This is a genomic window from Caulobacter sp. S45 (assembly GCF_009765965.1).
Taxonomy (GTDB): domain Bacteria; phylum Pseudomonadota; class Alphaproteobacteria; order Caulobacterales; family Caulobacteraceae; genus CAHJWH01.
On the sequence record NZ_LMUL01000017.1, the window covers coordinates 293,060 to 348,279 of the forward strand.

General features: G+C 68.5%; 51 protein-coding genes, 1 tRNA gene and 1 pseudogene. 27 read left to right on the forward strand and 26 right to left on the reverse strand.

All coding sequences use genetic code 11. The annotated features are described in order from the left end of the window. Positions 1–293, reverse strand: a pseudogene (locus tag GSQ87_RS21165) (hypothetical protein); the annotation flags it as partial. 103 nt (positions 294–396) lie between these two features. Here GSQ87_RS21165 and GSQ87_RS21170 point away from each other — a divergent pair. Further along, entirely contained in the window at positions 397–1,512 is a 1,116-nt protein-coding gene (locus GSQ87_RS21170) for a serine hydrolase domain-containing protein (protein ID WP_371416715.1), read from the forward strand. Between the two features lie 60 nt (positions 1,513–1,572). On the opposite strand, the gene GSQ87_RS21175 is transcribed toward GSQ87_RS21170, so the two are convergent. Continuing rightward, on the reverse strand, positions 1,573–2,559 hold the full coding sequence (locus tag GSQ87_RS21175) for an aldo/keto reductase (RefSeq protein WP_158918473.1): 987 nt from the start codon (positions 2,557–2,559) through the stop codon (positions 1,573–1,575). A gap of 162 nt (positions 2,560–2,721) precedes the next feature. On the opposite strand from GSQ87_RS21175, the gene GSQ87_RS21180 reads away from it, so the two are divergent. Further along, the gene (locus tag GSQ87_RS21180) at positions 2,722–3,303 is read left to right on the forward strand and encodes a TetR/AcrR family transcriptional regulator (protein WP_158918475.1); all 582 of its coding nucleotides are present in this window, start codon (positions 2,722–2,724) and stop codon (positions 3,301–3,303) included. A gap of 128 nt (positions 3,304–3,431) precedes the next feature. Here GSQ87_RS21180 and GSQ87_RS21185 read toward each other — a convergent pair whose 3' ends face one another. Both GSQ87_RS21185 and GSQ87_RS21190 read right to left on the reverse strand, forming a co-directional pair. Continuing rightward, on the reverse strand, positions 3,432–3,917 hold the full coding sequence (locus tag GSQ87_RS21185; RefSeq protein ID WP_158918477.1) for a glutathione peroxidase: 486 nt from the start codon (positions 3,915–3,917) through the stop codon (positions 3,432–3,434). A 79-nt stretch (positions 3,918–3,996) separates the two neighbouring features. Further along, positions 3,997–5,025: an aspartate-semialdehyde dehydrogenase gene (locus tag GSQ87_RS21190; protein ID WP_158918479.1), complete on the reverse strand. Its 1,029-nt coding sequence runs from the start codon at positions 5,023–5,025 to the stop codon at positions 3,997–3,999. A 154-nt stretch (positions 5,026–5,179) separates the two neighbouring features. On the opposite strand from GSQ87_RS21190, the gene GSQ87_RS21195 reads away from it, so the two are divergent. Together GSQ87_RS21195 and GSQ87_RS21200 are read left to right on the forward strand one after the other, a co-directional pair. After that, on the forward strand, positions 5,180–5,770 hold the full coding sequence (locus GSQ87_RS21195) for a hypothetical protein (RefSeq protein ID WP_158918481.1): 591 nt from the start codon (positions 5,180–5,182) through the stop codon (positions 5,768–5,770). A gap of 293 nt (positions 5,771–6,063) precedes the next feature. Further along, positions 6,064–6,855, forward strand: a complete 792-nt coding sequence (locus GSQ87_RS21200) for a PhoH family protein (protein WP_158918483.1) — start codon at positions 6,064–6,066, stop codon at positions 6,853–6,855. 150 nt (positions 6,856–7,005) lie between these two features. Here the strand turns inward: GSQ87_RS21200 and purQ are convergent, their stop codons facing one another. The 5 genes from purQ to GSQ87_RS21225 all read right to left on the reverse strand — a co-directional run bounded on the left by purQ (position 7,006) and on the right by GSQ87_RS21225 (position 12,095). After that, complete coding sequence (gene purQ / locus GSQ87_RS21205) at positions 7,006–7,668, reverse strand: phosphoribosylformylglycinamidine synthase subunit PurQ (protein WP_158918485.1); 663 nt, start codon at positions 7,666–7,668, stop codon at positions 7,006–7,008. Continuing rightward, complete coding sequence (gene purS / locus GSQ87_RS21210) at positions 7,665–7,910, reverse strand: phosphoribosylformylglycinamidine synthase subunit PurS (RefSeq protein ID WP_158918487.1); 246 nt, start codon at positions 7,908–7,910, stop codon at positions 7,665–7,667. The genes purQ and purS overlap by 4 nt, the downstream gene beginning before the upstream one ends. Further along, positions 7,910–8,668, reverse strand: a complete 759-nt coding sequence (gene purC / locus GSQ87_RS21215; protein ID WP_158918489.1) for a phosphoribosylaminoimidazolesuccinocarboxamide synthase — start codon at positions 8,666–8,668, stop codon at positions 7,910–7,912. The genes purS and purC overlap by 1 nt, the downstream gene beginning before the upstream one ends. Before the next feature lie 445 nt (positions 8,669–9,113). After that, a complete protein-coding gene (gene recA / locus GSQ87_RS21220) occupies positions 9,114–10,184 on the reverse strand; it encodes a recombinase RecA (RefSeq protein ID WP_158918491.1) in 1,071 nt (356 codons plus the stop codon). Positions 10,185–10,316: 132 nt separating this feature from the next. Beyond that, positions 10,317–12,095: an ABC transporter ATP-binding protein gene (locus tag GSQ87_RS21225; RefSeq protein ID WP_158918493.1), complete on the reverse strand. Its 1,779-nt coding sequence runs from the start codon at positions 12,093–12,095 to the stop codon at positions 10,317–10,319. Between the two features lie 294 nt (positions 12,096–12,389). On the opposite strand from GSQ87_RS21225, the gene GSQ87_RS21230 reads away from it, so the two are divergent. After that, positions 12,390–13,196: an EAL domain-containing protein gene (locus GSQ87_RS21230; RefSeq protein WP_254063187.1), complete on the forward strand. Its 807-nt coding sequence runs from the start codon at positions 12,390–12,392 to the stop codon at positions 13,194–13,196. On the opposite strand, the gene GSQ87_RS21235 is transcribed toward GSQ87_RS21230, so the two are convergent. Then, positions 13,193–13,801 (reverse strand): nitroreductase, encoded by a 609-nt coding sequence (locus GSQ87_RS21235; protein ID WP_158918495.1) that lies wholly within the window; start codon positions 13,799–13,801, stop codon positions 13,193–13,195. The two genes, GSQ87_RS21230 and GSQ87_RS21235, sit on opposite strands and share 4 nt — an antisense overlap. Positions 13,802–13,893: 92 nt before the next feature. On the opposite strand from GSQ87_RS21235, the gene GSQ87_RS21240 reads away from it, so the two are divergent. The 4 genes from GSQ87_RS21240 to ygiD all read left to right on the forward strand — a co-directional run bounded on the left by GSQ87_RS21240 (position 13,894) and on the right by ygiD (position 16,466). Beyond that, positions 13,894–14,502: an NUDIX hydrolase gene (locus tag GSQ87_RS21240; RefSeq protein ID WP_158918497.1), complete on the forward strand. Its 609-nt coding sequence runs from the start codon at positions 13,894–13,896 to the stop codon at positions 14,500–14,502. A gap of 21 nt (positions 14,503–14,523) precedes the next feature. Then, positions 14,524–15,354 carry a serine O-acetyltransferase gene (gene cysE, locus GSQ87_RS21245; protein ID WP_158918499.1) on the forward strand — a complete coding sequence of 277 codons (831 nt, stop codon included), beginning with the start codon at positions 14,524–14,526 and terminating at the stop codon, positions 15,352–15,354. Positions 15,355–15,455: 101 nt separating this feature from the next. Then, positions 15,456–15,662, forward strand: a complete 207-nt coding sequence (locus tag GSQ87_RS21250; RefSeq protein ID WP_158918501.1) for a DUF3126 family protein — start codon at positions 15,456–15,458, stop codon at positions 15,660–15,662. A 27-nt stretch (positions 15,663–15,689) separates the two neighbouring features. Next, complete coding sequence (gene ygiD, locus GSQ87_RS21255; RefSeq protein ID WP_158918503.1) at positions 15,690–16,466, forward strand: 4,5-DOPA dioxygenase extradiol; 777 nt, start codon at positions 15,690–15,692, stop codon at positions 16,464–16,466. 35 nt (positions 16,467–16,501) lie between these two features. On the opposite strand, the gene GSQ87_RS21260 is transcribed toward ygiD, so the two are convergent. After that, positions 16,502–17,788, reverse strand: a complete 1,287-nt coding sequence (locus GSQ87_RS21260; RefSeq protein ID WP_158918505.1) for an N-acetylmuramoyl-L-alanine amidase — start codon at positions 17,786–17,788, stop codon at positions 16,502–16,504. Positions 17,789–18,144: 356 nt separating this feature from the next. On the opposite strand from GSQ87_RS21260, the gene GSQ87_RS21265 reads away from it, so the two are divergent. The 8 genes from GSQ87_RS21265 to smc all read left to right on the forward strand — a co-directional run bounded on the left by GSQ87_RS21265 (position 18,145) and on the right by smc (position 30,382). Continuing rightward, positions 18,145–20,841, forward strand: coding sequence for a ribonuclease E/G (locus GSQ87_RS21265; protein ID WP_158918507.1), 2,697 nt, complete (start codon positions 18,145–18,147; stop codon positions 20,839–20,841). Between the two features lie 74 nt (positions 20,842–20,915). Further along, positions 20,916–22,361: a M48 family metalloprotease gene (locus tag GSQ87_RS21270; protein WP_158918509.1), complete on the forward strand. Its 1,446-nt coding sequence runs from the start codon at positions 20,916–20,918 to the stop codon at positions 22,359–22,361. Between the two features lie 158 nt (positions 22,362–22,519). Then, positions 22,520–23,314, forward strand: a complete 795-nt coding sequence (locus GSQ87_RS21275; RefSeq protein ID WP_158918511.1) for a DsbA family protein — start codon at positions 22,520–22,522, stop codon at positions 23,312–23,314. Between the two features lie 7 nt (positions 23,315–23,321). Beyond that, a complete protein-coding gene (gene alr, locus GSQ87_RS21280) occupies positions 23,322–24,422 on the forward strand; it encodes an alanine racemase (RefSeq protein ID WP_158918513.1) in 1,101 nt (366 codons plus the stop codon). Continuing rightward, positions 24,419–25,186, forward strand: a complete 768-nt coding sequence (locus tag GSQ87_RS21285) for an ABC transporter permease (protein ID WP_158918515.1) — start codon at positions 24,419–24,421, stop codon at positions 25,184–25,186. Before alr ends, GSQ87_RS21285 begins: the two co-directional genes overlap by 4 nt. Next, the gene (locus GSQ87_RS21290) at positions 25,183–25,959 is read left to right on the forward strand and encodes an ABC transporter ATP-binding protein (RefSeq protein WP_174241481.1); all 777 of its coding nucleotides are present in this window, start codon (positions 25,183–25,185) and stop codon (positions 25,957–25,959) included. The genes GSQ87_RS21285 and GSQ87_RS21290 overlap by 4 nt, the downstream gene beginning before the upstream one ends. Before the next feature lie 235 nt (positions 25,960–26,194). Next, positions 26,195–26,827, forward strand: coding sequence for a DsbA family protein (locus GSQ87_RS21295; protein ID WP_158918517.1), 633 nt, complete (start codon positions 26,195–26,197; stop codon positions 26,825–26,827). A 27-nt stretch (positions 26,828–26,854) separates the two neighbouring features. After that, positions 26,855–30,382 carry a chromosome segregation protein SMC gene (gene smc, locus GSQ87_RS21300; RefSeq protein ID WP_158918519.1) on the forward strand — a complete coding sequence of 1,176 codons (3,528 nt, stop codon included), beginning with the start codon at positions 26,855–26,857 and terminating at the stop codon, positions 30,380–30,382. Positions 30,383–30,584: 202 nt separating this feature from the next. Here smc and GSQ87_RS21305 read toward each other — a convergent pair whose 3' ends face one another. Together GSQ87_RS21305 and GSQ87_RS21310 are read right to left on the reverse strand one after the other, a co-directional pair. Next, positions 30,585–30,947 carry a cupin domain-containing protein gene (locus GSQ87_RS21305; protein ID WP_158918521.1) on the reverse strand — a complete coding sequence of 121 codons (363 nt, stop codon included), beginning with the start codon at positions 30,945–30,947 and terminating at the stop codon, positions 30,585–30,587. Between the two features lie 15 nt (positions 30,948–30,962). Beyond that, positions 30,963–31,484, reverse strand: a complete 522-nt coding sequence (locus GSQ87_RS21310; protein WP_158918523.1) for an FKBP-type peptidyl-prolyl cis-trans isomerase — start codon at positions 31,482–31,484, stop codon at positions 30,963–30,965. Positions 31,485–31,628: 144 nt separating this feature from the next. On the opposite strand from GSQ87_RS21310, the gene GSQ87_RS21315 reads away from it, so the two are divergent. The 8 genes from GSQ87_RS21315 to GSQ87_RS21350 all read left to right on the forward strand — a co-directional run bounded on the left by GSQ87_RS21315 (position 31,629) and on the right by GSQ87_RS21350 (position 38,027). Then, a complete protein-coding gene (locus tag GSQ87_RS21315; protein ID WP_158918525.1) occupies positions 31,629–32,834 on the forward strand; it encodes a glycosyltransferase family 2 protein in 1,206 nt (401 codons plus the stop codon). A gap of 80 nt (positions 32,835–32,914) precedes the next feature. Next, on the forward strand, positions 32,915–34,435 hold the full coding sequence (locus GSQ87_RS21320; protein WP_158918527.1) for a hypothetical protein: 1,521 nt from the start codon (positions 32,915–32,917) through the stop codon (positions 34,433–34,435). Positions 34,436–34,559: 124 nt separating this feature from the next. Beyond that, positions 34,560–34,925 (forward strand): AtpZ/AtpI family protein, encoded by a 366-nt coding sequence (locus GSQ87_RS21325; protein ID WP_158918529.1) that lies wholly within the window; start codon positions 34,560–34,562, stop codon positions 34,923–34,925. Positions 34,926–34,960: 35 nt separating this feature from the next. Continuing rightward, positions 34,961–35,728: a F0F1 ATP synthase subunit A gene (locus tag GSQ87_RS21330; RefSeq protein WP_158918531.1), complete on the forward strand. Its 768-nt coding sequence runs from the start codon at positions 34,961–34,963 to the stop codon at positions 35,726–35,728. A gap of 70 nt (positions 35,729–35,798) precedes the next feature. Continuing rightward, entirely contained in the window at positions 35,799–36,023 is a 225-nt protein-coding gene (locus tag GSQ87_RS21335; RefSeq protein ID WP_158918533.1) for a F0F1 ATP synthase subunit C, read from the forward strand. 27 nt (positions 36,024–36,050) lie between these two features. Beyond that, positions 36,051–36,533, forward strand: a complete 483-nt coding sequence (locus GSQ87_RS21340; protein ID WP_158918535.1) for a hypothetical protein — start codon at positions 36,051–36,053, stop codon at positions 36,531–36,533. Between the two features lie 12 nt (positions 36,534–36,545). Continuing rightward, a complete protein-coding gene (locus GSQ87_RS21345) occupies positions 36,546–37,037 on the forward strand; it encodes an ATP F0F1 synthase subunit B (RefSeq protein ID WP_158918536.1) in 492 nt (163 codons plus the stop codon). Between the two features lie 96 nt (positions 37,038–37,133). Next, a complete protein-coding gene (locus tag GSQ87_RS21350; RefSeq protein WP_158918539.1) occupies positions 37,134–38,027 on the forward strand; it encodes a D-alanyl-D-alanine carboxypeptidase family protein in 894 nt (297 codons plus the stop codon). Here the strand turns inward: GSQ87_RS21350 and GSQ87_RS21355 are convergent. From GSQ87_RS21355 to GSQ87_RS21390, 8 genes are all read right to left on the reverse strand, one after another. After that, positions 37,975–38,499, reverse strand: a complete 525-nt coding sequence (locus GSQ87_RS21355) for a hypothetical protein (RefSeq protein ID WP_158918541.1) — start codon at positions 38,497–38,499, stop codon at positions 37,975–37,977. The two genes, GSQ87_RS21350 and GSQ87_RS21355, sit on opposite strands and share 53 nt — an antisense overlap. 6 nt (positions 38,500–38,505) lie before the next feature. Then, positions 38,506–38,862 carry a hypothetical protein gene (locus GSQ87_RS21360; RefSeq protein WP_158918543.1) on the reverse strand — a complete coding sequence of 119 codons (357 nt, stop codon included), beginning with the start codon at positions 38,860–38,862 and terminating at the stop codon, positions 38,506–38,508. A 2-nt stretch (positions 38,863–38,864) separates the two neighbouring features. Next, positions 38,865–39,593 (reverse strand): helix-turn-helix transcriptional regulator, encoded by a 729-nt coding sequence (locus GSQ87_RS21365; protein WP_158918545.1) that lies wholly within the window; start codon positions 39,591–39,593, stop codon positions 38,865–38,867. A 273-nt stretch (positions 39,594–39,866) separates the two neighbouring features. Then, positions 39,867–41,567, reverse strand: a complete 1,701-nt coding sequence (locus GSQ87_RS21370; protein ID WP_158918547.1) for an NAD-dependent malic enzyme — start codon at positions 41,565–41,567, stop codon at positions 39,867–39,869. A 137-nt stretch (positions 41,568–41,704) separates the two neighbouring features. Further along, a complete protein-coding gene (locus GSQ87_RS21375; RefSeq protein WP_216839511.1) occupies positions 41,705–42,451 on the reverse strand; it encodes a sulfite exporter TauE/SafE family protein in 747 nt (248 codons plus the stop codon). A gap of 67 nt (positions 42,452–42,518) precedes the next feature. After that, positions 42,519–43,799, reverse strand: coding sequence for an NAD(P)/FAD-dependent oxidoreductase (locus GSQ87_RS21380; protein WP_158918549.1), 1,281 nt, complete (start codon positions 43,797–43,799; stop codon positions 42,519–42,521). 142 nt (positions 43,800–43,941) lie between these two features. Continuing rightward, positions 43,942–46,179, reverse strand: coding sequence for a TonB-dependent siderophore receptor (locus tag GSQ87_RS21385; RefSeq protein ID WP_158918551.1), 2,238 nt, complete (start codon positions 46,177–46,179; stop codon positions 43,942–43,944). A gap of 259 nt (positions 46,180–46,438) precedes the next feature. Then, a tRNA-Met gene (locus GSQ87_RS21390) sits at positions 46,439–46,515 on the reverse strand. Between the two features lie 183 nt (positions 46,516–46,698). Here GSQ87_RS21390 and GSQ87_RS21395 point away from each other — a divergent pair. Together GSQ87_RS21395 and asnB are read left to right on the forward strand one after the other, a co-directional pair. Beyond that, positions 46,699–47,727 (forward strand): glycosyltransferase, encoded by a 1,029-nt coding sequence (locus GSQ87_RS21395; RefSeq protein WP_158918553.1) that lies wholly within the window; start codon positions 46,699–46,701, stop codon positions 47,725–47,727. A gap of 4 nt (positions 47,728–47,731) precedes the next feature. Further along, the gene (gene asnB, locus GSQ87_RS21400; protein WP_158918555.1) at positions 47,732–49,438 is read left to right on the forward strand and encodes an asparagine synthase (glutamine-hydrolyzing); all 1,707 of its coding nucleotides are present in this window, start codon (positions 47,732–47,734) and stop codon (positions 49,436–49,438) included. A gap of 76 nt (positions 49,439–49,514) precedes the next feature. Here asnB and GSQ87_RS21405 read toward each other — a convergent pair whose 3' ends face one another. From GSQ87_RS21405 to GSQ87_RS21425, 5 genes are all read right to left on the reverse strand, one after another. After that, on the reverse strand, positions 49,515–50,513 hold the full coding sequence (locus tag GSQ87_RS21405) for a glycosyltransferase family 2 protein (protein ID WP_158918557.1): 999 nt from the start codon (positions 50,511–50,513) through the stop codon (positions 49,515–49,517). After that, entirely contained in the window at positions 50,510–51,271 is a 762-nt protein-coding gene (locus tag GSQ87_RS21410; RefSeq protein WP_158918559.1) for a polysaccharide deacetylase family protein, read from the reverse strand. Before GSQ87_RS21410 ends, GSQ87_RS21405 begins: the two co-directional genes overlap by 4 nt. Then, positions 51,271–52,266: a glycosyltransferase family 2 protein gene (locus tag GSQ87_RS21415; protein ID WP_158918561.1), complete on the reverse strand. Its 996-nt coding sequence runs from the start codon at positions 52,264–52,266 to the stop codon at positions 51,271–51,273. The genes GSQ87_RS21410 and GSQ87_RS21415 overlap by 1 nt, the downstream gene beginning before the upstream one ends. Further along, a complete protein-coding gene (locus tag GSQ87_RS21420; RefSeq protein ID WP_158918563.1) occupies positions 52,263–53,708 on the reverse strand; it encodes a lipopolysaccharide biosynthesis protein in 1,446 nt (481 codons plus the stop codon). Before GSQ87_RS21420 ends, GSQ87_RS21415 begins: the two co-directional genes overlap by 4 nt. A 10-nt stretch (positions 53,709–53,718) precedes the next feature. Further along, on the reverse strand, positions 53,719–55,220 hold a 1,502-nt coding region (locus GSQ87_RS21425), incomplete at its 5' end, for an exopolysaccharide biosynthesis polyprenyl glycosylphosphotransferase (protein WP_371416719.1).

The following is a 55,220-nucleotide window of genomic DNA, read 5'->3' on the forward strand; positions in this document are numbered from 1 at the left end:
GGGCGCGCCGGCGCCTTACGCACGGGCTTGCCGTCGGCCGAGGAGACTGGGACCAGACGCCGCCAGGCGTCTTCCGGCGCGACCTGCGGCTTGCCGGGGCGCTCGTCCTCCACCCGGCCGGCATAGGCGTCCAGCGCCGCCTCACGCGTGGCGAAGGCCGGTCCAGTCGCTTCGGTGACGAAGCGCACGGTCCCGCCCAGCCGTTCGGCGTCGCTTTCGCGGGCCGCAAATCCGCGTGGGAGATGCAGGGCGGCTTCGGCCGTTTCGGCCACGGGATAGAGGATCGCCGTCATCGGTTTCGATTTTGCGGCCTGAGCCGCTCCCAGCCAAGAGCGCGTCCCCTCCGAAGGGTGGGATGCACAACGGCCCTGCGCCCGCTACAAGGCGGACATGCCGATGTCCATGACCGAATCCGCCCGCTTCGCGCCCGTGCGCCAAACCTTCGACGCCACCTTCGCCGCTGGCGAGGAGCTGGGCGCGCGCTTCACCCTGGTGCGGGACGGCGAGGTGGTGCTGGACATCTGGGCCGGCCACGCCGACCGCGAGCGCACCCGCCCGTTCGACGCCGACACCCTGACCCCGGTCTTCTCCACCACCAAGGCCATCGCCTCGGTGCTGATCGCGCGGCTGGTGGACCAGGGGAAGCTGGACTACGGCCAGACCGTCGCCAGTGTCTGGCCGGAGTTCGCCCAGGCCGGCAAGGGCGAGATCACCGTGGCCCAGGTCATGTCCCACCAGGATGGGCTTGCCGGTTTGCCCGAGCCGATGGACCCCGGCCTGTGGATGGACTGGGACGTGATCGTCGACAAGCTGGCCGCCATGGCCCCGCTGTGGCCGCCGGGAACGGCCTCGGGCTACCACCCCATCACCTTCGGCTTCACCGCGGGCGAGATCTTCCGCCGCGTGGACGGGCGCACCATGGGCCGGGCGCTGCGCGAGGACCTGGCCGAACCCTTCGGCCTGGACCTGTGGATCGGCCTGCCCGACAGCGAGTTCGGCCGTGTCGCCGAGCTGGAGCGTCCCCACCGTTTCGCTGATTTCGGCAAGATCACCGAGCCCAAGAAGCTGGCCTTCCTGACCAAGTGGGCCTCGCCCGGCGGTCGGGGCGCGCAGGCGTGGCGGCGCGCGGAGATTCCCTCGGCCAACGGTCATGTCACCGCCCTCGGCATGGCGCGGCTGATGAGCGCGCTGGCGTGTGGGGGCGAGCTGGACGGGCGCGCGGTGCTGAAACCGGAAACGGTCGAGGCCGCGTCGCGCGAACGGATTCGGGGCCACGACCTGGTGCTGCCGTTCGAGATCAGCTGGGGCGCCGGCTTCATGCGCAACGTCCCCAACATGATCTACGGGCCGGGCCAGGGCAGTTTCGGCCACTCCGGCTGGGGCGGCAGCTGCGCTTTCGCCGACCCCGAACGCCGCCTGTCGGGCGCCTACGTCATGAACAAGCAATCCCCCGACCTGATCGGCGACCCCCGCGCGGTGAGGCTGATCGAAGCGGCGTACGGGTGTTTGTAGGCCGAGCGAGGGGGCAGGCCCAGACCCGACGCCGCCCACTCCCAGGAACCCCCGCGCCGATCACCTCCCGGCGTCGCCCCTACGATATTCAATACTCACTTCGTCCAATTGCGCCTTCAAGGCGCTATCCAGGTCGTAATCCGCGGCGGCCAGCGTATCGCCGAGTTGTTCAACCCGGCTGGCGCCCAGGATAACCGATGTGATGGTCGGATTTGCAAGAACCCAGGCTACGGACAAAGTCGCCATCGCCGTTCCGTGTTGTTCCGCGATCTTCTGCACCTGAGCAACCGTCTCAAATTCCCGCTCGTGCCAGTATCTCGCCTGATACATTGCGCCGAACTGACCTAGCTCTGGCGAAAAGCGGCCCGTTTCAGGCGTATCGTTATGCTTGTATCGGCCGCTTAGGAGGCCCCCGGCGAGGGGATTGAACGGTATCACCGCAAGCCCGTCTTCCTGGGCCAACGGAAAGAGCTCACGTTCCACCTCACGAAACAGCAGGTTGTAACGTGGTTGAGCGGACACGAAGCGCGTCAGCCTGAGTGCGTCCTGCCGCCCCAGAACCCTTGCCAGGCGGTAGGCGAGCCAGTTCGACACTCCGATGTAACGCGCTCTGCCCGAGCGCACGATCATGTCCATCGCCTCCGCCACTTCGTCGATCGGCGTGGCGGGGTCGTCCATGTGCAGCTGATAGAGGTCGACGTAATCAGTGTTTAGGCGGTGCAGGGAGGCGTCGATGGCGTCCAGGAGGCGCTTTCGCGAGTTGCCGACGTCCCAGGCCGCGGGACCCATTTTGCCGCCGCCCTTGGTTGCGAGGATGAACTGCCCGCGCTTATCTTTGAGCCACCGGCCCGTAATGATTTCTGCGCCGCCGACCCTGGCGCCCGGTGGATAGATGTCCGCGGTGTCGACGAAGTTCACTCCGGCTTCAGCCGCCCTATCGAGGATTCGATGGGCTTCAGCCTCGTCCGTCTGCTTACCGAAGGTTCCGGTGCCCAGGCACAGGCGGGAGACTGTTAAGCCCGTTCGACCGAATGGCTTGAACTGCATGGGAACTCCTGCGTCGGAGGAACGGGCGGCTGCGCTCGCCAATCGGGCGCCGGAAGGGCGCTGTGGATTGTATAGCGGTCGATATATTACGGGAGCGGCGGGCGTCAATGACAATTTATAGGGATCGCTATATATAGGCGAGGAGGCTAGAGCGGAAAGCAGATGGCGCGTCCACGGGTGTTCGATGTCGACAAGGCCGTAGAGACGGCCACCGATCTTTTCTGGCGGAACGGCTATGAGGCGACGTCGCTGGCCGATCTGACCGCTGCGATGGGGATTACGCCGCCAAGTTTTTATTATGCATTCAGCAGCAAATACGGTCTCTTCAAGCGAGTGCTCGAACATTACACGACCACGCGGTTGAGCTACGCGGAAGATGCATTGAACCAGCCGACTGCGCGGGACGTGGCGGAACAGACGTTATTGCGGCTCGTCGATCTCTATACGGACCCCACCCGGCCGCCGGGCTGCTTGATCATGAATAACGCCTTGCCCTGCAACGAGAATTCTACGCCGTTACATCGGGAGCTTGCCGGCTCTCGAGCTGCGCGGCGCGCGAGACTGTGTGACCGCCTCATACGAGCCCAAACCGACGGCGATCTGCCCGCCGACTGTGACCCGGACGGACTTGCGGGACTCATCCTCGTCGTCGGATGGGGATTGGCCTTCGCCGCGCAGTCGGGCGCGACGCGCGACGACCTCCAGCGCACCGTGGCGACCGCCCTTAAGGCATGGCCGAGTTGATACCCTAGCTTGCGAAGGCGTAGATTCGCTGCCTGACGATGGCGCTTGACCTACGAAAGGCCGAGGTCAGCTCGGGTTGAAAGCAACTATGGGCGCCTAAGCAGAAAGTCGCCGGCGTTGCCGCCTTCTCAACCTCCCAGCAGCTTCTCGATCTCCGCTTCCATATCCTCGGGCTTCACGTTGGGGGCGAAGCGGCCCGCCACGTGGCCGTCGCGGCCGACCAGGAACTTGGTGAAGTTCCACTTGATGCCCTCGGTGCCGAGCAGGCCCGGCTTCTCCGCCTTCAGGAAGCCGTAGAGCGGATCGGCGTTCGCGCCGTTCACCTCGATCTTGGCGAACATCGGGAAGTCGACGGCGTAGGTGGTGGCGCAGAAGTTGGCGATCTCGGCCGCGTCGCCGGGCTCCTGGCCGCCGAACTGGTTGCAGGGGAAGCCCAGCACCCGCAGGCCCTTGTCCGCATACTTGCGGTGCAGCGCCTCCAGCCCCTCGTACTGCGGGGTGAATCCGCACTTGCTGGCCACGTTGACGATCAGCAGCACGTCGCCGCTGTAGTCCGAAAGCGGCTTGGGCTGGCCGTCCAGCGTCTTGGCGGAGAAGTCGTAGGCGGTGGTCATGGCGGGCTCTGTCCTACGCCGGCGGGTCCGGTCCGCCGCGAGGGTACGCGACGGACCGATTTCCTCAAGCCCGGTGTGTTCAGGCCGGCTCGCGCACCAGCAGGCCGCGCTGGTCGAGCAGCTGGGCGATCTGCACGGCGTTGAGCGCCGCGCCCTTGCGCAGGTTGTCCGATACGCACCAGAAGGCCAGGCCGTTCTCCACCGTGGGGTCGGTGCGCAGGCGGCTGATATAGACGGCGAACTCGCCCTGGCTTTCCTTGGGGGTCATGTAGCCCCCGTCCTCGCGCTTATCGACCACCATGACACCGGGCGACTCGCGCAGGATCTCGCGGGCGTCGTCCTCGTCCAGCGGGGTCTCGAACTCGACATTGACCGATTCCGAGTGGCCGACGAACACCGGCACGCGCACGCAGGTGGCGGTCAGCTTGATCGACGGGTCCATGATCTTCTTGGTCTCGGCCACCATCTTCCACTCTTCCTTGGTGGAGCCGTCCTCCATGAAGACGTCGATGTGGGGGATGACGTTGAAGGCGATCTGCTTGGTGAACTTGTGCGGTTCGGTCGGGCCGAGCACGAACACGTTCTTGGTCTGGTTCCACAGCTCGTCCATGCCGGCCTTGCCCGCGCCGGAGACCGACTGGTAGGTCGAGACCACCACCCGCTTGATCTTCGCCGCGTCGTGCAGCGGCTTCAACGCCACCACCAGCTGGGCGGTGGAGCAGTTGGGGTTGGCGATGATGTTCTTCTTGCGGAAGCCCTCGATGGCGTCGGGGTTCACCTCCGGCACGATCAGCGGCACGTCGGGGTGCATGCGCCAGGCCGAGGAGTTGTCGATCACCACCGCACCTGCCTGGCCGATCTTCTCCGACCAGGCCTTGGACACGTCCCCGCCCGCCGACATCAGCACGATGTCCACGGAGGAGAAGTCGAAGCCCTCGATGTCCTCGCACTTGATGCTGTGGTCGCCGAAGTCGACCGACAGGCCGAGCGAGCGGCGCGAAGCGACGGCGTGGAGCTTGTCCACGGGGAATTTCAGCTCGTCCAGAATGACCAGCATTTCGCGGCCCACATTGCCCGTGGCGCCAACGATTGCGACGCGATAACCCATCGCGCTCTCCTAACCTTATCGATCCCGGTGCGGGGAGGGGTCGAGGTACGCCCGGACGGCCAGCGACACAAGGTGGGCGCGCGATACGCTGGTGTCCTCGCCGCCGGTTTTTGGGCAAGCTCTCGGGCGAATCGAAACGAAGGGACAGGCCGCCATGGCCTCATCGTCTTCAAGCCCCGTGTCGCACCTCTGGTATGTCCAGGCCGGGGACGGCGTGTGGGGGCCCTATACCGAGGCGCGCATGGCCGCCTTCCTGGCCGAGGGGCGGATCGCGGCCGCGACTCCGGTATCGCCCTGGAGCGCGGGGCCGTTCATCTCGCTGGCCAACACGCCGGAGTTCGCCGTCCTGTCGAAGCCCCCCGGGGCGGCGGCGGTCCAGCCGTCTTTCCCGACGCCACGGCCGCCCGCGCCCACCGCCGCAGCGCCGCAACCCGCCTACGCCGCGCCGGATGTCGTCCCGATCGCCGGTGCGGCGCGGCCGCTGCTGGTGTGGGCCTTCCTGGCCGCCATCCCCCCGTCCACCTTCCAGGCGGCGTTGGCGTCTTTCGGGCCCTGCGTGGCGATCCGCACCGGCCTGTGGCTCGTGCGCGCGTCGATGGGGCCGGCGGCGCTGCGCAACGCCCTGTCGCGGCACATGCGGGGCGGCGACACGCTGCTGGTGGTCGAGGCGTCGCTGGAGCAGGCGGCGTGGTTCAACCTCGACCAGGTTTCGGAGCACGACCTGCGCCGCCTGTGGCTCGCCTGACCCCCTGCGACGACCGTGCATGACGGTTTGGTTTCCCGCCGCTTAACCGTTCGGAAATCGGCTGATAGGATTCTAGTCAGGCGATTCGGAATCGTTTCCTTGTCCAGCGAGTCGCCATCGTGAGGTCAGCGTGACGGCATCCATGCGTTGGGGGTCCGAAGGACCGCCACCTGCATTTTTGGAGAGCGGACCACCTTCCGCGCTCATCGCCGTTTCGCCCTCGTTTGCAAGGACGCCGCCTCTGGGCCGCGTCCTTTTTTCTTGTCTCATCCCCGCTCCCACGGAGGTTTACGATGACCAAGCGTGCAATGAAGCGTCTGGTGCGTGAAGGCGAGTTCGACGCGGGTCAGTTTGACCCCGTCCCCTACGATCGCAGAGCCGGGAACGATGAGAATAAGGTGCGGCGATTGCCCGTGGAACGGCGCTGGTCGCCGATGGGCGGCGATGAACCGCGCGACCAGGGCTATCTGAAGACCATCAAGGCGAAGTCGCCGGGCCAGACCCAGCTGATCGAGGCGGTGGACGAGCACAGCATGGTGCTGGCGCTCGGGCCGGCCGGCACCGGCAAGACCTATCTGGCCATCGCCAAGGCGGTCGAGGCGCTGGAGGCCGGCAAGGTCGGCCGCATCGTGCTGTCGCGCCCGGCGGTGGAGGCGGGCGAATCGCTCGGCTTCCTGCCCGGCGAGATGGAGGACAAGCTGGCCCCCTATCTGCGGCCGCTCTACGACGCCCTGTCCGACCGGCTGTCGATGAAGCGGGTCAAGAGCCTGATGGCCGAGGGCCTGATCGAGATCGCGCCCATCGGCTTCATGCGCGGCCGGACCCTGAACAACGCCTTCGTAGTGATCGACGAGGCGCAGAACTGCACCTATGGCCAGCTCAAGATGCTGCTGACGCGGCTGGGCTGGAACTCGACCATGGTGGTCACCGGCGACCCGGCCCAGTCGGACCTGCTTCCGGGCATCTCGGGTCTGGCCGATGTGGCCGACCGGCTCGACAAGCTGAGCCAGGTGGCGGTGGTGCGGCTGATGGACGTGGATATCGTCCGCCACCCGCTGGTCGCCAGCATGCTGGGCGTGCTGTAGGTCGGGTTGCTCCAGCAGGAGCGCGTGCTTCGAGACGCGCTTCTGCGAAGCGCTCCTCAGCATGACGAACATGGGTGCGGTCCACTTCCATTCGTCATCCTGAGGAGCCCCGCAGGGGCGTCTCGAAGGACGCAGAACCGAACCCCGGTCCTAGACGCTCGCCGCCACGCTCTGGAACACCAGCGCCCCGTCGGCGGAGCCCAGTTCGGTTTGGAAGGCGCGGTCGGGGTGGGGCATCAGGCCTAGGACGTTGCCCTTGGCGTTGACGATCCCGGCGATGTCGCGGGCCGAACCGTTGGGGTTTTCCTGATAGCGGAACACCACCTGGCCTTCGCCCTCCAGGCGGTCGAGGGTGGCCTCGTCGGCGAAGAAGTTGCCCTCGCCGTTGCCGATGGTCATCACCGCGTCGCGCCGGTCGCCATAGGCGGCGGTGAAGCGGGTCTGGCCGTTGGTGATCTCCAGCGCGATCGGCTTGCACACATACTTCAGCGCGGCGTTGCGCAGCAGGGCGCCGGGCAGCATCCCCGCTTCGCATAGCACCTGGAAGCCGTTGCAGATTCCCACCACGGCCACCCCGCGCTCGGCGGCGGCGGCCACTTCGCGCATCACCGGCGACTGGGCGGCCATGGCCCCGCAGCGCAGGTAGTCGCCGTAGGAGAAGCCGCCCGGCAGCACGATCAGGTCCAACCCCTCGGGCAGGGCGGTCTCGGCGTGCCAGACCATTTCGGCCTTGGAGCCGGTCGAGCGCTCGATGGCGACAGCGCAGTCGCGATCGCAATTGGCCCCGGGGAAGACGACGACGGCGGACTTCACGCGGGCTCCAGGCTGACGCGATACCCTTCGATCACCATGTTGGCGAGCAGGCGTTCGCACATGGCGCGCACGCGATCCTCGGCCCGGTCGGGATGCTCGTCGCCCAGCTCGAAGGCGATGGTCTTGCCCACCCGCACCTCGGCCACGTCGTCGAAACCCAGGCCGTGCAGGGCGCCTTCGATGGCCTTGCCCTGGACGTCCAGCACGCCGGGCTTCAGGAATACCTCGACCTTCGCCCGCATCAGCCCACGCCTCCTTCGATCACCCGCGGCATCTCCTTCATGATCCCGAGCCGGCGGGCCACCTCGGTGTAGCTCTCGATCACGTTGCCGAGGTCGCGGCGGAAGCGATCCTTGTCGAGCTTCTCGTTGGTGGTGCTGTCCCACAGCCGGCAGCTGTCGGGGCTGATCTCGTCGGCCAGCAGCACGCGGGAGAAGTCGTTCTCCCACACCCGGCCGTACTCGATCTTGAAGTCCACCAGCGTGATGCCGACCGCGCCGAACATGCCGGTCAGGAAGTCGTTCACCCGCAGGGTCATCGCCAGGATGTCGTCGATCTCCTGGGTGGAGGCCCAGTTGAACGCGGTGATGTGCTCTTCGGTGACCAGGGGGTCCTGGAGCGCGTCGTTCTTGTAATAGAACTCGATGATCGAGCGCGGCAGGGCCTGGCCTTCGGGCAGGCCGAGGCGGGTGGACATCGAGCCCGCCGCGATGTTGCGGCAGACCACCTCCAGCGGAATGATCTCCACCTCCTTGATCAGCTGCTCGCGCAGGTTCAGGCGGCGGATGAAGTGGTTCTGGACGCCGATCGTGTTCAGCCGCGTCATCACGTATTCGGAGATGCGGTTGTTGATCACGCCCTTGCCTTCGAGCACGGCCTTCTTCTGGGCGTTGAAGGCGGTGGCGTCGTCCTTGAAATACTGGATCAGGGTGCCAGGCTCGGGACCCTCGTAGAGGATCTTGGCCTTGCCTTCGTAGATTTTCTTGCGACGGGTGGTCATGAGTTCGTTTCCAGGGCGGCGGGCGGGACCGAACGCACGGCAGGCCGCGCGCCGCAGGCCCCGGCGACGGCTTTCAGCCCCATATAGAACCTTGATGCACTTATAGGAATGCGATTCGCCGCAGTCGCGAGGCGAACTCTTGCGCCTGTGTCGTCCGGGCGCATGGGAGGGGGGATTTCGGAGGGTGTTAAAGCGTGAGGCGGCTTCCCCATCCTTACCCGCAGACCGAGATTTCCCGCGCCGATCTCCCACACCGCGCTCGTCTTCCCCCGACTGGATCGGGGAATCCATCGAACTGCTCTGTCAGCCCGTGAGGCGGTGGAAGTGTCGAGCCATGGCTCCCCCGATCCGGTCGGGGGAAGACGGAGGTGGGGGTGAAGGGAGAGAACTGAAAAGCTGACCGCTCCCTGTGAAGGGCCTTCTCCCTCACCCATCCACCCGACGATCAGTCCTCGTCATCCTCCGGCTCGGAGGCCACCAGCAGTTCGTCGGCGATCGGGCCGGCGTTCTTGCGCACGGCGGCTTCGATCCGGTCGGCGATCTCGGGATTCTTCTTCAGGAACTCGCGCACGTTCTCGCGGCCCTGGCCGATCCGCTGGCTGTCGTAGGAGAACCAGGAGCCGGACTTCTCGACGATGCCGCCCTTGACGCCGAGGTCGATGATCTCGCCGATCTTGGAGACGCCCTCGCCGTACATGATATCGAACTCGACCTCGCGGAACGGGGGCGCGACCTTGTTCTTCACCACCTTGACCCGGACATTGTTGCCGACCACCTCGTCGCGCAGCTTGATCGAGCCGGTGCGGCGGATGTCCAGGCGCACCGTGGCGTAGAACTTCAGCGCATTGCCGCCAGTGGTGGTCTCCGGGCTACCGTACATCACCCCGATCTTCATGCGGATCTGGTTGATGAAGATCACCATGCACTTGGACTTGGAGATCGAGGCGGTGAGCTTGCGCAGGGCCTGGCTCATCAGGCGGGCCTGCAGGCCGGGCAGGGAATCGCCCATCTCGCCCTCGATCTCGGCCTTGGGCGTCAGCGCCGCCACCGAGTCGATCACGATGACGTCCACCGCGCCGGAGCGCACCAGGGTGTCGGTGATCTCCAGGGCCTGTTCGCCGGTGTCGGGCTGGGAGACCAGCAGGTCGTCCAGGTTCACCCCCAGCTTGGCGGCGTAGCTGGGATCGAGCGCGTGCTCGGCGTCGACGAAGGCGGCCACGCCGCCCATCTTCTGCGCCTCGGCCACCACGTGCAGGGCCAGCGTGGTCTTGCCCGAGCTTTCCGGCCCAAAGATTTCGATCACCCGGCCGCGCGGCAGGCCGCCCACGCCCAGCGCCACGTCCAGCCCCAGCGAACCGGTGGAAATGGTCTCGATGTCCAGCTTGGAGCCCTTGGACCCCAGCTTCATCACCGAGCCTTTGCCGAACGCGCGATCGATCTGCGCAATGGCAGCCTCGAGCGCCCGCTGCTTATCGCCTTCGCCTTGTCCCACGAGTCGCAACACCGATTGGTTCATTGAAGGAGCCTTCCTGCCACGATTCTTGGCCGGCCGTCGGTTTTAACCCCCGCGACCCAGACTCAAATGTACATGTTTTGTTCCGGCATGCAAACGCTGTTCTCGCCGAAGCGGGAACAGCGGATGCGGTGCTTAGCCCGCCACCTTGAGCGGAGGCCAACGCAGGGGCTGGACCACCTCGCCGCCGGTCTGCATCCGCCACAGGCGGCTGAACGAGCCCCCGGCATGGCGCAGATCGTCCAGCGAACCGTCTTCCTGGATCTCGCCGTGCTCCAGCACCACGATGCGGTCCATGTCCACCAGGGTCGACAGGCGGTGGGCGATGGCCAGCACGGTGCGGCCGCGCATCAGCCGCTTCAGGGCCCGCTGGATGGAGGCTTCCGACTCCATGTCCAGGGCGGATGTGGCTTCGTCCAGGATCAGGATCGGCGCGTCCTTCAGGAAGGCGCGGGCGATGCCGATGCGCTGGCGCTGGCCCCCGGAGAGCTTGGCCCCGCGGTCGCCGACGATGGTGTCGTAACCCTCGTCCAATTCTTGGATGAAGTCATGGCAGAAGGCGGCGCGCGCCGCGTCGAACACCTCTTCGTCGCTGGCGTCGGGGCGGCCGAAGCGGATGTTCTCCAGCACCGAGCGGTGGAACAGGTTCACGTCCTGGGGCACCACGGCCATCTTGGCGCGCAGCGAGTCCTGGCGCAGGTGGGTGACGGGCTCGCCGTCGACCAGGATGCGGCCGACCTGCACGTCGTGCATCCGCTGCACCAGGTGGACCAGGGTCGACTTGCCGGCGCCGGAAGTGCCGGCGAAGCCCACGCGCTGGCCGGCCTGGATCTCCAGGTTGACGTTGCGCAGCACCGGGCGTTCGCAGTTATAGCCGAAGGTCACGTTCTCCAGCTTGATCGAGCCGCCGCGGGGCAGCGCCGGACGGGCGGCCTGAGGGTCGAGCACGGTGTGCGGCTGGCCGACCAGTTTCAGGGTCTCGCCGATGAAGCCGTATTCCTGGCCCATCTCGATCAGCGACAGGGCGAAGTCGCGCGAGCCGTGCAGCAGACGGAAGGTCAGGGTGGAAACCAGCACCACGTCGCCGGGGGTGATCTTGCCGGTGCTCCACAGGTGGGCGGACCAGACCAGGGTGGCGCCGGCCATCAGCACCAGGCCGATGTCGTTCACCACGCGGATCTTCTCGTTGTAGAGCCAGCTGGTCAGGTGGGCGCGCGCCTCCTTGGAGAAGGCGTTGGCCAGGCGGGTCTTCTCACGCTCGCGGGCCGAGAAGGTTTTCACCGCCCAGATGTTGTTGATCACGTCCATCAGCTCGCCGCCGGATGCGCCCGACTGCTCGGCATAGGCCTGGTGATGCGCCTGGCCGCGCATGCCGCACACGATCAGTATGGCGGTGATGGCGCTGACGAAGCCGGCCAAGGCGATGGTCATCGGCCCGTCGACGCTGGCGAACAGGATCACCGCGCCGATGAAGTTCACGCACGGCGGTGCGATATTCCACACCAGCCGGCTGACGATGGTGGAGAAGGCGTTGGCGGTCGACGTCAGGCGATGGCCCAGCGAGCCGGACAGGTTCTCGTGAAAGAACTTCATCGAGTGGCCGGCCATGTGGCCGAACAGGTCCACTCGGATATCCTCGCCCACCCGGATGGTGGTGCGCGAGCCCAGCCAGCCGCTCAGCCGCCAGAACACCGCTTCCAGGAAGATCAGGCTGATGAAGATGGCCAGCGCTACGTTCACGCCCATGTGGTCGCCATGGCGCTTGGTCGCCGCCATGGCGTCGATCATCAGCTTCATGCCGTATTGGACACCGACGCCGCAGCCGGCCGCGAACAGCACTAGAACCACCAGCCCTGCGAAGTGATAGGGCCGCGTGCGGACGTAGTGCCCCATGAAGGCGAGGGCGTTGCGCATCCACTTCGGCTGAGCCGAGGTGCGCGAAGAAGTGTTCGGGAAGAGGGAAATAGCTGACTCTTCGGCGAGGCGTTCTGACAACAAGCTGCGACCTCCAGGTGACGCATGCAGAACGATGAATCTAGGGACCCCGATCCCCTCGAAAGCTTATCGCTACCTTAAATCGAATCCAGGTTGGGCCTCGGGGAGTCATCCGATGGGGCGAATAGCCGCTGAAAGGACGGAAATTCCGCGAATCGGCCCTAAGTCGGCCGTGTTCGCCGTGTCAGCATTTGTTTAGATCGGAGCGTTACGGTGGAACGTGTGCTGAGTCGGGAGAACGAGATGGCGCAGGCCGGCTGCAAAGAGCTGTGTGCGCCAAGCGCCTTCGACGCTCCCTTCGCTATGGCCTTCCAGCCGATCGTCGACGCCAGAGGCGGCTGGGTTCACGCCTATGAAGCCTTGGTGCGGGGACCGGAAGGCCAGGGTGCGTCGAGCGTGCTCCAACGGGTGAACGCGGCCAACAGCCACGCTTTCGACCAGGCCAGCCGGATCAAAGCCATCGAGACGGCGGCCAGGCTCGGCCTTGCCGCCGGCCAGGCGCTGCTATCGATCAACTTCATGCCCAATGCGGTCCAGGACCCCAAGACCTGCACCCGCGCCACCGTGTCTGCGGCGCAGCGGGCAGGTCTTCCTCTGGATCGGCTGATCTTCGAATTCACCGAGGGCGAGCCGGTCGAATACGGCCATCTGAGCGGCATCCTCGCCACCTACAAGGCGCTTGGTCTGAAGACGGCCATCGACGATTTCGGGGCCGGCTATTCGGGTTTGAGCCTGCTGGCCAAGTTCCAGCCCGATCTGGTCAAGCTCGACATGGAGCTGATCCGCGACATCGACAGCCACCGCGTGAAACAGGTCCTGGTCTCGGCCATGGTCAAGGCCTGCGTCGAGATCGGGGTCGAGGTGGTGGCGGAGGGCATAGAGACCCATGCCGAGTCCGCGACGCTGCGCGACATGGGCGTGGACCTTCAGCAAGGTTTCCTGTTCGCCCGCCCCGGTTTCGAGAGCCTGCCCGAGCCGACCTGGCCGAAGCGACAGGCCTCCAAGGCCATCGCCGCCTAGAGGTTGGACACCAGGGCCGACAGGTCCGGCCGCTGGCGTTCCAGCGGCGCCTCGGCCGGTGTCCCGAGATGGATGAAACCGGCCACCTTCTCGCCCGCCGCCAATCCCAGAACTCGAATGGCGGCCGCGTCGTAGCTGTACCAGTCGGTGATCCAGTTGGCGCCGAAACCCATGGCCTCGGCCGCGATCAGCAGGGTGGTGCAGACCGCGCCGGCCGACAGCTCCTGTTCCCACACCGGCTTGCCGCCCTCGCGTGGGGCCGAGACCACCATCACGCTCAGCGGTGGTTCCGACAGCTTGATCAGCGCCGCCTGCGCCTTGCCGGGGCTGGGCTGGGCGCTGGCCAGCGCGCGCAGGCGCTCCACCAGGGCGGCCTTGGCGTCGCCCCGCATGATCACGAAGCGCCAGGGCGCCATCTTGCCGTGGTCCGGGACCCGGACGCCCAGCCGCAGCAGGTCGGCGAGCTGGGCCGCGTCGGGACCGGGCGCGCGCAGGGTCTGCGCCGAGCTGGAGCGGCGTCCCGCCAGCAGGGCCAGCGCTTCATCCGAGGCGTGGATAGGGCAGGGCGCGCCGAACTCTGGGGCTGCAGGGACGGGGAGGGTCATGAAGGAACGGGTTCGCTGGAAGGGGAAAGGATTTCGTATCGCCATCGGCTATAGCGACGTCCGCTGCGAGGCGGCCGGTCGGAGGTAGGTCCATGCATGATGATCCGCAATGGCTGGGCGCCCACGACGAGCCCTGGCGCGTGGAGTCCGGCGAGACGCTGCACGACAACCCGTGGTTCGGCGTCGACGCCTTCCAGGCCGTGTCGCCCACCGGCGCGCCGGCGGCCTACTATTCCCTGCGCTACAAGAACGCCGCCACCGGCGTGGTCCCGGTGCACGAGGACGGCACGCTGACCCTGGTCGGCCAGTGGCGCTTCCCGTTCCGGAAATACAGCTGGGAGCTGCCGGAGGGCGGCGCGCCCCACGGCGAGGACCCCAAGGTCGGGGCGATGCGAGAACTGCGGGAAGAAGCCGGCCTGGTCGCCGCCGACTGCCGGCTGATCCTGACCATGCAACTGTCCAACGCCTCCAGCGACGAGCGCGCCTACCTCTACCTGGCGACGGGGTTGAGCATGGTGGAGACCGAGCACGACGCCACCGAGGCGATCACGATCACGCGGGTTCCATTCCGCGAGGCGCTGGCCGCGGCGACCCGTGGTAGGATCGAGGACTCGCTGACAGTGGCGAGCCTGCTGCGCGTGCACCATATGGCGCATGAGGGGGAGCTGGACGCGGAGCTGACCCGTGTCCTGCTACGCTGAAAGCGTTTCGGAGAATTGTTCATGTCGCAGCGCCTTGAAGTCGTGACGTCCGAAACGCCCCCGCCGGTATGGGCGGCGCTCCGCAACGAGGCGGCCCACGCGGCCTCAACAGAGCCCAGCCTGGCCTCGATGATGCACGCGGTGATCCTGTCCCACGACGACCTGGAGCACGCGCTGTCCTACCAGCTCGCCCGCAAGCTGGGCGATCACGAGATGCGCGCCATGAGCATGCGCGAGACTTGCGAGGAAGCCTTCGCCTCCGATCCCAGCCTGATCGCCACCGTCCACGCGGATTTGCGCGTGGTGTTCGAGCGCGATCCCGCCTGCAAGGGCTATCTCCAGCCCTTCCTGTTCTTCAAGGGGTTCCAGGCGCTCCAGACCTACCGGGTGGCCCACTGGCTGTGGAACCAGGGGCGCGAGACCCTGGCCTTCCAGCTGCAGAGCCGGATGTCGGAGCTGTTCCAGCTCGACATCCACCCGGCCGCCCGCATCGGCTCGGCCATCTTCATCGACCACGGCACCGACATCGTTATCGGCGAGACGGCGGTTGTGGGCGACGAGGTCTCGCTGCTGCACGGCGTCACGCTCGGCGGCACCGGCGCCCAGCGCGGCGACCGCCATCCCAAGCTCGGCCGGGGCGTGCTGGTCGGCGCGGGAGCCAAGATCCTCGGCAACATCCAGATCGGCGACTACGCCAAGATCGCGTCGGGGTCGGTGGTGCTGAAGCCGGTGCCGCCGCACTGTACCGCCGCCGGGGTGCCGGCGCGTCTGGTCAACTGCCCGACCTGCCCCGAGCCCGCCCGCTCGATGGACCACACCCTGGCCGACGTGGTCTACGACTACGTTATCTGACGTTCCCGTCGCTCAAGCCGCCTGCACACGCCGCGTCGGGGTTCCCTCGCCGGGCGTTCGGCCTTAGTACCCGGCCTCAAGACCACTAGGAGCCTCAAGCCGTGAACGACCGGGACATCAAGCGCATCGAGGCGCACCTGAAGACCACCTTCGCCAACACCACCATCGGCCTGCGTCCGCGCCCCAAGCAGAAGGACAGCTGCGAGGTCTATGTCGGCGAGGAATTCGTCGGCGTGGTCTACCAGGACGAGGACGAGGACGGCTCCTTCCTGTTCGAGATGGCCATCCTGTCGGAAGACCTCGCCTAGGATCGGTACAGGGCCGTGGCCTCGCCCATGCCGGCAGCGTTCATCGGCCACGGCTCGCCGATGAACGCCATCGAGGACACGGCCTATTCCCGCGCCTGGACCGAACTTGGCCAGCGCCTGCCCAGGCCGAAGGCCATCCTGGCGGTCTCCGCCCATTGGGTGACCCAGGGTCCCGCGGTCACCGCCCAGGACCATCCGCCGACCATCCACGACTTCGGCCGCTTTCCCCAGGCCTTGTTCGACGTGCAGTATCCCGCTCCGGGGTCCGAGGCGCTGACGGCGCGGGTGGCGGCTTTGCTCGCACCTGTGCAAGTGAAGCCGGCCCAGGACTGGGGCCTGGATCACGGCGTCTGGTCGGTGCTAACGCACATGTATCCCCAGGCCGATATCCCGGTGGTGCAACTGAGTCTGGACGCCGGGCTGGACGGGCGAGGGCATTACGATCTGGCCCGCGCGCTTCGGCCCCTGCGCGACGAGGGCGTGCTGATCCTGGCCAGCGGCAACGTCGTCCACAACTTAGCCGCCGCTGACTTCCAGGGCGCCGCCCCACCACACCGCTGGGCGGAGCGGTTCGAAGCCGCAGCCCTGGCGGCGATCCGCGTGCGCGACCACGCCAGCCTGATGCAGCCGGCCACGCTGGATGGGCCGCAAAGCGCTGCGTTGGCGATCCAGGGGCCCGAGCACTACCTGCCGCTGCTCTACGCCCTGGCCCAGCAGGACGAGGACGAGCCGGCGGAGATTCTGCTCGACGGCGTGGTCATGGCCGCGATGAGCATGGCGTCGGTTGTGCTGGGGCAGGCTTAGTTTTCATCCTCCCCCGCTGCGCAGGGGAGGAGAAGTTACCGGCTCGCCAGCTTGATGTCGGTGGCGAAGTAGGCGTCGATGGCGCGGGCGACGCCGTCCATCAGCCGCCGCCGTTGTCCGGCGTTGGCCAAGCGCTTCTCGTCGTCCGAATTGGTGATGAAGCCCATCTCCATCAGCACCGCCGGCACGTCGGGCGCCAGCAGCACCATGAAGCCGGCGTCGCGATGGCTGCGGCGCAGCAGGGGCGTCACGTCGGAGATGCGCGACAGTAGGGTCTCGGCGAACTCCGACGAGCGGTTGCGGGTCTCGCGCTGGGTCAGGTCGAGCAGGATGCGGTTCACCTGCTGGTCGGGACCCGGCAGGGTCATGTTGATCCAGTTGGCCTTCTCGAACACCTGCTTGGCCGCGCGCGTGGTGCCCTGTTCGGACAGGGTGTAGACCGTCGCGCCCTTCAAGCCGGGCTCGGTGCCGGAATCCGCGTGCAGCGAGATGAACAGGTCGGCGTTGGCCCGGCGCGCGATCCGGACCCGCTCCTCCAACGGCACATAGACGTCGGCGGTGCGGGTCATCACCACCTTGTAGTGGCCCGAGCGCTCCAGCCGGGCCTTGAGCGCCTCGGCGGCCAGCAGGGTCAGGGTCTTCTCGTGCACGTTCTGTCCGGCGGCGCCGGGATCGTGGCCGCCGTGGCCCGCGTCGATCACCACCACCCGCCTGGACGGGATCAGGGGTGCGACCGGCGCCTCGATCCGCGCCATGTGGACGAGCTTGCGGGCCTGGGGCCCGGGCTGGGTGGCGCGCAGTTCCTGCGAGGGCGTGGCGGCGGCGATCTGGACCGCCGGGCGGCCCGGAGCCTGGGGCGCGGCCTGTTCCGCCGGCTGGTCGGAGACGTCGATGACGTAGCGGTAGACGTTCAGCCCGTCGCCCGGCGGCAGCAGGAAGCGCCGGCGTACGATGGCGGGCCGCGTCAGTTCGAGATGGACCTGGGCCGCGCCGGCGGCCTCCTCGACCCGCCAGCTCTTCACCAGGCCGGCGCCGTCGCCCTGCATGTCGCCGGGGACGTCGACATGGGCGAGCGCGATCGCCACCTTGTCGCCCATGGTGGGCGGGGTGATCAGGGCGCCGCGGGTGGCGCGATCCAGTTCGATCACGATGCGGGTCTGGTGGGAATCGCCGCCCAGGCGCACTTTCAGCACGCCGACGCTGGGTTGACTGTGGGAAGCGGCGGCCGCAACGGCTGCGACGGAAACGGCGCACACGGCGGCCACGATCCGACGGTGTCGGACCCCTGTGGCGCGCAATCGTGTGATCAGTCCCGTGCGCATCGCCGCTCCGCCGACCTTGAATATGCCTTATCGGCTCGATCGGTAGACAAAGGCTTAACCAAGCGGAAACATCGCCGCCGCTTCCAATTCGTGTCGCGATGTTGCAATGATCTCCGGCGCGCCCCTTAGATGAGCGGCGCTCGCTGCGCTAGGGCCGATTCGCGGCCTCGGCGCTCCTCTCGCTATTCGCGCCGTTTTCGGGCGCGTCAGGATTTTGAACCCAATGGGCCGCCTCGCCCTGCAACGCCAGCTCTCGACCCAACGGCCTTCGCCGTGCGGCGAGATCGGCGCGTGCGCGAGGCGCCGTGTCCGGCGCGCGGGCTATGAGCCCGTCTCGCGCCGCGGAGATCGTTTCGATGACCAAAAGAATGCTGATCGACGCCGCTCACGCGGAGGAAACCCGCGTCGCCGTGGTGGACGGCTCGCGGATCGAAGAACTTGATTTCGAAAGCCAGTCCCGCAAACAGCTTCGCGGGAACATCTACCTCGCCAAGATAACCCGGGTCGAACCCAGCCTGCAGGCCGCCTTCATCGAGTATGGCGGCAATCGCCACGGCTTCCTGGCGTTCAACGAAATCCACCCCGACTACTACCAGATCCCGATCGCCGATCGCGAAGCCCTGCTGCGCGAGGTCGATTCGGACCATCACGACGACGACGACGGCGACGATGCGGAGGACGACGACTCCGACGACGAAGGCGATCGCGCGTTCCAGCGCCGCCAGCGGCGGTTGATGCGCCGCTACAAGATCCAGGAAGTCATCCGTCGCCGGCAGATCATGCTGGTCCAGGTGGTCAAGGAAGAGCGCGGCAACAAGGGCGCGGCGCTCACCACCTACCTGTCGCTGGCCGGCCGCTACGGCGTCTTGATGCCCAACACCGGGCGGGGCGGCGGCATCAGCCGCAAGATCACCTCGGCCACCGACCGCAAGCGCCTGAAGTCGGTGGTGCAGAGCCTGGACGTGCCCACCGGCATGGGCCTGATCGTGCGCACCGCCGGCGCCAAGCGCACCAAGGCCGAAATCCAGCGCGACTACGAATACCTGCTGCGGCTGTGGGAGAACATCCGCGAGAACACGCTGAAGTCGGTCGCCCCCGCGTTGATCTACGAGGAAGAGGACCTGGTTAAGCGCGCCATCCGCGACATGTACGACAAGGACCTCGACGGCATCCTGGTCGAGGGCGAGGCGGGCTACCGCGAGGCGCGCGACTTCATGCGCATGATCATGCCCTCGCAGGCCAACAAGATTAAGCCGTACCGCGAGGCGACGCCGCTGTTCGTGGCGCACAAGATCGAGGACCAGCTCGCCCAGATCCACTCGCCGGTCGTGCCGCTGCGCTCCGGCGGCTATCTGGTGATCAACCAGACCGAGGCGCTGGTCGCCATCGACGTCAACTCGGGCAAGGCCACGCGCGAGCGCAACATCGAGGCCACCGCCTTCAAGACCAATATGGAAGCCGCCGAGGAGGCCGCGCGCCAGCTGCGCCTGCGCGACCTCGCCGGCCTGATCGTCATCGACTTCATCGACATGGATGAAGCGAAGAACAACCGCATGGTCGAGAAGGTGCTGAAGGACGCGCTTTCGCTCGACCGGGCGCGCGTCCAGATGGGCAAGATCTCCGGCTTCGGCCTGATGGAGATTTCCCGCCAGCGCCGCCGTTCCGGCGTGCTGGAAGGCACCACCCACGTCTGCGAACATTGCCAGGGCACCGGCCGGGTGCGCTCGGTGGAGTCCAGCGCGCTCGCCGCGCTGCGCAGCATCGAGGTCGAGGCGGCCAAGGCCGGTGCGGGCATGGTGAATGTCCGCCTGCCTGCGGCCGTGGCGCTCTATGTGCTGAACGAGAAGCGCGCCTACATCGCGCGACTCGAGCAGATGCACGATCTGGAGGTGACGATCCTGATCGACGAGGCGCTTTCGGCCTCGGAAGTGGGGATCGAGCGTATCGCCGCCTTCGAACCCGCCGAGGGCGAGGAAGGGGCCGCGCCGCGCCGCTCCAACCGCACCCCGATCCTGCTGCCGCCCGAACCGGCGTACGAAGAAGATCCCGTCTTCGAAGTCGAGGAAGAAGACTTCGAGGACGAAGAGGTCGAGGACGAAGCCGAGACCGAGACCGAAGGCGAGGAAGCCTCGGAGGATCGCTCGGAAGGGCGCGGCGACAAAAGCCGCCGCCGGCGCCGCCGTCGCGGCGGTTCGCGCGAAACCGAGGCCGATGCGGTCGAGGATGCGCCGCGCGCCGACGAGGATGACGAGGAAGGCTTCGAAGGCGCTTCCGAAGAAGAGAAGAGCGAACAGCGCCGTCGCCGCCGTCGCGGCCGTCGCGGCGGCCGGCGTATGCGCGAAGAGGGTGGCGCGCCGCGCGATCCCTACGCCTGGGTCCACGCCCATGGCGGTCGCGACCGGCCCCATCCCAACGACGATCCCTACGCCTGGCGCGATCCTCATGCGCCGCACGCCCGTCCCGAGGATCGCGTCATCGAGGCGCGGGCGGAGAAGGTGATCGAGGCCAAGCCCCAGCCTGCAGCCGTCCAGCCGGCGACGGGCGAGGCCGACCCCTACGTCTGGACCGAAGCCGGAGCCGAGGTGGAAGGCGAAGGCCGCACCCCGCGTTCGCGCACCCGTAACCGTCGTGGACGCGGCCGAGGCCGTGACCGCGTGCGCGGCGAGGAGACGCCGATGGAGGACACGGCCGCCGCCGCCGACCAACCCGAGGCCCCGACCGAAATCCCGGCCGATCCGCAAGGTGCGCCCGAGGTCGAGATCCCCGCGCCGACCGAGACCCCGGCCGAGTCTCCGATCCAGACCCCGGCTGAGCCTGAAGCGCCCCCGCCCGAAACCCCGGACGCTCCCATCCCCGACAGCCCGACGCCGGAAACGCCTGCGCCGGTCGAAACGCCGCACGACCTCGCCGCGCCCGTCGAGGCCGCCCCTGTGGCCGAACCGGAAGCGCAGCCTGCGCCTGAGCCAGCGCCCGAACCGGAGCCCGATCCCAACGAGATCACGGGGCTGGCCCCTGCGGCGCCTAAGCGCGGCTGGTGGCGCCGCAACGCCTGAGGCGCTATTACGACTGAGAGGGGGATATGCGATCAAGGTCGCGGCGCAGGTTGAGCGCAGGAGCGCAATCCCCCATGTCACCCAGCGCGGCCAAGCCTGACCTGCCTCGCCGGGCGCTGAGCCTGTCTCGGCGCCTGGTGCACGGGACGGCGAGCCTCGTGGCGGCGGGCGTCATGCTGGCGGCGCCGGTGGCGAGCGTCCACGCCCAGGGCGACCAGTCGACGAACATCCTCGACACCGAGATCAACGAGATCCTGCACGAGGAGTGCGATCCGGCCTTCATCGCGGCCGGCCTGAACCCCAAGGACGTGACGATCCTGCTCGTCACCCACGAGTTCAACGCCGCCACGGTCAACAACCAGGTGTTCATCCTGGGCACCGACCTGATCGAGAAGACCGACAACCCCAACCAGCTGATCGGGGTCATGGCGCACGAGACCGGCCACGCCGCCGGCTACCACGCCGCGCGTCGGGGCGAGATGATGAAGGCCGGGCTCGCGCCCTTCCTGCTGACCCTGGGCCTGGGCATCCTGGCCGCCGCCGCCGGGGCCGGCAGCGCGGCGGGCGCGCTGCTAGGCTCGTCGAGCTATTTCGGTACGCTTGGCGCGCTGGGCTATTCCCGCGAGCAGGAGGCGCGCGCCGACCAGGCGGCCATCACCTACCTGGAAAAGAGCGGACAGTCGGCCAAGGGCCTGGTGGACTTCTTCAACGAGTGGCGCTTCGAGGAGGTGTTCTCCGAAAGCCGGCGCTATCGGTTCTTCACCGACCACCCGATCAGCGGCGACCGGATCGACCTGCTGCGCCGCCGCGCGGAGGAGCAGCCGCACTACAACGCCGTCGACGATCCGGACCTGGTCTCCAAGCACGAGATCATGAAGGCCAAGCTGATCGGCTTCACCGAGCCGCCGCAGACCGCCTTCTTCAAGTACAAGGACGACGACCACTCCTTCATCGCCCGCTACGCCCGCGCCATCGCCTATTACCGCGAGACCGAGACCGACAAGGCCCTGACCGCCATCGACAGCCTGCTCGCCGACTATCCCAACAACCCCTACATCTGGGAGCTGAAGGGGCAGGTGCTGTTCGAGGCCGCCCGCACCAAGGAGGCCGAGGCCGCTCACCAGCATTCGGTGGACCTGAAGCCCGAGGCGCCCCTGCTGCACATCAACCTCGCCCAGGCGATGGTGGCGCAGAACGATCCGAAGAAGGCCGACGCCGCCATCGTCGAGCTTCGCCACGCCGTCGCGCTGGACCGGGACGACCTGGACGGCGGCAACAGCTTCGCCTACCGCCTGCTGGCCGAGGCCTACGACTCTAAGGGCGACCAGGGACATGCCCGTCTGGCCACCGCCGAGGAGCGCTACGCGGTGGGCGACATGGTGCAGGCCCGCATCTTCGCCATGCGCGCGCGCGAGTTCCTGCCGCAGAACAGCCCCGACTACCGACGCGCCACCGACATCGTGCTGACCTCAAGCCCGACGGATGACGACCTGCAGCGGTTGGGCCAGCGCGGCGGCTGATATTCGCTTTGGGGCCGGAAACGCCGCAAGACGATTTCGGCGGCCATGATCATGCTCTAGGAAGCGTTTGCGTCGCGCCCATTGGTCGACCTTGTGATTCTTAATCCTCTGATCTGAGCTGCGCCGGCCGGTGCGGCGGAGTTGGACGAAAATTGCCCGTGACCCGCCTACGTAACGTTCTGCTCGCCGTCGTCTCCGTCGCCGTCCTCGCGGGGGTCGCCGTCGGCTGCAACGCCCAGTCCTCCCATGAGGGCGCTCCGGCGCACGAGACCGCTTCCGATAAGGCGTTCGGCGAGCGGGTCCGCACCTACCTGCTGTCCCATCCCGAGGTGCTGGAAGAGGCCTTCGAGCGGCTGCAGTCCAAGCAGGAGGCCGACAAGCAGGCCCTGGCCAGCGGCGCCATCGCCAGCCACCGCCAGGCCCTGGAGCACGACCCCCGCGATCCCGTGCTCGGCAACCCGAACGGGACGGTCACGGTGGTGGAATTTTCCGACTATCGCTGCCCCTTCTGCAAGGCGGCCGAGCCCGAGGTGGAAAAGCTGCTGGCCGAGCAGAAGGACGTCCGCCTGGTGATCAAGGAGTTCCCGATCATCGACTGGGAAGACCAGAGCCACCTCTCGCGTGACGCCGCCTGCGTGGTGCTGGCCACCCTGCCTCAAGGCAAGTACGCCGCCGTTCACAGGGCCATGCTGGCCCAGAAGGCCAAGCTGGAGGACACGGTGGTCAACGAGACCCTGCTGGGCGTCGGGATCGACGTGGCCAAGGCCCGCGCCCTGGCCTCCGACAAGGCCATCGATGCGCAGCTGGCCGACACCTACAAGCTGGCCCACGAGCTGGGCGTCGACGGCACGCCTGGCTTCGTGGTCGGCGACACCCTGATCGCCGGCGCGCAGATGGACGCGCTGCGCACCGCCATCGCCGCCGCCCGGACGGCCGCGGTCAAGCAGCGCTAAGCCCGGCGTGGACGATCCCGACGCCGCGTGGCTGACCGTCGACCTGAACGCGCTGGCCGCCAACTTGGCGCATCTGAAAGCCCTGTCCGGCGAAGCGGAAGTCGCGCCAGTGGTGAAGGCCGACGCCTATGGCCTTGGCCTGGAGGCGGTGGCGGGGCGGCTGTGGGCGGAGGGCGCGCGCAGCTTCTTCGTCGCCCGTACGGCCGAGGGCGAAAGTCTGCGCCGCTTCCTGGGCGAGGCTCGCCAAGCTTGCATCTACGTTCTGGACGGCTGCACGTCCGGCGCCGGGCCGCGGCTGGAAGCGGCCGGTTTGACGCCCGTGCTGAACAGCCTGCCCCAGATCGAGGAATGGGCGGCCCATAGCCGAGGGCGTCGCCGCCGTTTGGGCGCGGCCCTGCATATCGACACCGGCCTGAACCGACTCGGTCTGCGCATCGAGGAAGCGCGCAGTCTTGCGCAGGCCCGCGACCGGCTGGGCGACCTCGATCTCGAACTGGTGATCAGCCATCTGGCCTGCGCCGACGATCCTCACAGTCCCATGAATGCACGGCAAGCCATCGCCTTCGAAGAGGCCGCCGCCGTGTTTCCTGGCGTGCGGCGGAGCCTGGCCAATTCGGCCGGCGTGCTGCTGGGCGCCGCCTTCCTGCATGATCTGGTGCGGCCGGGCCTTGCACTGTATGGCGGCGGTCCCACCGGCCGGCCCGATCCTGAGCTTCGCGCCGTGGCGACGCTGGACGCGCCGATCTTGCAGGTTCGCAGCGTCCGTCCCGGGGAGAGCATAGGTTACGGCGCGACCTGCATCGTCGATTCACCGCTTCGAGCAGCCGTGGTTGCGCTCGGTTACGCCGACGGTGTCTTGCGCGCGGGAAGCCCGCGAGGTTATGGATGGGCGAACGGTGCAGCTTGCGCCTTCCTCGGCCGGATATCGATGGACCTTATCGCCTTGGACGTCACCGGATGCGAGGCGACGCCGGGAGACCGCGTGGAGCTGTTCGGGGCCAACATCTTGCTGGATCACGCCGCCGCCGCGGCCGGCACGATCGCTTATGAACTCCTGACCCGCGTGGGGTCTCGCGTGCATCGCCGCTATCTCGGAGCAGGCGCATGAGTGCTGTCCGCGCCATCGGGGCCTCCACCCTGGACCTGCTGCAGAGCGCGGGGCGTCTGGCGATCTTCGCCGTGCAAGGCGTGGCCGCAATGTTCGCGCCGCCCTTCTTCGGACGCCAGCTGTTCCGCCAGTTCTATTCCATCGGGTTCTATTCGCTGCCGGTGGTGGGCCTGACCGCGGTGTTCACCGGCGCGGCGCTCGCGCTCAACATCTACACCGGCGGCGCGCGCTTCAACGCCGAGCAGATCATGCCCCAGATCGTGGCTTTGGGGATCACCCGCGAACTCGGTCCCGTGCTCGCCGCCCTGATGCTGGCCGGGCGGGTGAGCGCCGCCATCGCCGCCGAGATCGGGGCCATGCGCGCCACCGAGCAGATCGACGCGCTGCAGACCCTATCCACCGATCCCTACCGCTACCTGATCGCGCCGCGCCTGACCGCCGGCATCGTCACCATGCCGCTGCTGACGCTCGCCGGCGACATCATCGGGGTGGCGGGCGGCTGGCTGGTGGCGGTGGCGACCCTGCGCTTCAACAGCGACCTCTACATCCGCAACACGTGGAGCTTCCTGCAGTCCTGGGACGTGATCTCGGGCCTGATCAAGGGCTGCGTGTTCGGCTTCATCATCGCGCTGATGGGCTGCTACCACGGCTTCAACAGCAGCGGCGGCGCGCGCGGCGTCGGGCGTTCCACCACCAATGCGGTGGTCTCGGCGGCCATCCTGGTGTTCGCCTGCGACTACGTGCTGACGAGTTTCATGCGGTGAGCGCGCCTCTTCCCATCCCCAAGCTGGAACTGCGCGGGGTCTCCAAGACCTTCGGCGGCCGTAAGATCCTCGACTGCGTCGACATCTCGGTCGAGCGGGGCCGCTCGCTGGTGATCATCGGCGCGTCGGGGCAGGGCAAGTCCGTCACGCTCAAGATCGCCGTGGGCCTGATGCGTCCCGACAAGGGCCAGGTGTTCATGGACGGCGAGGACATGACCGAGCTGCGCACCGCGGAGCGCTCGCGCCTGCATGGTCGGCTCGGCATGCTGTTCCAGGGCGCGGCGCTGTTCGACAGCCTCAAGGTCTGGCAGAACGTGGCCTTCCGCCTGATCAACGCCGACAAGGTGCCCCGCAAGGAGGCCCGCGAACGCGCCATCGAGGCGATCGCCCGTGTCGGGCTGCCGCGCGACGTGGCCGACCGCTTCCCCAGCGAGCTCTCGGGCGGGATGCAGAAGCGGGTGGGCCTGGCCCGCGCGGTGGTCGCCCATCCCGACATCCTGTTCTTCGACGAGCCGACCACCGGGCTCGACCCGATCACCTCCGACGTGATCAACGACCTGATCATCGAGGAAGTGAAACGGCTCGGCTGCACGGCGGTGTCGATCACCCACGACATGAATTCGGCCCGCCGGATCGGCGACGAGATCGCCATGCTCCACGGCGGCAAGATCGTCTGGCGCGGGCCGGCCAAGACCATCGACGAGACCGACAACCCCTACGTCCTGCAATTCATCAACGGCCGCGCCCACGGCCCGATCACCTGCGACGCGTGAGCTAGGTCCGACGATCCTGCGTGCTTCGAGACGTCCCTGCGGGGCTCCTCAGCATGACGAGGTTTAGTCGAACTTCCCAACCTACGTCATGCTGAGGAGCGCGGAGCGCGTCTCGAAGCACGCAGGGACCGTTGACAACCCACCTGCTTGGCGGACCTGTACGCCCGCGTCAGGACCAAGCCTGGGCGAGCGCGGGGAATCGCGCTCAAATCATCTGTCGTCCAAGGGACATTCCATGCGCGTCACCGCCCGCCGTCTCATCATCGCGCTCGCCGCCGCGGGCCTGCTCGCCGGTTGCCAGAAGGGCGCGTCGAGCGCGGGGTCCGGGGGCGACGCCATGACCGCGCCGGAGATGAGTCTGGGCAACCCCAACGCCAAGGTCACGGTGGTCGAGTACGCGTCCGACACCTGCTCGCACTGCGCCCGCTTCGCCACCACCGTGTTCCCGGCCTTCAAGACCAAGTACGTCGACACCGGAAAGGTGCGCTACGTCTTCCGCGAGTTCCTGACGCCGCCCGAACAGGTGTCCGCCGCCGGCTTCCTGCTGGCCCGCTGCGCCGGCAAGGACAAGTACTTCCAGGTGATCGACGCCGAGTTCCGCGGCCAGCAGCAGATGTTCGAGAGCGGCGACGCCAAGGGGACGATGCTGGGCATCGCCAAGACCTTCGGCCTGGACGAAAAGCAGTTCAACGACTGCGTCCAGAACGAGACGGCGCTGAAGGCGCTCGGCGACCGGGTGCAGAAGGCCCAGGACGTGGACCACATCACCGGCACGCCCACCCTGATCGTCAATGGCAAGACGCTGGCTGAGGGCGAGGTGACGCTGGCCCAGCTCGACGCCGCCATCCAACCGCTTCTGGCCAAGTAGGCCGGGCGGGACTGCAAGGCGGGGCAGGTGCGCTTCCAGCGGCTCAGGCTCACGGGTTTCAAGTCCTTCGTCGAACCGACGGAGTTCCGCATCGAGGCTGGCCTGACCGGGATCGTCGGGCCGAACGGCTGCGGCAAGTCCAACCTGCTCGAGGCGCTGCGCTGGGTCATGGGCGCCAACTCCGCCAAGGCCATGCGGGCCGAGGGCATGGACGACGTGATCTTCGGCGGCTCCGATCGGCGCCCGGCCCGCAACCACGCCGAGGTGCTGCTCCAGATCGACAACGCCGAGCGCCGCGCGCCAGCCCGCTTCAACGACACGGCGGTGATCGAGGTGGTGCGCCGGATCGACCGGGGCTCGGGCTCGACCTACCGCGTCAACGGGGTGGAGACCCGCGCCCGCGACGTGCAGATGCTGTTCGCCGACGCCTCGACCGGGGCCAATTCGCCGGCCCTGGTGCGCCAGGGCCAGATCAGCGAGTTGATCGCGGCCAAGCCCTCCAACCGCCGGCGCATCCTGGAGGAGGCGGCCGGCGTGTCCGGCCTGCACTCCCGCCGGCACGAAGCGACGCTGCGGCTGAACGCGGCGGAGGCCAACCTTGCACGCCTGGACGACGTGACCGACGAGATCGAGAGCGGGCTGAACCGCTTGCGGCGCGAGGCCCGTAAGGCCGAGGCCTATAAACGCCTCGCCGCCGAGATCCGCGCCCTGCAAGGCGCCGCCCTCTACGCTCGCTGGGCCGAGGCGAACGCCGTCCTGGCCGAGGCTGAGACGGTGCTGGCCGCCGCCGATCTGTCGGTGGCCGACACCGCGCGCGACGCGGCCGAGGCCACCGCCGCCGCCCTGCGCGCGGCCGAATCGCTGAAGCCCTTGCGCGACGAGGAGATGACCGCCGCCGCCGTGCTGCAAAGGCTGGCCTTGGAGCGTGACCGGCTGGCGCGCGAGGTGGCCCTGGCGGAGGCCGAGGTGGCGCGGCTGCAGGGCGAACTCGCCCGCAACGCCACCGACCGCACGCGCGAGGACCAGACCGCCGGTGACGCCAAGGGCGTGCTGGACCGGCTGCTGCAGGAGCTGAACCAGCTGGTGCGCACCATCGATCAGGCGCCGGAGCGCACGCCGGAACTGGAGCATGCGCTGGAAGCCGCCGCTGCTCGTCGCGCCGAAGCGGACGGCGCGGTGGAGCGTCTCGCCGCCGAGGCCGCCGGGCAGGCCGCCCGGCGTCAGGCCGCGCTCGACCGACTTGCCCAGACACGCGGTGCGCAAAAGGCGGCCGAAGGTCGGCGCGTAGAAGCTGAGGGGCGGACCACGCGCTTGCAGGCTTCTTTGGACCAAGCCCAGCGCGAGGCGGACGGCCTGTCCAACCGGACCAACCCCGAGGCCGACCGAGCGCGCACCGCGCTCGACCAGGCCTTGGCTGCGCTGGCCGCCGCCCGCGAAATCCTGGCGACGGCGGAAACTGAACGCGCCGAGGCGGCCAAGGCCGAGACCGCCGCCCGCGAGGTCGCCCGCAAGACCGACGACGATCTTCGCCGGCTCAAGAGCGAGGCGCAGGGGCTGGCGCAGCTCGCCGCGTCGGCGGGCGGCAAGAGCCCCTATCCGCCGGTCATGGACCAGGTCTCGGCCCCGCCTGGTCTGGAGCGGGCGGTGGCGGCGGCGTTCGGCGAGGAGCTGGACGCGGCGCTGGACGCTCGCGCCAGCGCCTACTGGGGCGGTCGCGACGACGTGGAGGCGCCGGCGTGGCCGGACGGCGTGACGCCGCTGGGCGAGCGGGTGAAGGCGCCGGCAGCCTTGGCGGCGCGGCTGGCCTGGGTCGGGCTGGTGGATCGCGGTTTGGGCGCACGCCTGCAACGCACGCTGGAGGCCGGCGAGGCCCTGGTCTCCGTGGAGGGCGACCTGTGGCGCTGGGATGGCTTCACCGTCACCGCCGACGCGCCCAAGCCCGCCGCCACGCGGCTGGCCCAGAAGGCGCGCCTGGCCGAAATCGAGCGTGCCGTCGCCGAACTGCAGCCCGCCGCGACCCAGGCCGCCGCTGCGCACAAGGCGGTCGCCGAACGCCTGCGCGCGGCCGAAACGGCTCTGGCCCAAGCGCGTCGAGGGCCGGAGCAGGCCGAGCGCGCGGTGGGAACCGCCCGCGACGCCCATGAGCGCCATGCCCGCGAGGCCGCCCGCCTGGAGGCCCGCGCCCAGGCCTTGACGGAGACCCTGGAACGGCTAAAGGCCGACATGACCGAGGCGCAGGGCGCCCTGGACGCCGCCCGCCAGGATGGCGAGCGCAGCCAGGCGGCTGTCGCCGAGGCCGAGGCGCAGACCCCGGCCGGCGACGACGCCGCCGCCAACCTATGCATCGGCGAGGCGCGCAAGGCGTCCGCCGCCGCCCGCGAGGCCGAGGCCCGCGCCCGCTCGGACCTGGAGGGCGAGAAGCGTGCGCGCGAAGGCCGGCTGCGTCGCCGCGAGGGTCTCCAGCGCGATCAGGCGGACTGGAACAGGCGGGCCGAGGGGGCGTCCAAGCGGATCGCCGAATTGGACCGGGAACACGAACGCCTCGCCCTGGCGCTGACCCAGGCGCGAGATGCGCCCGACGCGCTGGGCGCCGAGCAGGCCGGTCTGCTCGATCATCTGGCCACCGCAGAAGCCCGCCGCACGGCTGCCGGCGACGCCTTGGCCAAGGCCGAGGCCGACGCCAGCTCGGGCGAACGCGCCGCCCGCGCCGCCGACCAGGCCGCAGCCTCCGCCCGCGAGGCCCGCGCCGCCGCCAGCGCCCGCCTCGACGCCGCCCGCGAGCGGCTGTCGGACGCCGCCGAACAGGTGCGCGAGACCACCCAGCTCGAACCCCAGGCCCTGGCCGAGCGGATCGCGGCGGAGGCCTTCGCCATCCCAACCGATCCTGGCGGCCTGGAGACGCATCTGCGCGCTCTGGAGCGGGAGCGGGACGCCATGGGTGCGGTGAACTTGCGCGCCGACGAGGAGGCCGGCGAACAGGCGACGCGGCTGAACGCGCTGAAGACCGAACGCGCCGACCTGACCGACGCCATCGCAACTTTGCGCGCCGGCATCGAGACCCTGAACCAGGAGGGCCGCGAGCGCCTGCTGGCCGCCTTCGCCGAGATCGCCGAGAGCTTCAAGGTGCTGTTCAACGCTCTGTTCGAGGGCGGCCAGGCGGAGCTGAGGCTGGCGGAGAGCGACGATCCGCTGGAGGCCGGGCTGGAAATCTATGCTTGTCCGCCGGGCAAGCGGCTGGCGATCATGAGTCTGATGTCGGGGGGCGAACAGGCGTTGACCGCGACCGCCCTGATCTTCGCGGTGTTCCTGGCCAATCCCGCGCCGGTCTGCGTGCTGGACGAGGTGGATGCGCCGCTGGACGACGCCAATGTCGACCGCTTCTGCAAGTTGCTGGACGAGATGCGCAAGCGCACCGACACCCGCTTCATCGCCATCACCCACAACCCGGTGACCATGTCGCGGATGGACCGCCTGTTCGGGGTGACGATGGCCGAGCGCGGCGTGTCGCAGCTGGTGTCGGTGGACCTGCGCCAGGCCGAGGCGATGGTGGCCTAGGCGCGGAAGCGAGAACAATTCTGATCCTGCTGATTTTCCCGCTCATCCCGGCGAATGCCGGGACCCAGATCGTATGGCTCGACCGGGAACCGTAAGAAGTTGAGTGAAACCTAGGACCTTATCTGCTGACCTCCCGCCCTGTGATCTGGGTCCCGGCATTCGCCGGGATGAGCGGATGGAAGGGGGCGCACAGAGGATGGCCCTAGATCCCCACCCCCTGGGGCGCGGTGAACACCGGGTCGACCACATCGCCCGTGTTGCGTACATCCGCCGGCTCGAAGATCAGGACCTCGGCTTCCTCGTCGGCGGCGGTGCGATGCTCGACGCCGCGCGGGACCACCACCATCTCGCCCGGACCCATGTCGACGACGTGGTCGCGGAACTCGACCCGGAATCGCCCCTTCCAGACCAGGAACATCTCGTCGATGTCTGCGTGGGTGTGCCAGGGGAAGACGCCCTGCACCTTGACCAGCTTGACCTCCTGGCCGTTGAGCTTGGCGGCGACCTTAGGCCGCCAGCGCTCGTCGATCAGGGCGAATTTCGAAGCGAGGTCGATGGCGTCCATGATTGCGACGAGCGCCTATTGCAGCGGCCCGACCGCCTGCAGCTTCATCTTGAACACCATGACGCTGTTGCCGGGGATCGGGCCCTTGGTCTCTGCGCCGTAGCCGAGGTTGGAGGGGATGTAGAGCTCCCACTCGTCTCCGGGCTTCATCATCTGCAGGGCCTCGTTCCAGCCGGGCACCAGCTCGCCGACCTGCAGCGAGGCGGGGTTCTCGTCGGTGGAGGAGTCGAACACCGTGCCGTCCAGCAGCCGGCCCTGGTAGACCACCTGCACCTCGTCGCCCATCTTCGGCGAAGCCCCGTCCGCGGGGCCGGCGTGCAGCACCTTGTACTGCAGGCCGGAGGCTGTGGTGACCACGCCGGGGGCGGTGGCGTTCTTGGCCAGGAAGGCGACGCCCGGATCGGCCACGGCCGAAGCGGCGCTGGCGGTCGGGGCGGTCGAGACCGGTCCATCGGCGGCTGCGGTCTGGGCCCGCGCCGCGACGGCGACGGCGCTGGACGCCAGGAGGAGGGCGGCGAGGAGGGCGCGGTGTGTCATGGTGCTTTATTGCCGCGCACAATCGTGGCGGGCAAGCGGCGGAGACGCGACGCCCCGCCACTGCGCGCCGCGACATTTTCGCTGGTAAGGCAATCGTGAAGGGGACGTCATAACTTTGGCGGCCGCGGAACTGGGGACGAGGATATGGACCTGAAGCTCGACAGCCGCGTCGAGACCCTGGCGCAGGCCACGGTCGAGACGCCGCTCGAACTGACCATCCTGATGCCCTGCCTCAACGAGGCGGAGACCATCGAGGTCTGCGTGCGCAAGGCGCGTGGATACCTGGAGCGGGCGGGCCTGCGTGGCGAGGTGCTGATCGCCGACAATGGGTCCACCGACGGTTCCCAGGCCTTGGCGCTGGAGGCCGGCGCGCGCGTGGTCTCGGTGCCGGAAAAGGGCTACGGCGCGGCGCTGATGGGCGGCATCCGGGCGGCGCGCGGTCTGTACGTGGTCATGGGCGACGCGGACGACAGCTACGACTTCGAGACCCTGGATCCGTTCATCGCGCGGCTTCGCGATGGCGACGACCTGGTGATGGGCAATCGGTTCAAGGGCGGGATCGCGCCCGGCGCCATGCCCTTCCTGCACCGCTATCTGGGCAATCCGGTGCTGTCCTTCCTGGGCAAGCTGTTCTTCAAGGTGCCGCTGGGCGACTTCCACTGCGGCCTGCGCGCCTTCAACCGCCAGAGCATGCTCGATCTCGGCCTGACCACGACCGGGATGGAGTTCGCCAGCGAGATGGTGGTCAAGTCCGCGCTGAAGAAGCTGCGGATGAGCGAGGCGCCGACCACGCTCAAGCCCGACGGCCGCTCGCGCGCGCCGCACCTGAAGACCTGGCGCGACGGTTGGCGTCACCTGCGCTTCCTGCTGCTGCACAGTCCCAAGTGGCTGTTCATCTATCCGGGCGCCGCGATCGTGGCGGCGGGCGCGTTGTTGTCGGCGGCGCTGGCGACCGGGCCGGTGCAGGTGACGCGCCACGTGCAGATCGACGTCCACTCCATGCTGGCCTCGTGCTTCGCGGTGATCCTGGGCGTGCAGTTGATCATGTTCGGCGCGCTCGCCCGTCGCTACGGCGAGATCGAGGGCTTCCTGCCGCCGACGTCGAAGGGGTTCAGCAAGATCGTGCTGGGCCTGACGCTGGAGACCATCCTGAGGGTGGCGGGCGTGGTGTTCCTGGCCGGGCTTGTGGGCATGGTCTGGGCCGGGGCGGGTTGGGCGCGCTCCGGCTTCGGGCCGATCACCGACGACACCACCATGCGCATCATGATCCCGTCGCTGACGGCGGTGACGGTTGGGGTGCAGCTCGCCGCGTCCGGCTTCCTCGCCTCGGTGTTCACCCTGCGCCGATGAGCGCTGTCCTGGCGCGCGACGGCCGCAAGGGGAGGCCGGTGTCGGCGGCTTTTGCGCTCAATCTGTCCAGAAACCTTGTCATGGGGTTGCAGCGTGCGGGGCTGATCGCGTTCGCGGCGGCGCTCCTGCTGTGGCCGGCGGTGGTGAACGGCCGCCCAGCCCTGTTCCCCGACACCGCCCTGTATTTTTCCGAGGCTGAGTATCTGATGGAGGCGCTGGGCGTGGTCGCGCCCGGTCATGGAGTCGTCCCTGTGGCCGACCCGACTCGCCTGCCCGAGGCGCCGGGTGCGCCAAACGTTTCCGCCGGCATAGACGGTGGGCGATCCCCCGTCTGGGCCAGCTTCCTCTACCTGCTGCAGAGGGCAGGGGGCGTGTGGCTGGTCGCCTACGTCCAGGCCTGTGCGGCGGCCTTCGCTGTCTACGGACTTTACCGCGTCGCCGCGCCCCGCGCGCCGCTTGCGGGCTATCTGACCGTGATGGGCGGCCTCGCGGTGGCGAGCAGTCTGCCCGTGTTCGCGACGCTGATGATGCCGGACGTGTTCGCGGGCGTGGCCGCGGTCTGCGCCCTGACCGCGCTGGTCTACTGGGACCGGCTGGGTTTGGTGAAGCGGATCGCCCTGCTCGCCCTGCTGGTCTTTTCGATCATGGCCCACGGCTCCAACGCCTTCGTCGCCGCGATCTTCGCGGTGCTGGGCGGGGCGCTCCTGGCTTTCAGCGGCGTAGGCGTGGCGCAGGCCCTGAAGCGGTCGGCCCTGGTCCTGCTGGCCGCGTTCATCGCCGTCGGCGGGATGCGGCTCGCCTATCAGCCCATGCAGGCGCGGGCCGGGGAGGTCATCGGTTCTCCGCCCTTCCTCAGCGCGCGGGTGCTGGCCGACGGACCCGCGCGCGCGTATCTGCGCCGCGCCTGCGACCGGGGCCAAGTCTTCGCCCTATGCCGGTTCGCCCGCCAGCCCCTGGCCAACAGTGACGAGATCCTCTGGTCGCGCATGCCCGGCCGGGCCGTCTTCACCCTCTCGGACGTGGCGACCACGCACCAGTTGGAGCGCGAGGACCTGCGTTTCGCCCTGTCCGCCCTCCTCGCCGATCCGCTCGGCCAGGCTGCGGCCTCGCTCCGCAACGCGGCCGAACAGCTGGTGCTGGCGGATGTGAGCGACAGCTTCGACGATCAGCGCACGTTCGTCACCGACGGCTATTGGCGGCGCACCAGCCTGCCGAAGATCATGCCCGACGCCGCCGCCTGCACGGTGCGGGGCCGGTGCGCGCCGCGCGTGCCTTCGATCGCCGTCAGCGTGCTGGTGGACGCGGTGCTGGCCGTATCGATCCTGTTCGTGGGCTGGCGGTTGGCCGGTTCGGACATGCGCGCATCCTGGCGGTCCGTCTGGGAGCGGCGAAGCGAGGACGACGACCGTGCACGGATGATCAGGCTCGCCCTGCTGGCGCTCGGGCTGCTGTTGGCGAACGCCGCGGTGTGCGGGGTCCTGTCCGGCCCGTTCCCCAGATATCAGGCGCGTATGGCCTGGATTGCGCCCATGGTGGCAGGATTGATGGTTGCGCGACTCGGCACAGCTGTTTCATGTCGCCGTCGCAATAGAAAATATTGAACCTTATCCGTAGGTTAGTGTGCGCTGATGACCGCCTTGACGCCTGGGGACGGCCTCTATAGGTTCCGCTCCATTCCAGCAGGCTGCGACGTACAACCGCCGCAGCCGTTTACGTGTCTGCTCTATGCCTGAGCCGCAGAAACCGCGGGACGAGGCGTTCAAGCGCTTCGATGCGCGCTACGACGCTCTCGATGCAACCACGCGGCGCAAGCCGAGCGGGCACGCCATGGAGAGCGGCGCGGGGGCGGGCTACCGGCTGATCGGGGAACTGGTGGGGGGTGTCCTGACCGGCCTCGGGCTGGGATGGCTCGTCGACCATGTCGCGGGAACACAGCCCATCGGATTGATCGGCGGCATGCTGATCGGCACCGGTGCGGCGATTTTTTTGGTCGTCCGCTCCGCCGGACGGATGAGCGGGGCCTCGGTCGCGCGGCCGGAGGTTCCTCCAGTCGCAGCGCCTACCCAGGATGAGAACGACGACGCAGGCTGAGGCCTGCGACGCAATTAGGATAGGGCGGATCGGGCATGGCCGGACCGATGGAGCAGTTCGAGATCCACCAGGTTCTCGCCCTGCCGAAGATCGCGGGGATGGATTTCTCCATAACCAACGTGACGCTGGCGATGTTCGCCGCGGCCGCGGCCGTGATGCTGTTCTTCGCCGTCGCCGCCCGTAAGGCCATCGTGCCTTCGCGCATGCAGAGCGTGGGCGAGCTGATGTTCGAGCTGGTGGACGACCTGTCGGAGTCGATCATCGGCCACGAAGGCCGCCGTTATTTCCCGCTCGTGTTCAGTCTGTTCATGTTCATCATGATGATGAACGTGCTCGGCATGTTCGTGGTCATCCCCACCGCCACCTCCCAGCTTTCGGTCACCGTCTCGCTGGCGGTCCTGACCATACTGGTGGTGGTGTTCGTCGGCTTCCAGCGTAACGGCCTCGGCTTCTTCAAGCTGTTCGCGCCGACGGGCGTGCCGTTGTTCATCATGCCGCTGATCGTGCCGATCGAAATCCTCAGCTTCCTGATCCGTCCGCTGACCCTGTCGCTACGACTGTTCGGCAATATGATCGGCGGCCACGTGGTGCTGAACATCTTCGGCGGCTTCGTGGTCAGCCTGGGCCTGCTGGCGCTCGGCGGCGGCATCGCCTCCCTGGGCATTCTGGGGTCGGGCGTGGCGCTGGGCAGCGTGGTGGCCCTGCTGGCGCTCGAGTTCGTGGTCGCCTTCCTGCAGGCGTTTGTTTTCGCCGTGCTCGCCTGCGTGTATCTGAACGACGTCGTGAACCTGCACAGCCACTAGACGTCGACAGCCTTTCTCCTTCCAAACCGCCTACCTCCAATCCAAACCACTCTTCGAAGGGAATTCTCTCATGGACGCCAATGCCGCCAAGTTCATCGGTGCCGGCCTCGCGATGCTCGGCATGATCGGTCCGGGCCTGGGCCTGGGCATCATGTTCGGCAACTATCTGACCGGCGCGACCCGCAACCCCTCCGCCGCTCCCGGCGAGCGTCCGATGCTGTTCCTCGGCATGGCGCTGACCGAAGCGCTGGGCATCTTCGCCCTCGTGGTCGCCCTGCTCGTCCTGTTCAAGTAAGCGCGTTCCAGACGGAGCGCCGCGCCGATGCCTCAGTTCGAGTTCGCCAACTGGCCAGGACAGATGTTCTGGGTGCTGATCACCTTCGCGGTGGTCTACGCCGTGCTGTCCCGCGTCTACATCCCGCGCATGCGCCACGGGATAGACGCGCGGCGCGAACGCATCGGCGCCGCCATGGCCGAGGCCCGTCGCCTGCGCGACGAGGCCGAGGCCCAGGCTGAGGTTGCTCGGGCGCAGATGGCCCAGGCGCGAGCCGAAGCCCAGCGCACATCCGCCGAGGCCAAGGCCAAGGCGGCGCAAGAGGCGGTTCGCCGCCAGGCGGCGCTGCAGGCCGACCTCGACGCCAAGCTGTCGGAAGCGGAGAAGCGCATCCGCGCCTCGCGCGACCAGGCCATGGGCAATGTGCGCGGCATCGCGGTGGATACGGCCGCCGCCATCGCCGAGAAGCTCTCCGGCGTCGCCGTCTCGCACGCCGAGGCCGAACGCGCGGCCGAGCTGGTCAAGGGCTAGGGGAACACCGCCATGTTGCTGTTGCAGAATGCGGAGTTCTGGGTCGCCGTCGGCGTGGTCCTGTTCTTCGTCCTCCTGGCCTTCCTCAAGGTGCCGACGATGGCGACCAAGTCGCTGGACGATCGCGCCCTGAAGATTCGCACGTCGCTCGACGAGGCCGATCGCCTGCGCGCCGAAGCCCTTCATCTGTTGGACAGCCTGAAGGCCCAGCGCGCCGAGGTCGAGGCCCAGGCCGCCCAGATGCTGCAGGACGCCCATGCCGAGGCCCAGCGCCTCGAGGCCGACGCCAAGGTCAAGCTGGAGGAGCAGATCGTCCGCCGCACCGCCCTGGCCGACCGCCGTATCGCCCAGGCCGAGCAGCAGGCCGCGACCGACGTCAAGGCCGCCGCCGCCGACCTGGCCGCCCATATCGCCGAGACCCTGCTGCGCGGACGCCTTGAGGGCATGACCTCCGATCCGCTGGTGGACCGGGCGGTGGAGCAATTGGGCGCCCGGCTGCAATAGCCGGGCTCCGCAGTTCGTCGCGGCTTTCGGGCTGTCGCCGTTTCTGGACGCCTGCTCCGCTCGCGTGGGCCGATTCAGTCCCCAAGTAGGGGGCTCATGACAATTCCATTTGTTCCGCGGGTCGGCCGCGCCGTCACAGGCATGCTGCTCGCTCCGCTCCTCATCCTGGGTGTCGGCTGCGCCAATCCGGCAGGCTACCGCCTGGCTCGCACGCCTAGGCCTGCAATCGCCTGCGACAAGGCTTCCACGCCGGCGCGGGGGTTAGCTGCTGAACGCAACCACGAAAGCCTCTACGCGACGCCGGTCGACCTGTTCGGTCGTCCGGAAAAGGGTTGGGCCGTCTACGCCCCGGCCATCGAAAGCCAGATCCACACCGACTGCGCTGCCGACACGCCCGGGTTCGCGGATGCGCTCGCCCATTGGTCCGGGACGGGAGCCGCTGACGGGGTGCTGGGTCCCGAGGCGCTCGCGCGGTTGAAGGGCGACTGGCAAGCGCAACGACCCTTCGTGATGCTGCGGACGAGGGGCGTGTGCCCACCACCACCCCCCTCCGCCGATTTGGCCGACGCCCCGCCGACCCTGGCCTATGGCGGCAAGGCGATCCAACTGCGGCGCGGCGCCCTGGCCGCCTGGACCCGGCTGGTGCACGACGCCCGAGCGGCGGAGCCGGAGCTGGCGGCCAATGGCGAACTGCTGCGGATCTTCTCGGCGTTCCGCAGCCCCGCCTACGACGACGCCCGCTGTGCGCACGACCAGAACTGCCAGGGCACGGTGCGCGCCGCCTGCTCGGCCCACCGCACGGGCCTAGCGATGGACGTGGTGCTCGATACGGCGCCGGGCTTCGCGGTCGACTCCTCGGCCGACGAGAACCGGTTGGCGATGACCCGAGGGCTGGCTTACCGCTGGCTGGTCGCGAACGCGGGCCGCTACGGCTTCGTCAACTACGTGTTTGAACCCTGGCATTGGGAATGGACGGGCGCGCCGCCGTAGGGGCGTCGTCGGACGGACCCCGGAAGCTCAGGACGGATGCGGGCTTGCGGCCCTCGAAGACCACCCCGGCCAGCATGGCCGCCACCCCGCCGAAGCCCCAGACATAGCTGGCGGTGACATAGCTCCAGAGCTGGATCCGCGTATCCAGCAGCAGGCAAAAATCGGTGAAGTTGGTCAGCAGCGCGCACGCCGCCGCCCACAGTACCCAGGTGCGTCGGCAGCGCATGGCGATGTAGATCAGGGCGCATAGCATGACCAGATCGGCCGCGAACACCCCCGGCTGGCCATGGTGGTTCCAGCGGCGATCCTGCAGCAGGGCCGAGGCGATGCAGTTCAGCAGCCCGACCAAGGTCCCCAGCCGCTCGGGCCAGCGTCCCCAAACCGCGGCCGCCGCGAACACGGCGACCGCGGCCCAGGCGCTGAACTGGGCCAAGGGGGTGACGAACAGGTGCAGGACCGATCCGCCACCCATGACGGATCAGGCCGCCGTACGCAGAGGCGCGGCCGGAACCGCCGTGGGCGCAGCCGCCATCGCGTCCTGGGGCTTGTCCTGGCCGTTGCCCATGCGGCTGGTGTCCAGGCCCATCCGCTTCTCCCACCGGCCCAACCGGCGGTGAGCTTCGATCAGGCGGTCGCGGACGACCGTCATCTCGGGGATGGCGGCGGCGATCTCGTTCACCGCGTCCTGGCCGACCATCATGGCGAAGTTGGCGTCCTGGCGGCTGCGGGTCACCGTGCCGAGCAGGCTCGCGAGTTCGCCGAACGCCGAATCCAGCGCCCGTTCCGTCGACCACAGTGCTTCGGCCACGGTCATTGCAGCTTCATTCTTGTCCAAGTTCATGACTCCCCCTCGGCGCCTCGGCGCCATGCTCCATAGTCAAGGGAGGAATAGTGGTGGCCTTGCTCGACCCGTATCCGATGGATGCTGAATACGAGGTCGTAAGAGCCGATCAGGGCGCCCACCGCGAGCGCGAGGCCCGCGGCGATCGCCAGAATCCAGCCTAGTCTTCGAAATGGCTCTGGTGTTCGTCCGTAAACGCCAAGGGCGCTCCATGCAGGAGTTGGCCCGTACTTATGATCTCCACCAGCAGCTCGTCCGGAGACATACCCTCCGAATCCGCCTTCAACCGTTCCAGCAACCAGCACACCGCCCTCCTCTGTCGCGGTGTATCGGCGATCGTATCCAGGGCTTCCCGAACGTCGGTCCAGGTGAACATCAGCAAGGGTTTGGCCATGGTTTGTATCGCCTCCACGGCTCATCTCATGGCTGGCGGGGACGGCCTGCGTCTCTGGGGTGAAGTCCGTATGGGGATCGTCCCCATGGGCTGGCGCGAGGATCTTGAGCGGCGAAAGGGGCTGGTCCGCCCTTAGAAGGCGGATGGCCGCCAGGCGGTCCGCCACGCCGAGCTTGCGGATGACGTCCTCGAGGTGCCGGTCGACCGTCTTGGGAGAGATGGCGAGGTGGCGACCGATGTCCTTCGAAGTCCAGTGCTGGGCGGCGAGGTCCAAACATTCGCGCTGCCTTGGCGTCAGGCTGGCGAAGGTGCGTTGAACGGCGTCGTCCATGATCGGTTCAGGCCCGGCCCATAGATGCCAAGCGCCAAGGCCCCACCCAGAGTAGTGGCGTCGCGAATCTCGCCTGGATGGGGCGACCATCAACCATATGAAGCTCCTACGGCATCAAGGCGACGGCTACTAGATGATCAACTGATATTACACGTTTTTGGCGACGATCAGGTGGGTGTTGGGGTTATATATGCTACGGAAAATTGCTATTACAATCATATAACTATCGGTTGAGTTCTCGATGTCTTGTACTGGGCCGGCCTGATCGAAGCTTCAGTCGATCTTGCGATACGGGCGGTAGTGGGGCTCCCAGACATAGGCCGCGATCAGCCCGTCCAGCGTTTCCACATCGCAGACCCGCGCCACCCCGTCGCGCTGGGCCTGACGAGCGACGGCCTTGGCGATGGCGACGGAGACCTCGCGCAGACGCCCGATGGGCGGCAGGAGCTGGGCTTGGCCGTCCGGCCCGGTCGTGGCCATGCGGGAGAGGGTCACGCCGGCGACCATGAACATCTCGTCGGTGACGCGCCTGGCGCCCGAGGCCAGGACGGCCAGGCCCATGCCGGGGAAGATGTAGGAGTTGTTGGTCTGGGCGATCGGATAGGTCTTGCCCTTCCAGTCAACAGGGAAGAACGGGCTGCCGGAGCCGATCAGGGCGCGCCCGTCGGTCCAGGCCACCAGTTGCTCTGCCGTCGCCTCGCTACGGGAGGTGGGATTGGATAGCGGCAGGATGATCGGCCGGGCGACGTGCTGGGCCATGGCGCGAACCACCGGCTCACTGAAGGCCCCGGCCTGACCCGAAACCCCGATCAGCACGGTGGGCTTGGCGTTGATCGCCACGTCCAGCAGGGTGATCTCGCCCGGCTCGCGCAGGGTCCAGCCCGCCACCGCCTCGCGGGCCTGGACGAAGGGCCTCTGCGCCTCGGTGATGTCGTTCATGTCGTCGACCAGCAGGCCGTGGCGGTCCACCGCGTAGAAGTTGCGGCGCGCGATCTGTTCGTCGGCGCCGGCCGCGATCATCGCCTTGAGGATCAGCGAGGCGATCCCGCATCCGGCCGATCCCGCCCCCACCAGGGCGACGCGCTGTTCGACCAGCGGGCGGCCGGTGATGTTGACCGCCGCCATCAGCGTGGCGGCGGCCACCGCCGCGGTGCTTTGGATATCGTCGTTGAAGGTGCAGAGGCGATCGCGATAGCGGGCCAGCAGGCGACTGGCGTTGTGGCCGGCGAAGTCCTCCCACTGCAACAGCACATCGGGCCAGCGTTCGATCACGGCCGAGACGAACTCCTCGACGAAATCGTCGTACTCGGCGCCGGTGATGCGCTCATGCCGCCAGCCCATATAGATGGGGTCGTCCAGCCGCTCCTGGTTGTTGGTCCCGACGTCGAGCAGGACGGGCAGGGTCTCTTCCGGATGGATACCGCCGCAGCCGGTGTAAAGGGCCAGCTTGCCGATCGGGATGCCCATGCCGCCCGCGCCCTGGTCGCCCAGGCCCAGGATGCGCTCGCCGTCGCTGACCACGATGACGCGCACCTTGTCGTAGCGCGGGTCGGATAGGATCTCGCGGATCTTGTCCTTGTTGGGATAGCTCAGGAACACGCCGCGCGGCTTGCGCCAGATCTCGCTGAAGCGCTGGCAGCCCTCGCCGACCGTGGGCGTGTAGACCAGGGGCAGCAGCTCTTCGATGTTGCGGGTCAGCAGGGCGTAGAACAGCGTCTCGTTGGTGTCCTGCAGGTCGCGCAGGAAGGCGTAGCGCTCGAAGTCCGTCCCGAAGGCGCGCAGCACCTTGAGCCGCCGCGCGACCTGCTCGTCCAGCGAGCCCAGGTGCGGGGGCAGCAGGCCGTGCAGGCGGAAGGTGTCGCGCTCGTCGCTGCTGAAGGCCGTGCCCTTGTTCAGCATCGGGGTGTTGATCAGGTCGTAGCCGGTCAGCTCGGTCTCGATCGGGCTGTCCCAGCCGGCGGGGGCGGTGGTCATGCGGCGATTCCTTCGATGTCGTTCCGGGCGGGATCGAAACGCCCGGTCGCTGGCGCGTGCGCCGGCCGACCACAGCCTTTGACCCATCGGTGTCTGGCGCGTCTATTTACCGGCTGGGCGCGGCTTGGAACAGGCGTCTATTGCGGATGCAGGAACAGGCCGACCGTCAGGCAGAGCCCGAGCGCGACGACGAAGCCCCGCATCAGCTTCTCGTCCACGCGCTTGAGCAGCATGGCGCCGAAGTAGCCGCCGACCACCGCCCCGACGCAGAGCACCAGCACCCGCATCCACGGAATGCCCGGGGTGAACATGAAGACCGCCACCGCCGCGGCGTTCATCACCCCGGCCAGCACGTTCTTGGTCGAGCCCGCGTGGCGCATGGACAGGCCGGCGGCCGTCAGGGCCGCTAACATCAGAAAGCCGATGCCGCCCCCGAAATAGCCGCCATAGATCGCGATCAGGAACTGCATGATCCCGGTGACCACGGGACCGAAGCTGCGCGGGGCGGCGGCGACGGGTCGTTTGACGAAGCTCCCGTAGGCGAACAGCGCGGTGGCGAACAGCACCAGCCACGGCACCATGCGGGCGAAGAAGCTGGACGGGGTCAGCAGCAGCAGGGCGGCGCCGATCACCCCGCCCGCCAGGCTGATGATCGCCAGGGCTCGGAAACCCAGGCCGCCGGTCCCGCTGACCATCTTGCGGCCCATCCAGCCGGTCGTCACCTGGCCGGGGAACAGCGCCAGGGTGGAGGCGATATTGGCCGTCCGCGCGTCCAGCCCGCTGAGGATCAGCGCCGGCAGGGTCACGAACGAGCCGCCGCCGGCTAAGGCGTTCTGCACGCCCGCCCAAAGTCCAACGACGAGGAGTAAAACCAGGATCAGCATAACGGCCCGTAACCTCTCGCATCGGGTCGAACAAGGCGGGGTTCGCCGCCGCGCGCCGACCGGCGCCCTAGTGCAGCTTCAGCCGCCCCGACACCCGCTTCTGCAACAGCCGGGCGACGGCGAGCAGGGCGGTCCTGACCGAACCTAGGATCGCGTGGTGGTGCATGAGGTGCAGCGACATGTACATCCACTTGGCCACCAGCCCTTCGACGAAGAAGTTGCGCCCGCCGAGCCCGCCCATCAGCGTGCCCACCCCGCGCCCTTCGCCCAGCGACACCAGCGAGCCGAAGTCGCGGTAGACGAAGGGCTTGTCCACCTCACGCTCCCTGAGCTTGGCCAGCAGTACGCCCGCCAGATAGCTCGCCTGCTGATGGGCTGCTTGGGCGCGGGCGGGGATGGACCGCCCTTCTTCCCAGGGACACTGGGCGCAGTCGCCTAGCGCATAGATGTCGGGCGCGGATGCGCGCAGCCGGTCGTCGACCACGATCTGGTTGGAGCGGCTGATCTCCAGCCCCAGGCCAGCGTTGGAGGACGCGGCCTTCACGCCGGCAGCCCAGACCACCAGTTCGGCGGGGATGTCGCCGGCGCTGGTCTCCAGCCGGTCCTCGGCGACGCGCGTGACCATGGCGTCGGTGAGCACGCGCACCCCTTTGCGTTCCAGAGCGGTGGTCGCCTGGCGGGATATCTTCTCCGGCAGGCCGCCCAGGATGCGCGGCGCGGCCTCGACCACGGCGACGTCCAGGCGGAAGCGCTGTTCGGCGACGAAGCCCTCCTGGTATTCCGAATGGGCCTCCAGCAGTTCCGCCGCCAACTCCACGCCCGTGGCCCCGCCGCCGACGATGGCCACGCTGAGCGCACGGCCGGAGGAGAACGAGGCGCGGGTGAAGGCGGCCAGCAGCACCTTGTGGAACAACTCGGCGTCCTCGGTCCGCTCCAGCACATAGGCCCGCTCGACGCCCGGCGTGTTGAACGAATTGGAGCCCGAGCCCACCGCCAGCACGCAGACGCCGAAGCTCAGGGTCCGCTCCGGCGAGATCGGCCGTCCATGCGAGTCCAGCAGCTCGCCCAGGGTCAGGCTCTTGGTCGCCGGGTCCATCCGGGTCATCTCGCCCATCAGGAAGCTGAAATGATTGCGCCGGGCCAGGACCGGATAGGACAGCCCCTCTTGGTGTGCGTCCAGGGTGCCGGCGGCGATCTCGTGCAGGGTCGGCTTCCAGATGTGGATCACCGCGCGGTCGATCAGGGCGACGCGCTCGCGTCCGCGCCGCGGCCCCAGCGCCCGGCCAAGCCGCGCCGCCAGCTCGAGGCCGCCCGCGCCGCCGCCGACGACGACCACATCGTAGTGCATGGCGTCTTCCCTTCCAGCGGTCTTCCAATCCAAGACCATTAGGGACGCATGCCGCGGCGGCGGATAGCGATTTCCGCTATCGGGTTTCGGAAAGGGCGAGGGGCGGCCTGGGCGCCTGGGCGCTGGCCATGCCGCCCGACGATCAGCCGCCCGTGCGCCGGCTGATCGAGACGAACACCGAGCGTCCGTCGCCCACCAGGCCGCCCGCGCCATTGGTGGCCACGAAATAGGTGGTGTCGGCGATGTTCTTGATCCCGACCGACGCCGTCCACTGGCGGTGCAGGTAGGCCAGCTCGATGTCGCCGATCACATAGCTCGGCACCCTGTTGGTGTTGAGCGTGTTGGCGAACATCCGATCGCGGTAGTCGACGCCGCCGCTGACGCGGAATCCGTCTTCGTCCCGCACGGGGAAGGTGTAGCTGGTCCAGATGTTGGCGAGGTGCTCGGGCACGCCGATGGGGATCTTGCCGGTGGAGGTCGGGCTGGAGGGCTCGGCGGTCAGCACGGCGTGCTGGGCGGTGACGTTGGCGGTGACGCGCCAGCGCGGCGTGGCCTGGATGTCGAGATCCGCTTCGCCCCCCCAGGTCGCCTGGTTGTCGAAGGTGGGAAGATCGCCCACCAGGGTGAAGACGTTGTCCCGCTTCACGTCGAACCCGGCCACAGTCAGGGTGGCGCGCCCGGTGAAGGCGGTCGCCTTCACCCCGCCCTCGTATTGCAGCGCCGATTCCGGAGCTGCGAGACCGGTCTGCGTCGACTCGGAGCTGTAGACCGCCAGATGACTCTCCGACACGCCCAGGAACGGCGAGATGTTGGGGGTCAGCTTGTAGAGCGTGCCGACGTTCCAGCTCACGGGGGCGTCGTGCCGGGCCATGTTCGAGCCCGGCTCGATGGGCTGGCCGTTCGGCGCCAGGCGGCCGGCGACGAAGACGGTTGGATCGAGTTCGGTGTCCCAGAAGTCCTTGCGCACGCCCACCCGCAACTTCCAGCGGTCGGTCAGGTCGAGCTGGTCGGTGGCGTAAAGGCTGAAGTAGGTCGAATACAGGTCGTCGATGCCGCCGGAATGGGTGGCGTCCCGCAGGAAGCTGAGGCTGCCTTGCGAGGTCTCCGGGATCACCGGGTCGAGGATGTTGGTGATGTTGGGCAGGGTCGCGGTGGCGCGATTGGTGTGCAGGGTCTGGTGCTGGGCCTCGAAGCCGGTCAGCAGGGTGTGGCCGATGCCTGCGGTATGGAAGGTCCAGACCGGCTCCAGCTCGTAGTCGAAGTCATCGATCTGATCGTGTTGCTTGCGCAGCGAACGCCCGGTGAGTTCGTCGCCCACCACCGTGCCGCTGTCGCCGTTACGCAGGATCGAGAGGTCCCGGTGCATGTAGGAGAAACGGTTGGTGATGGTGAGGTAGGGCGCCAGCGACCAGACATCCGAGCCGATCAGCCGCAGCAGGCTCTGGTCCCCGTAGCCGAACGGGGTGGAATACATGGTGTTGCGCGACACGCCCTTGATCGGCGCGCCGTTGACGTAGATCAGCCCGGCGGGGTCGGGCGTGCCGGCCAGATAGCGGGCGTCCACGCTGAAGGTGACCACGTGACGGTCGCCCGTCCAGCTCAGTTCGGGGCGGAATTCGTCGTCGTTGCTTTTCAGGCCGCGGAAGCCGTCGGAATGCTGGGCGAGGCCGTCGACGCGGAAATTCAACCCCTCCACGCCCGTCGGCCCGGTGACGTAGGCGTTGGCCGACACCGTGCCGAACGAGCCGCCCTGCAGCGTGCCGCCCAAGTCCGGGGTGGCGGACGGCGCATAATGGACGATGTTGATGGTTCCGCCCGGCGGTCCGCTGCCGAACAGGGCCGAGCCCGGACCCTTGAGGATCTCCACCCGTTCGACCCCGTTCAGCGAATGGGGGATGCCGTTGCGTTGGTCGCCATCGTCGAAGCCCTCATCGTAGATGCGCGCGTCCAGGCCCCGGATCAGGAAGCGGTCATAGAAGCCATAGCCGTCCTGGCCGCCCCGGCTGATGCCGCTGGCGTTGCGGATCGCATCGTTCAGGGAAACACCGCCTTGGGCGTCGACTACGTCGCGGTTGATCACCTGGACGCTGCTGGGCAGGTCCTCGAGCTTGGTGCCGGTCTTGTCCACCGAGGCCGGAAGGTTCAGCTCGTTGCGCTGGCTGTGCACGATGACTTCCGACGTCGTGCTTCCAGGCGCCGCGTCCGCAGCGGTTGCAACCGCGTCGGCGGCCTGGGCGCCTTGCGAGATCGACACCAGCAGCGCGGCCGCCGCCACCTGCACGAACAGTCCTCGTGCGCCGCTCTTCCTTCCGCGACCGAACGGGCCGGTGAAGCTCGAAGCGCATGGGATCGCGCGCGGCCGGTGCAAAGGCGAAGACATCGGGAATTCCAGATTATTGATACGCATTCGCAATTGCAGAATTGCAGCCTAGGTTGTCAATGCTTCTCATTCTGAAGTTTTGTTTCGGAATCGACATGTGGTTGACGATGGCGCGTCAACGCTGAGCCGAACGCTGGACAAGGTGCAGGCGTGGAGCGGCGGCCTTGGCCCGGCATTATCCACGCGTGACGCCAATACCCGAAATGGAATGCGGGAGAACGCAGGGCGCCTTTTGAACACAGCGCAACGAGAGGGCGCCTGGTAGCTGGAGGCGGGATCGAACCGCCGACCTGTGGGTTATGAATCCACCGCTCTAACCATCTGAGCTACCCAGCCACGGGCGCGCCTTACGTAGGGCGTGTTCAGGCGAGCGGCGGATATAACGAAAGTCGTCCTCCGCCTCAAGCCTTCTGCGTTGCGGCCTTGCGACAGGGTCACGCTCATCGGCCCGTTCCACCGTCGCCCCCTTCTGCGGGGCGGCCGTTACCGGTAGGAACGACCCATGACGACCCAAGCGCCATGACGGTCCTGCACCTTCTGGGGTCTCCCCGGCACGGTGGAGCGGAGACCTACTTCCTCGACCTGCTGGAGGCCCTGCATCGCGACGGCCTGCCCCAGGCGGCGGCCATCCACGCCAACGCCGACCGCGAGGCGGCCCTAGCGGCGATGGGCGTGCGGACCGATGTGCTGCCGTTCCATCCGCCGTTCGATTTCTCGACCGGGCGGCTGATCCGCAAGCTTGCCCGCGAGCTGGACGCGCGGGTGCTGGTGCAGTGGATGAACCGGGCCGGGCGGGTGGTTCCCAAGACCGGGCCGTGGGCGCGGATCGGGCGGCTCGGCGGCTACTATCACCTGAAATACTACCGGGGGGCCGATTTCCTGGTCGGCAACACGCGCGACATCGTCGACTATATCGTGCGCGAGGGCTGGCCGGCCGACCGGGTCGACTACATCCCGAACTTCGCCGTGCCCAAGGACGATCCGCCGGTCGACCGGGCGGAGCTCGATACGCCCGACGACGCGCCGCTGTTGCTGGGGATGGGTCGGCTGCACGACGACAAGGCCCACGACGTCAGCCTGACCGCCCTGGTCGACCTGCCGGGCGCCTATCTGTGGATCGCCGGGGCCGGCCCGTTGGAAGGCCAGCTGAAGGCTCAGGCGAAGCGGCTCGGCGTGGCGGATCGGGTGCGGTTCCTGGGCTGGCGGCTGGACGCCTCGGCCCTGTACCGCACCGCCGACATCTGCCTGTTCCCCTCGCGGTTCGAGCCGCTCGGCAACACCGTGATCCAGGCCTGGGCCCACGGCACCCCGCTGATCGCCGCCGCCAGCCAGGGACCCGGCGCCATGATCCGCCACGACGAGGACGCCCTGCTGGTGCCGGTGAACGACGCGGACGCCCTGGCCAAGGCGACACGGCGGTTGCTGGACGATCCGGCGACGGGGCGTCGACTGGCCAAGGCGGGTCGCGAGCGCATCCGCACCGAATTCGCCAGCGCCCGGGTCACGGCCCAATGGCGGGAGCTGTTCGCCCGCTACGGCGAGGCCTGAGGCCATGTGCGGGATCGCCGGCCTTTTGGGCGCCTCCGACGGTGCGGCCGTGCGCCGGATGATCGAGGCCATCGCCCATCGCGGCCCGGACGGCATTCGGGTGGAGGAAGGGCCGGACTACGCCTTCGCCCACGCCCGGCTGTCGATCATCGACCTGGAGGGTGGCTGGCAGCCCCTGCACGCCGCCGGCGCCACGGTGATCGGCAACGGCGAGATCTACAACTACATCGAGCTGATCGCCCGTCACGGCCTGACCGAGCTGCACACCGGATCGGATTTCGAGCCGTTGCTGCACCTGTGGCGGACGCAGGGGCCGCAGGCGCTGGCCGAACTGCGGGGCATGTTCGCGCTGTGCCTGCGCACGGACGGGGCGCTGGCCCTGGCGCGCGATCCCTTCGGCATCAAGCCGCTTTATCTGACTGACCGGGACGGCCGGCTGGCGTTCGCGTCCGAGCCGCGCGCCCTGCTGGTCGAGACGCCCAGGCCGGCGATGGTCCACGCGCGGGCGGAAGAGCTGCTGGCCCTGAACTATACGGTCGGGACCGGGACCATCTTCGAGGGCGTGCGTCGCGTGGCGCCGGGCGAGACCCTGGGCAGCGCGGTCGCGGCCCCCGCCTTCGTCGCGCGCACCCATGCCCCGGTCGCCATCTCGGAGGCCGAGGCGTTGAAACGGCTGGACGCGGTGCTGGAGGACAGCGTCAAGGTGCACCAGCGCTCCGACGTGCCCTACGGTCTGTTCCTGTCCGGCGGGATCGACAGTTCGGCCATCGCCACGCTGATGGCGCGGCTGAACAGCCGGCCGGTGACCGCCTATACCTGCGGCTTCGACGATCCGGACGCCAGCGACGAGCGCCGGGCGGCCGAGCAGGTGGCCCGCGCCCTGGACCTCGACTGGCGCGAGACCACGTTCGGGGCGGAGGACTTCTGGCGCATCGCCCCCGAGATCGCCTGGGCGCTGGACGATCCGACCACCGATTTCGCCACGCTTCCGACCTACAAACTCGCCGAAGCCGCCAAGGGGACGCTGACGGTGGTGCTGAGCGGGGAGGGCGGCGACGAGCTGTTCGGCGGCTATGGCCGCTATCGCCGCGCGCTCAGGCCGACCTGGTTCGGCGGCCGGCCGGCGGAGCCGCAGATCCGCGCCTCCTTCCTCAAGGACCGCGGCGTCGGCGCGCTGGCGCGCTGGCGCGAGGCGGCCCGCTCACAGGTTTCGACCGACGCGGGTCTCACGCCCCTGCAGCTGGCCCAAGCGGCGGACATCGCCACCTGGCTGCCGAACGACTTGTTGCTGAAGCTCGACCGCTGCCTGATGGCCCATGGCCTGGAAGGCCGCACGCCGTTCCTCGACCTGGAGGTGGCGGAGTTCGCGTTCCACCTGCCCGACCGGCTGAAGGTGCAGGGCCGTTTCGGCAAGCACCTGCTGCGCAAGTGGCTGGAACAGCATTGTCCCGCTGCCGACGCCTGGGGCCGCAAGAAGGGCTTCACCGTCCCGGTCGCCGGCTGGATCGCGCCGCGCGCTCGCGACCTGGGAGCCAGGATCGCGGCGGTGGAGGGGGTGCGAGAGGTCTGCGAGGTCGATGCGGTACGCGCCGTGTTCGAGCGCGACGATCACGCCGCCAGCCGCTGGCCCCTGCTGTTCTTCGCCCTGTGGTGGAGCATCCACATCGGCGGCATGAGCCGCGCCGAGGCGGCGGCAGCGGTCATCGGTTGAGGCGGCGCTGCATCCTTCGAGACGCCCCTCAGGGGCTCCTCGGGATGACGTATGGTGGAGCCTTAAATAGCCTTCGTCATGCTGAGGAGCGCGCAGCGCGTCTCGAAGCATGCACAACCTCGAGCCCATCCTGGGGCCGTTTCCGGGCCGCCCGTGTACTGCGGCGGATCTCGGCCTGCCCGTAGAAACCCAGCCGCACGCGCCAGAACACCTTGCCCAGGCCCTGCGCCGCGCGGTCGGCGAAGTCCGCACCCTGGCGATGGTGGAGCGCCAGGAGGAGCGCCGCAACCGGGGCGTTGGCCAGCACCTGCGCCAGCCCGACCGCCACCCACTTCGCCACGCCCGCTGGATCGCGCGCGGTGGCGGCGATCTGGGTGGGGCTCTGGCCATAGCCGAAGGCGCGCTTCAGGGTATAGCCGAGCTGGGCGCGATGGGCGGGGGCGTACTCAAAGACCCAGGCCTCCGCCGCCCACCCGTAGCGGGCGCCTTGTGCGCTCAGTTGCGCGAACAGGCGGTCGTCCTCGCCGCCGGTGGCGTCGGCGGCCGCATCGAACGGATTGGGGCCGACCAGGGCGAAGGCCCGTGTCATCATCGAATTGCCGCAGCCGTAGGGGGCGATGATCGGACCTGAGGTTTCGGGCCCGATGCGAGAGAAGAAGCGCTCCATATAGGCGCGTTCGCCGGGCCGCGCGTCCGGCGCCAGGCCGCGTACGGGTCCGAAGGTGACCTCGGTCCCCATCTCCAGGTGCGCTGCGTGCAGGGCTTCGAGCCAGCCGGCGGGCGCCTCCTCGTCGTCGTCCAGGAAGGCGACCAGGGGCGCATCGCTCGCCGCCAGTCCGGCGTTGCGCGCGGTGGCCACCCCCGGATGCGGTTCATGCACGAAGATCAGCGGCGCGGGGCAGGCCGGGCGTAGCGCCTCAACCGTCTCGCGGGCGGACCCTTCGGGCGAGTTGTCCACCACCACCACCGCCGCGACCAGCTCGGTTGCGCGATCCTGGGCGAATAGCGAGCGCAGCGCGCGCGTCAGGCTTTCCGGGCGGCGCAGGGTGGGGATCAGGACGTCGATCTGCGTCACGTCAAACCCCTCAGGCGGCGCGCACCTTGCGCCACCGTGACAATCTCGAACCCGTCGGCGACGGCCTTGCCGACCAGCCGTTCCCAGACGGCGATGCTGGTCCCGAAGCGCGGCGGCGTGGTTTCTACGCCGTGGGTGTAGAGGATCAGCCAACCCGCCCGAGCCTTGGCCCGTTCCATCCAGGCCAGCGCCAGCGCCTCACCCTCTTCGCCCTCCACGCCTACCGAAGGCGCTTGGTTGAGGTCCGATCCACGTCCCAGCACACCGTGGTGCAGGGCGCGTGACAACAGGAAGCGCTTGTCCGCCACCCGTTTCACCGGAGCGGCCACGTCGCCGTAAGGATAGGCGAAGGTCTCCAGGCTGGGCGCGCCCCATTGCGCCAGGGCCTCGACGTTGCGGGCGATGTCGGCCTCCACCGTCGCGGCGTCGGCTTGGCCGCAGTCCAGGTGGGAGAAGGTGTGGCAGGCGATCTCGTGACCGGCGGCGGCGACGCGCAGGATGTCCTCGCGTCCGCCACAGGGGCCGACGCCCACGTCGCGTCCCGCCAGCCCGGCGGAGACGAAGTAGGTGCCGCGCGCGCCATGGGCCTCCAGGATGCGCGCGCCCTCGCGAAACGCGGACACCGGCGCATCGTCATAGGTGAAAGAGATCATCGGCCGGCCGGCGGCGCGTGGGCTTGGACGGCGGTGCTGCAGGCGCACCACGCGACGGCGGAGCTTGCCCTTCAGCGAGGCGTCGGCGGAATAGAGCTCGCCCATCACACCACCTCCGAATAGAGGGCGGCGCGGTAGATTTTCATCGCCGCGACGCGGGCCGTGACGGGCGCTCGGTCGGCGAGCGCCAGCGCCTTGAGCAGTCGGCGCCACAGGCCGCGCGCCGGCAGCCGCTTCAGCGCGCGGGCCAGGCGATAGCTCGGATAGCCCCGTACGGCCTCGGGATGGCGGGCGAGCACGCGGGCGAAATTGTCCGGCGACTGCTCGTACTTGGCGGCCAGCGCCGCGGCGGTGTCCAGGCCCAGGTGGGTGGCGGAGTTGTCGATGTGGCGCACGCCGAAACGCCTACCGACGCGCAGGCCCCACTCCACGTCCTCCCAACCCCAGCCGGAGAAGCTCTCGTCGAACGCCTCGGCGGCGAACACGTCGCGCCGGACCAGCAGGTTGGAAGTGTAGACGTACTTCTCGGGCTGCTGGGCGCGCAGGCTGGCGGACAGGCACTCGCCCCGCTGCGACAGGGCGCGGTGCAGGGCGTGCTCGGGGCGCACCGGCGCCCGGTCAACCGAGAAACCGCCGAACACCACGGCCGGCTCTTCAACAGCGATCAGGTCCAGGTAGGCAGACAGGAAACGCTCGCTGTCGGGAGCCATGTCGCTGTCCAGGAACAGGGCGTGGCGGGCGCGGCTGTGGGCGATCAGCTGGTTGCGGCCGCGCGACCGGCCCTGGTTCTGCGCGAGGCGGATCAGACGGGCGGGCGACGCCAGCGTCTGCACGGCGGCGCGAACAGCTTCGGACAGGGTTAGGTCCCCGCCGCAATCGTCGAGCAGCACGATCTCCACCGCGCCGTCCAGGCGGGCGGCTTCTGCGTCCAGTGCTGCCAGCAGGGCGCGCGGGTCGTCGCGATAGAAGGGTGTCAGGACCGACAGGTGCGGCTTCGCCGACGTCCAGGCGGCGTTCTCGAACAACTCGAAGCCTGTCTGATCCGGCGCCGCGTCAAGCGGCGGAGCGGGATTCGGCGCGAGGGTCAGGACATCGCTCATGCGGCGGCTCGCGTGCGCAAGGTCTGCAGCAGCCGGCCGCTGTGGGTGCGGGCCTGGCCCGCGTCGAGGGCGAAGGCGACCAGGGCGTAGGTCATAGCTCCCACGCCGGCCTTCAGTGCCAGCTCGCCCACGCCGCCGGTCGAAGGCATCCGCAGCACCGCCGCCGCCATCGCCGCCGTCGCCAGGGCGCTGCGGCCCAGCGTGTTCCACGGGATCGGCAGGTACAGGCCGTTGCGCTGCAGGAGGATCGAGGCGACCGCGCCCAACGCATAGCTGGCGGTGGTGGCCCACATGGCTCCGTCCAGGCCGAAGCGCGGGATCAGCAGCAGGGTCAGCGCCAGGTTCGCCAACGCCGGCAGAGCGATGGCCAGGAACTGGCGGCCGGTGCGCCGGGCGAGCGTGAAGGCGGTGTTCAGGTAGTGGGTGGTCAGGCCGTAGAACAGGCCGCTGAGCGCGATCCAGGGCGTCACCCGCGCGGCGTTGTCGCGCAAGGCTGGCCCGACCATCAGCTCCGCCAGCGGGCGGGCGACCAGCGCCAGGCCAGCGGCGGCCGGCAGCGAGATCAACACCATGAACGAGGCCTGCTCGCGCGCCGTGTGTTCGAGCGCTGCGCGCCCGCCGCGCTCCAGGGCGGCGATGCAGGCCGGTCCGCCGGCCATGCCCAGCCACAGGAACATGACGTCCAGCGTCCGGTTCGAGAGGCTGTAGCCGGCGTGATAGGCGCCCACCGTCGCCTCGTTGGTGAAGGCCGCGAGCACGAAGCGGTCGGTGGTGGCCAAGGCCAGGCCCATGATCAGCGACAGGGCGATGGGCGCGCCATAGGCGGCGTAGCCCTTCAGCCGCTCGGGCTCGAACCTGCCGCGCCTGGCGGGACCGATCTCCGACGGCAGGGCGAACAGCAGGCACATCGCGCTGGCCGCGCCCGCGCCGGCCAGGGGCGCCGCGCCGCCCCAGCCGATCAGGGCGAACACGGCGCCCAGCGCAAAGCCGCCGCCTGTCTGGGCCATATCGAACAGGGCGTAGCCGCGCACCTGGCCGGCGGCGCGGCGGCGCTCCTGCGCCAGCTTCAGCAGGCTACGCACGATGATGGAGACCAGGCCGGCGCCGATGGCCAGCTTCAGCCCCGATCCCACCGGCAGCAGCACCAGGATGGCCACGGCCAGCGCCGGCAGGGCGACCGCCATTGCGGCGAAGGCGCGGTACAGGGTGGCGTAGAGGTTGGATCGCCCGACCACGGTCTCGGCGGCGTAGAAGCGGGCCATGGCCGCCTCGATCCACACGAACAGGCAGGTGTAGACCAGGCTGGTCACCGAATAGGCCAGGGCGTAGGCGCCGTAGTCGGCCGGCGACAGCATGCGGGTGAACACCACGATCGAGCCGAAGCCGGCGACCGCCTGGACGATGTTCACGGGCAGATAGCCCACCACGCCTTTCCAGAACATCGGGCCGCCCTCAGCGCACCGCCTGCCGGTCGCCGAACAGGCAGGGCAGGGTCATGACGATGATGTAGAGGTCGAACCAGAACGACTGGCGCTCGATGTACTCGATATCGAGCTCCACCCGCTGGCGGACCTCCTCGGCGGTATGGACCGGACCGCGCGAGCCGTTGATCTGGGCCCAGCCGGTGATGCCGGGCTTCATGCGATGACGCCAGGCGTACTCGGCGACAAGGCGGGCGGAGTCCTGGCCGGCGGTCTGCATGCCGATGGCGTGGGGACGCGGACCGACCAGCGACATCTCGCCCTTCAGCACGTTCAGCAGTTGGGGCAGTTCGTCCAGGCTGGTGGCGCGGATGATGCGGCCGACGCGGGTGACGCGGTCGTCGTCGGCGCTGACCTGGCGGGTGGCGTGCGCGTCGGCGGCGTCCGTGCGCATGGAGCGGAACTTCCAGACCACGATCTCTTCGTTGTTGAAGCCGTGGCGGCGCTGGCGGAACAGGATCGGGCCCGGGCTATCCAGCCGCACGAGCGCTGCGACGACAGCCATCACCGGCAGGGCCGCCAGCAGGGCCAGCCCGGCGACGACGAGGTCCTGCATCCGTTTGGCGAAGGCCAGGCGGTCGTCGGCCTTGGCGCCGGAGATGCGGTGCAGCGAGGCGCCGGACAGGCGGGCCAGGGCGGCGGTGTGGCGTTCGTCCCCCTCGCCGTCGAGGAACAGGCAGAGGTCGTTGGGCAGCGCCTTCAGCCGGCCGATCAGCTCGGCGCTGCGGGCCTGGCCGGCGGCGGGGACGGTCAGCACGATGCGGTCGATGTAGGGCAGGATCTTGTGGCGCAGCAGGGCGGCGGTGTCGCCAAGCACCGGCACGCCGTGGATGTCGTGGGGAATGCGGTCGGAGCGGTCGTCGAACACGCCCAGCACCGCCACGTCGCGGCCGGCGAGCGCATTGCGGATCAGCAGGGCGGCGTTCTCGGTCGCGCCCACCACCACCACGTTTGGGGTCAGCCGTCCCAGTCGCCGCCAGCGCCGAACGACGCTCCAGGCGACCAGGTGCGAAACGCACAGCGCGCCGATGCAGGCGAGCGCCCATCTGACCCCGAAACCGAGGGCGGCCGGGGCGGCTATACTGAGCGCCAACAGGATGACGGATGTGGCCGCCCCTGACGCCGCGCCGGCGCGGGCCATGCTGGCCCACCAGCTTTCGCGGGCGGCGAAGTCGTAGGTGCTGGCGGCCGACAGGCCGAAGGCGACCAGGATCGAGCCGAGGGTGAGGCTGGGCACGATCACCAGCGTCGCGCCAAGCGTTCCGGTCGCGGCCTGGGTCACGCCGAAGGCCGCCAGCAGGAGCGCCAGCAGCGTCGCGTCGGCGGTGCGGAAGCCCTGGGCCAGCATCCGCCCGCTCATCCTCTCGCGCACGGGACTGAGCACGTCGGGGCGGAAGGGGCCGCGGCGATAGGCGGGGACGGGAACCGCCAGCACCGTCTCGGGCGGCGCGGGATCGTCCTCCGGGGTCGGGG

What these genes read in the sequence shown, in the direction of transcription:
- GSQ87_RS21415 (WP_158918561.1), bottom strand. Translation starts at nt 52,266, where the DNA reads ATGAGCGATGTCCTGACCCTCGCGCCGAATCCCGCTCCGCCGCTTGAC.
- GSQ87_RS21395 (WP_158918553.1), top strand. Translation starts at nt 46,699, where the DNA reads ATGACGGTCCTGCACCTTCTGGGGTCTCCCCGGCACGGTGGAGCGGAG.
- GSQ87_RS21320 (WP_158918527.1), top strand. Translation starts at nt 32,915, where the DNA reads ATGGGGTTGCAGCGTGCGGGGCTGATCGCGTTCGCGGCGGCGCTCCTG.
- GSQ87_RS21235 (WP_158918495.1), bottom strand. Translation starts at nt 13,801, where the DNA reads ATGACCCTCCCCGTCCCTGCAGCCCCAGAGTTCGGCGCGCCCTGCCCT.
- GSQ87_RS21285 (WP_158918515.1), top strand. Translation starts at nt 24,419, where the DNA reads ATGAGTGCTGTCCGCGCCATCGGGGCCTCCACCCTGGACCTGCTGCAG.
- GSQ87_RS21190 (WP_158918479.1), bottom strand. Translation starts at nt 5,025, where the DNA reads ATGGGTTATCGCGTCGCAATCGTTGGCGCCACGGGCAATGTGGGCCGC.
- GSQ87_RS21180 (WP_158918475.1), top strand. Translation starts at nt 2,722, where the DNA reads ATGGCGCGTCCACGGGTGTTCGATGTCGACAAGGCCGTAGAGACGGCC.
- GSQ87_RS21240 (WP_158918497.1), top strand. Translation starts at nt 13,894, where the DNA reads ATGCATGATGATCCGCAATGGCTGGGCGCCCACGACGAGCCCTGGCGC.
- GSQ87_RS21305 (WP_158918521.1), bottom strand. Translation starts at nt 30,947, where the DNA reads ATGGACGCCATCGACCTCGCTTCGAAATTCGCCCTGATCGACGAGCGC.
- purC (WP_158918489.1), bottom strand. Translation starts at nt 8,668, where the DNA reads ATGACCACCCGTCGCAAGAAAATCTACGAAGGCAAGGCCAAGATCCTC.
- GSQ87_RS21310 (WP_158918523.1), bottom strand. Translation starts at nt 31,484, where the DNA reads ATGACACACCGCGCCCTCCTCGCCGCCCTCCTCCTGGCGTCCAGCGCC.
- GSQ87_RS21350 (WP_158918539.1), top strand. Translation starts at nt 37,134, where the DNA reads ATGACAATTCCATTTGTTCCGCGGGTCGGCCGCGCCGTCACAGGCATG.
- GSQ87_RS21295 (WP_158918517.1), top strand. Translation starts at nt 26,195, where the DNA reads ATGCGCGTCACCGCCCGCCGTCTCATCATCGCGCTCGCCGCCGCGGGC.
- ygiD (WP_158918503.1), top strand. Translation starts at nt 15,690, where the DNA reads ATGCCGGCAGCGTTCATCGGCCACGGCTCGCCGATGAACGCCATCGAG.
- recA (WP_158918491.1), bottom strand. Translation starts at nt 10,184, where the DNA reads ATGAACCAATCGGTGTTGCGACTCGTGGGACAAGGCGAAGGCGATAAG.
- GSQ87_RS21185 (WP_158918477.1), bottom strand. Translation starts at nt 3,917, where the DNA reads ATGACCACCGCCTACGACTTCTCCGCCAAGACGCTGGACGGCCAGCCC.
- GSQ87_RS21270 (WP_158918509.1), top strand. Translation starts at nt 20,916, where the DNA reads ATGTCACCCAGCGCGGCCAAGCCTGACCTGCCTCGCCGGGCGCTGAGC.
- asnB (WP_158918555.1), top strand. Translation starts at nt 47,732, where the DNA reads ATGTGCGGGATCGCCGGCCTTTTGGGCGCCTCCGACGGTGCGGCCGTG.
- GSQ87_RS21325 (WP_158918529.1), top strand. Translation starts at nt 34,560, where the DNA reads ATGCCTGAGCCGCAGAAACCGCGGGACGAGGCGTTCAAGCGCTTCGAT.
- purS (WP_158918487.1), bottom strand. Translation starts at nt 7,910, where the DNA reads ATGCGGGCGAAGGTCGAGGTATTCCTGAAGCCCGGCGTGCTGGACGTC.
- GSQ87_RS21410 (WP_158918559.1), bottom strand. Translation starts at nt 51,271, where the DNA reads ATGGGCGAGCTCTATTCCGCCGACGCCTCGCTGAAGGGCAAGCTCCGC.
- GSQ87_RS21345 (WP_158918536.1), top strand. Translation starts at nt 36,546, where the DNA reads ATGTTGCTGTTGCAGAATGCGGAGTTCTGGGTCGCCGTCGGCGTGGTC.
- GSQ87_RS21420 (WP_158918563.1), bottom strand. Translation starts at nt 53,708, where the DNA reads ATGTTCTGGAAAGGCGTGGTGGGCTATCTGCCCGTGAACATCGTCCAG.
- GSQ87_RS21385 (WP_158918551.1), bottom strand. Translation starts at nt 46,179, where the DNA reads ATGTCTTCGCCTTTGCACCGGCCGCGCGCGATCCCATGCGCTTCGAGC.
- GSQ87_RS21365 (WP_158918545.1), bottom strand. Translation starts at nt 39,593, where the DNA reads ATGGACGACGCCGTTCAACGCACCTTCGCCAGCCTGACGCCAAGGCAG.
- GSQ87_RS21330 (WP_158918531.1), top strand. Translation starts at nt 34,961, where the DNA reads ATGGCCGGACCGATGGAGCAGTTCGAGATCCACCAGGTTCTCGCCCTG.
- GSQ87_RS21375 (WP_216839511.1), bottom strand. Translation starts at nt 42,451, where the DNA reads ATGCTGATCCTGGTTTTACTCCTCGTCGTTGGACTTTGGGCGGGCGTG.
- GSQ87_RS21315 (WP_158918525.1), top strand. Translation starts at nt 31,629, where the DNA reads ATGGACCTGAAGCTCGACAGCCGCGTCGAGACCCTGGCGCAGGCCACG.
- GSQ87_RS21340 (WP_158918535.1), top strand. Translation starts at nt 36,051, where the DNA reads ATGCCTCAGTTCGAGTTCGCCAACTGGCCAGGACAGATGTTCTGGGTG.
- GSQ87_RS21225 (WP_158918493.1), bottom strand. Translation starts at nt 12,095, where the DNA reads ATGCGCAACGCCCTCGCCTTCATGGGGCACTACGTCCGCACGCGGCCC.
- GSQ87_RS21260 (WP_158918505.1), bottom strand. Translation starts at nt 17,788, where the DNA reads ATGCGCACGGGACTGATCACACGATTGCGCGCCACAGGGGTCCGACAC.
- GSQ87_RS21355 (WP_158918541.1), bottom strand. Translation starts at nt 38,499, where the DNA reads ATGGGTGGCGGATCGGTCCTGCACCTGTTCGTCACCCCCTTGGCCCAG.
- GSQ87_RS21175 (WP_158918473.1), bottom strand. Translation starts at nt 2,559, where the DNA reads ATGCAGTTCAAGCCATTCGGTCGAACGGGCTTAACAGTCTCCCGCCTG.
- GSQ87_RS21265 (WP_158918507.1), top strand. Translation starts at nt 18,145, where the DNA reads ATGACCAAAAGAATGCTGATCGACGCCGCTCACGCGGAGGAAACCCGC.
- GSQ87_RS21370 (WP_158918547.1), bottom strand. Translation starts at nt 41,567, where the DNA reads ATGACCACCGCCCCCGCCGGCTGGGACAGCCCGATCGAGACCGAGCTG.
- cysE (WP_158918499.1), top strand. Translation starts at nt 14,524, where the DNA reads ATGTCGCAGCGCCTTGAAGTCGTGACGTCCGAAACGCCCCCGCCGGTA.
- GSQ87_RS21200 (WP_158918483.1), top strand. Translation starts at nt 6,064, where the DNA reads ATGACCAAGCGTGCAATGAAGCGTCTGGTGCGTGAAGGCGAGTTCGAC.
- GSQ87_RS21380 (WP_158918549.1), bottom strand. Translation starts at nt 43,799, where the DNA reads ATGCACTACGATGTGGTCGTCGTCGGCGGCGGCGCGGGCGGCCTCGAG.
- GSQ87_RS21335 (WP_158918533.1), top strand. Translation starts at nt 35,799, where the DNA reads ATGGACGCCAATGCCGCCAAGTTCATCGGTGCCGGCCTCGCGATGCTC.
- GSQ87_RS21195 (WP_158918481.1), top strand. Translation starts at nt 5,180, where the DNA reads ATGGCCTCATCGTCTTCAAGCCCCGTGTCGCACCTCTGGTATGTCCAG.
- GSQ87_RS21170 (WP_371416715.1), top strand. Translation starts at nt 397, where the DNA reads ATGTCCATGACCGAATCCGCCCGCTTCGCGCCCGTGCGCCAAACCTTC.